Here is a 54724-nt window from a genome sequence, read left to right as displayed (position 1 = left end):
TGAGCACCGACCCGTCCCCGGCCGGCTCGGCTGCGGACACGAAGCGCGCGGACACCCGGACCGGCTCGCGGTCCGCCCCCGCGCGCGGCGACCCGCCGGCCGCTCCCGACCTGCCGGCCGAGCCCGTGTCCCCGACGCCCGACCCCAGGCCGCCCGCGCCCGCGGCGCCGACGTTGTCGTCGTCGACCTCGGTCGCCGCCGTGGCGGCGGTGTGCCCCTGCGCGGTGCCGCCCGCCGCCTACTCCTTCGTCTGGGCACCGACGTCGCCCGCCGCCGTCGTGTCCGCCGCCCTGCGCGACCCGTCCTTCTCTCCCGACTGACCTCCCTGCCGGGCGTGCACCAGCCGCCGGCCGAGGTCGGGTCCTCCCCGCACCGCACCGTCGGCAGTGCGACGCCCTCCCGGGCGTGACCCTGACCTGGCACTCGCTGGGTCCGGGCCACCGGGCGGGGAGGTATCGGGGCTGGGGGTTCCGCGCGGCGGGCGTCCCGCCGGCTCGGCACCCCTGATCTCCCCGCCCGACATCCCAGGACGACGGGGGCGGTGGCGCACCGCCGCCCCGCCCCCGTCGACCGGGCACCTCGCCGTCACCGGGTCGTGCGGACACCCGGGTGTGTCGTCGCCTGTCACGACGACCCCCGGGTGCCTCCCGACGCCCGGAGGCGTCACGGTCGTCGGGTGGACGGCCCGCGGTTCCTGCTGGAGTGGCTCGAGCGGGAGACCCTGGCCGGCGCCGCGGCGCTGTGCCGACCCGGTGACGGCGCAGGTCGCGGCACCTGCGGACGAGGAGTGCCGCGGAGTGATCCCTCCCGCTCGGCGCCGGCGTCGGGCACAGTCCCGCCCATGACGGCCTTCGTGATCGTGACCGTTCTGGTGGCGGTCTTCCTGATGATGCTCAGCTCACGGCTGAGCCGGTCCCGTCCGCCCGGCCGCCACGCGCGTCACAGCGGGGGCGACGGCGGCTCGTACGGCGACGGCTCCTGGTCCGACGGTCACCACGGCAGCCACTCCGACTCCGGCGGGTGGGGCGGCGGCGACGGCGGTGGCGGCGGTGACGGCGGCGGGGGAGGCGGCGGGGACTGACCCGTCCGGCGGCGCGCAGGGGGCACTTCCACCCGATCGGCGGCAGGGGGACGGGGACCGTTCTCGCATGACGGCAGTCGTGGTGCTCGCCGTGCTGGCGGGCCTCCTCATGACGTTCAGCATGCAGCGGTACCGCGCCTCGTCCGAGCGGCGCCAGGGCTTCGACGCGGGTGGCGGGTACTACGTGGGCCGGTCGTCGCTCCGCCGTGCGCACGGCCCCGGGACGCTGGCGGCCGGCGGCTTCCTCGCCACCAGCGGTGACGGGGGCGGCGGCTCCGACGGAGGCGGTGGGGGCGACGGTGGCGGAGGCGGGGGCGGCTGACCCCGCCTCCGCCCGGGCTCAGTGCTGCCGCTCCTCGTCGGGGCGGTGGCCGATGCCGCCGGGACCCCGGTCGGCCGGCACCTCCTCGCCGGGCGCGACCGGGCCCGGCGGGGTGCCGTCGCCGTAGGGTGACCCGCCGAGCTCCTCGCGGCCGTGCGGGGTCAGCCAGGTGCTCGTGTCCGGGCCCATCGGGATGACCTGCGTCGGGTTGATGTCGGCGTGGACGACGTAGTAGTGCTCCTTGATCTGCGGGAAGTCGATGGTGTCGCCGAACCCCGGCGTCTGGAACAGGTCCCGCGCGTAGGCCCACAGCGCCGGCATCTCGGACAGCTTCTGCCGGTTGCACTTGAAGTGGCCGTGGTAGACGGCGTCGAAGCGGGCCAGCGTGGTGAACAGCCGGACGTCGGCCTCGGTGATCGTGTCGCCCATGAGGTACCGCCGGGTCGCCAGCCGCTCCTCGAGCCAGTCCAGCGCCGTCCAGAGCCGCTCGTAGGCCTGGTCGTAGGCCCGCTGTGAACCGGCGAACCCGCACCGGTACACGCCGTTGTTGACCTCGGTGTAGACCCGCTGCATGACCTCGTCCATCTCGTCCCGCAGGTGCTCGGGGTAGAGGTCGGGTGCGCCGTCGCGGTGGTGGGCGGTCCACTGCGTGGAGAAGTCCAGCGTCATCTGCAGGAAGTCGTTGGTGACGACGGCCTTCGTCGGGACGTCGACCATCGCCGGCACCGTGATGCCGCGCGGGTACTCCGGGTCGCGGGCGAAGAAGGCCTCCTGCAGCCGCTCGTATCCGAGCACCGGGTCGCGGCCGCCGGGGTCGAGGTCGAAGGTCCAGCTGCGCTCGTCGTGCGTGGGCCCGCAGATGCCCATCGAGATCACCGGCTCCAGGCCGAGCAGGCGCCGCACGATCGCCGCCCGGTTCGCCCACGGGCAGGCGCGGGCGATGACCAGCCGGTAGCGACCGGGCTCGACCGGCCACCGGCCTGAGCCGTCCGCGGTGATCCGGTCGGAGATGTAGTTGGTGTCGCGGCTGTACTCCTGGCCGCCGGTGACGTATCCGGATCCGCTGTCGTCGCTCACGTGATCAAGCCTCGCCGACGGCGGGCTGGCGCGCCGGGTGGAGTGCTGTGACTCGCGTCCTCACGCGGCGGAGTGGGCGGGGACCGGCCGGCTGAGTCGTCCTGGAGACGCTCGTGCTCTGCCTACACCTGTGTGCAGAGCACGAGCCTGCTGAGCACTACAGCCGGGACGTCGTCGCGTCGTCCTCCCGCCCGCCGAAGTACTGCTCGAGCACCGCGCGGAAGACCGGCTGCGACGGGTCGGCGCGCGCGAACAGCGTCATCGACGAGCGCAGCTTCACCGCGTCGACGGGGCCGAACACCGCCACCGGGTCGTCCTGGTCGAGCGCGGTGAGGGCCTGTGCGGACTCGACGAGACGTGGGCCGAGGACCGGGTGGGCGAGGTAGGCGCGGGCCTCGTCGAGCCCGCTGATCGCGTAGTGCTGCGCCGTCGGGCTGCGGCCGAGCCCGGCCACCTGCGGAAAGACGAACCACATCCAGTGGCTCGTCTTGCGCCCGGCGCGCAGCTCGGCGAGCGCCTGCGGGTAGGTGCCGGCCTGGGCGTCGACGAAGCGGGACAGCCGGTACGGGTCGTCGGTCATCATTTCCTCCCGGAGCGTCTCCCGTCCGACTCCGGCGGGAGGGCCGGCCTGCTCCTCAGCGGGGAACCACCGTCACCGGGCACCGGATACCCGGTGCCCGACCCAGCCGCCCGTCCGCGGTGACGACGGCACAGTCCAGCGCCTCGGCCAGCGCGACGTACGTGGCGTCATACGTGGTCACGTTCTCCCGCAGCTGCCAGACGCGGTCGAGCAGGCCGCTCATGGGCTGGCGAGTGACGCCGAGCCGACGCCAGGTGTCGAGCGCAGCCCACCCCTGGTCGGCGGTCATGCTGTCTGCGGCGACCAGACGGCGCAGTGCGCCGGCCACCTCCGCGTCGACGAGGTGCGGGACATGGACCTGTTCCTCGCTCACCAGTGCGCGTGCGGGTCCTGCGTTCAGGAGCGCTGCCACGACCGCTGACGCGTCAGCGACGATCACCGTCCGGTGCGGTCCGCGTCCAGCGCCTCGACGACGTCCTGGGTCGGGATGTTGAGGTCGGGAAGAGCTCCGAGCAGAGCCGGGTTGTCGGCCCGTCGCGAGACCGCAGTCAGCTCGCGGACAGCGAGGGCGGCCACTGACATCGCCTCGCGGTCGGCCATGCGCTCGAGGCGTTCCACCACGTCGTCCGGGACGTTGCGCAGATACAGGGTCCGCATGTCGCAGAATGCTAGCAACCTGCAAGCGGTGCGCCCTCAGTCGTAGGGGTCGGTGAGGACCGCGGTGGCCTCGACGACGTCGAACGTGACGGGCGGACCCTCAGTGGTCGTGGTCCCGGGGACGTCGGCCGGCGCGCTGCCGTCGACGGTGAAGGTCGCGCCCCACGTGACGGTGAGGCCGGCCGTGTAGGTGCCGGACCGGTACAGGTGCTCGGCGGCGTGGTCGGGGTAGGCGCCGCCGGGCTCGGTGCTGGTGAGGGTCGGCGCTGCGGGGTCGCCGGTCCGCCAGGTGTACTGCTCGGCGCGGGCGACGATCACGACGGAGAAGCCGCGGATGTCGACGGTGAACGTCTGCGTGGCGGGGGAGTCGGTCCAGAAGACGACCGGCAGCCCGGACAGCCCGCTGCCCGGCGGCGCGTGCTGCGTGCTGAGCTGCGGCAGCGGGAGCCGCTGGAAGTAGGTGAACACCTCCTCCGGCGAGGGTGGCGGGTTCAGCGCGGTGATGTTGATGCACGCCGTGCGGACGTCGGCCCAGAGGCCGATCAGCTCGCCGGGCAGTGCACCCGGAGGCACAGGCACGACCGCGGTGCCGTCCGGGCGCACGACCGGCCGCTGCTGGACGGTCAGGAAGCGGACCACCTGGCCGGGCTCTGACGGGCAGTCCTGGAAGTCGAAGGGCGTACACAGGTCACCGCCGTCCTCCGCGACGACGCACGGTGGCCGCAGACGCCAGACGTAGTCGACGATCTCCGTGGCGCTCGCCCCGACGACCTGGCCGACCGCCCCGCTGGAGTACTCGACGTCGACCCCGCCCTCGTTGACGTCCGTGCCTCCGCAGTCAAGGAAGGTGCATGCCCGGGCGAGCTCCTCCGTTGTGATGACCAGTGCACTGAGGAGCGCAAGGGTTAGGAATCCACGAACGATCCGCCTCATCCGAGCTGGAAGCCGTAGACGAGCCACGACTGCGTTGAGGTCGACCACGTGAGGCCGAGTCCTGAGAAGAGCCGCGGAGCAGCCTCATTTCTTGCCTCGATGACTGTGCCGCTGCTGTCGACCAAGGACACGGGTTCCCGCCGTGCGCTGAAGCTGAACTCGGCGGTGTCCCGGTCGAGGACCGGTGGTGGGACGTCGTTGAGGGACACCTCACCGCCCATGTACCTGTTGCCGGCGGCTGCCGCGTCGTCGAAGTTCTTCGCGATGCGCAGGCACTCCTGACACTCCGGCCCCAGGTCCCGAAGCGGCTGCCCGGCGGGGATGGCCTGCTGCCGGTTGAGGAGGTCGATCCAGTAGCGGAGGAAGGCCTCGGCGCCGGCGGCGTCCTGGGTGCGGGCCTCTGGCGGCACCGGGAAGTCGGCCGGGCCGACCGCGGGCAGCGCCTCGGTGGTGGGCGCCGCGGAGGTGGCCGACGGGAGCGTCTCGCTGGGTGCGGGGTCCGAGGAGCCGCAGCCGGACAACAGCGCCGTCCCGAGTGCGACGGCCACTGCCGTCAGTCGCATCCCCCCGCGGTGATCACGCACGGCTGGGGACGATAACCAGAACGGGGCCGTCATCCGGGCATCCCTGTGGACGAGCCACCCGAACGGTGGCCGGCCGAGTCGATCATCGGATGCGTGCCGCTCGCGCCGGCGTGTCCGCGCGTGTCCCGTGCACTCAGGCGATGATCAACAACCGACCAAGTCAGGGTCACGCCGGCAGCAGCGCCTCCAGGCCCTGCTCCGAGTCGGCGGCCAGCGCCCGCCCGACCGCGACCGCGTGGGTCATCCGCAGCGACCCGGCCAGCCACAGCAGGACGTCGTGCAGCCGCAGCCGGGTCAGCGGCCGGCCGAGCAGCGTCGCCGTCGCCGTCTCCAGCGCGGTGAACGCGGCCGCGTTCGCCACGAGCTCCCGGTGCACCACGGCCTCGGGTCCGCTGTCGCCCTCGGCCACGTGCCCGTACAGCTGCCGCCGCGTGACGCCGTCCAGCAGCGGCACCAGTGCCGGGTGGCGGTGGTGCAGCGCCGCGCGCACATGCCGCCCGGCGACGTCCCGCAGTGCCGCGCCGACCGTGCCTGGCTCGGCGAGCACGGAGAACTCGTCGGCGGGCAGCTCCCAGAACGCACGCCCGGCGGCGCGGTCCACCATCCCGCGGAGCGTCGGCCAGACCTCGTCCAGCGTGGTCCGCACCTGCCGCCACCCGGCCGGGTCGAGCCGCCCGTGCAGCCCCTCGGCGACCAGCACGTCGCGGTCGGTGGGCCGGTCGGCGGTCTCCGGCGGCTGGCCGTCGAAGCGGTCGAACGCGTAGGCGAGCACCTGCACCCACCGGCCCTGCGGGTGGCTGGGCGAGCGGAAGAACAGCGGGCGGCGGCCCCGCGCGTACCCCAGGACGGCGGCCAGCGCGGTGGCCAGCGGGACCGGGTCGGGCCCAGCGCTGGGGAGGACGAGGGCGGAGCCGTGCCCCCGTCCCCCAGTCACGGGTGCATTCCTACCGCGTCGCCGGCGCCGATGAGTCCTGCCGTGCGGGACGGTCAACCCGACATGCAGACGACCGACCTTGGTCCGGCGACCGCCGAGGTGGCGCGCGTCGTGGCCGGCATCCGCGATGACCAGTTGACCGCGCCGACGCCGTGCGAGGGCACCTCCGTGGCGGGCCTCCTCGGCCACCTCGCCGGACTCGCGTACGCCTTCCGCATGGCCGCCGAGAAGACGCCCGTCGACGGCACCGCCTCCACCGACCCCACCCACCTGCCCGCCGACTGGCGGACGTACGTCCCCGCGCAGCTCGCCGAGCTGGCCGCCGCGTGGGACGACCCGGCGGCGCACGAGGGGATGACCGCGGCCGGCGGCGTCGACATGCCCGCCGACGTCGCCGCCGTCGTCGCGCTCGACGAGGTGGTGGTGCACGGCTGGGACCTCGCCGTCGCCACCGGCCAGCCCTACGCCGTCGACGACGCCGCCGCCGAGGCGTGCCGCGCGTTCGCCGAGTCCTTCGGCGACGACCGGCCGCCGGACCTCTACGGCCCGGTCGTCCCGGTGCCCGACGACGCCCCGGCGCTGGACCGCCTGCTCGGGGCCACCGGCCGCGAGCCCGGGTGGAAGCCGCCGGTCTGAGACCTTCGACCCCGGCCGGTTCCGGAGCAGGGTGCTGGAGTGCACCCAGGCCGGGGGATGGGGGAAGGCCATGCGCAGGCAACTGCTGGCCGGGGTCGCGGCGCTGGTGCCACTGCTCGCGGCGACGCCGGCGGTCGCCCAGCAGGAGCACCCGTTGGGGGCTCCGGGTCTACCTGGCACTGGGCGACTCCGTGGCCGCGGGCGTCGGCGCCGTGCCGTACGTGACGGGATACCCGGAGCTGCTCGAGGCCCGGCTCGACGCCGGGTACAACCCGGCCGCCGACAGGGCGACGCCGCACGCGCCCGTGGACTTCGAACTCGTCAACCTGGCGAAGGGTGGCGCGACGACGTCGACCCTGCGCGACCAGCAGCTGCCCGCGGCGCTCGTCCTGATCGAGGACCGCAACGGCGATCGCAACCCGCGGAACGACGTCGAGGTGATCACGGTGACGATCGGCGGCAACGACGTCTTCGCCCCCGTGACCGTGGCCTGCATCCTCACTGCCACCCCGACGGGGTGCCAGGCCACCGTGGACGCTGCCCTGGCCGGAGTCGCAGCGCGCCTCACGGAGATCCTCAGCAAGCTGGTCGTCGCCGCCGGTCCCGACACCGAGGTCGTCGTGACGACGTACTACAACCCGATCGGCTCCTGCGACCTGGGCAGGAACCCCGCCGCGCCGGCGGTCGCCGACGTCGTGCTGGAGGGCGGCGCCGTCCCGGGCGTGCTGTCCGTGCAGGCCGGCCTCAACGACGTCATCCGCCGGGGTTGCGGGAAAGACCGGCGCTCAGGTGACCGACCTGTACGGCGCGCTCGGGCCGGAGGACTACGTCGGCGGCACCGACTGCCTGCACCCGGACCCCTCGGGTCACCAGGTGATCGCCGACGAGGTCTTCGCCACGCTGGCGAGGTGACGCGCCGGCCGCGAGCCCCGGGTGGGTCTAGCGCAACCGCCACAGGGTCGGCTCGCCGCGGCAGTCGCTGACCACCGACACGCGACCCGCGCGGTCGACGTCGGCACCGTCGACGGCACCGCTGTCGCACAGCTCGACCTCGGAGAGGACCTCACCGGCGGCCAGGTCGACGGTGCGCTGCAGCACGCGAGGCACCTCGGCGTCGGCCACGGTGTCCACCAGGGTGGCGACCTCGGTGGCCGGGTCGACGACCACCGCGGCCGGCAGGTCACCGGGCACCGTGGTCAGCACCTCGGCGCCGCGGGTGATCGAGACCTCGCCGGTCCGCCCGACGGTCCCGTACACCTCGCCGTCGGCGACGGTGAGCGGGCCGGCCGCGCCCGAGCCGAGCGGCGTCTCGGCGACCACGCCCAGGGCGGCGTCCACGGTGAGGACGGACGCGCTCCGCCCGGTGTCGACGGCGACGACGACCCCGCCGTCGTCGGTGCCGCGGAGGTCGCGCGGCACCCCGGGCAGCTCGAGCTCGCCGCGGACGGCGCCGGTCGCGGGGTCGACCGCGAGGAGCCGGTCGGGCCGGCCGACCCCGCTGAGCGCCAGGTACAGCACGCCCGCCCCGGTGACGGCGTCCACGGCCGCGACGTCGGCGGCGCCGACCGTGCCCACCGGCTGCGGCGAACCGGCGCCCTGCGCGCCCGCGGCGACGAACGCGAGCCGCCCGTCGGCGACGCCCACGACCACGACGCCCTCGCCCGCCGCGGCGACGACGGTGAGACCGGGCCGCTCGGCGTCGAGGCCGGGCACCGGGACGGCGGTCGCCGTGCCGTCGGCGGCGACGTCGGCCAGCACGAGGTCCCCGCCGGGCGGTGCGAGCAGTGCGACCGACCGGCCGTCCTCGGTGGCGGCCACGTCGACGGTGACGGCCTCCGCCCCGGCGACCCCGGCCAGCGACACCGTCGCCGGCCGGGGGACCGCCGTGCCCTCGACGACCGATCCGCCGCAGCCGGTCAGCAGCAGGACGGCCAGCAGGAGCCCGGGACCACGGCGCACCCGACGGAGTGTGGCCGGACGCGTCCGCTGCGCCAAGGCCCTCGCGCTGCGGCCACCGTCGTCAGCTCTGGCCGGCCTTCTCCTTCTCGTAGCGCTCGGTCATGGTGGCCACGGCCTGCAGCTGCGCGGCGGCGTAGTCCTCGCGCTTGCCCATGGCGTGCTCCTTGGCGTTCAGCGACGCCTGCGCGTGCGACACCTGCCCGCCCTGGAAGTGCGGCATGACGTGCTGCGCGATCAGCTCCCACGACCGCTTGGTCGCCTGCGGGTTGGCCCACTCGTGGCCCATGAAGAGCATCGAGCCGAAGCCGCCGGACTGGTCCCACAGCCGCTGCACCTGCTCGCGCGCGTCGTCCGGCGTGCCAATGACGCCCACCCCCGACTCGCGGACGAAGTCGATCATCTCCTTGAGGTCGCCGCCCTCGACCGCCATCTGCGGGAAGGCCGCCGTCTTCTGGAAGTACCGGAACCAGGTCTCGATGCCGAACTCGACGTCGCGGTAGGCCTGCTCCCGCGTCTCGGCGACGTGCACCGGGCTCACCAGCCGCCACCCCGAGCGCGAAACCGTCTGCCCGTGGTGGGCGGCCCGCTCCTCGACGACGTTCCAGTGGTGGCCGAGGGCGTCGAAGCCCTCCTTGGTCAGCGTGGCGCCGATCGACAGCAGCCCGATGCCGTGCCGGCCGGCCATCCGCGGCCCGGTGGGCGAGGCGACGGCGGCGACGGCGATCTCGAAGCAGGGCTGCGTGTAGGGCCGCAGGTGCAGCCGGGCGTCGACCAGGTTGTGCGTGCGGGTCTGCTCGGTGACCGTCTCGCCGCGCAGCAGCCGCATGATGATGTCGAGGTCGACCTCGAGCAACTCGCGGGTGTCGGTGGGGGTCAGGCCCAGCATCATCGAGTCGGTGGGCAGCGAGCCGGGGCCGCAGCCGAGCATGGCGCGCCCGCGGGTGAGGTGGTCGAGGAGCACCATGCGCTCGGCCACCCAGAGCGGGTTGTGGTAGGCGATCGAGGTGACGCCGGTGCCCAGCTTGATGTGCTTCGTGCGCTCGGCGGCCGCGGCGATGAAGATCTCCGGCGACGCGATGATCTCCGTGCCGGCCGAGTGGTGCTCACCGATCCAGGCCTCGTCGTAGCCGAGCCGGTCGAGGTGCTCGACCAGTTCGAGGTCGCGCTGCAGGGCGAGCGTGGGGTTCTCGCCGGCGGGGTGGAACGGGGCCAGGAAGGTACCGAAGCGCAGCCGGTCCATGAGGTCCTCCTCTGAAGTGGAATGCACGAAATGTAGTGCAGGTCACACCTCGGAGGCCATGCCCCTCAGCCGACGACGAACGCGGTCGACGACGCCGCCTCCGCGGTGATGCAGGAGCCGATGACGGTGAGCCGGTCGCCGGTGAGCGCCATGCGGCCGAACGTCCCCTGGCCCTCGCACAGCCGGACGTCGTCGAGCTGCTCGCCGCTCCCGAGGTCGAGGGTGACCACGCCCGACTCCACCTCGAACCCGGCCACCGGCAGGTACGCCGCGCGCCCGTCGGGGGAGACGGCGAGGTCGGCCAGGGGGCGGTCGGTGCCGGGGACGGCGTGCGACGCGGTCACCTCGCCGTCGGCCACGGTCACCACCCGGAACGGGTCGTCGCCGGAGCCCGCGGTCAGCGTGACGACGGCGGTGCCGTCGTCGGCGAGCCGCAGCGCGCCCGGGATGCTGGCCGGCCGGTCGGGTGCCAGCTCGACCAGTCCGGTCTGCTCCAGGTCGTCGGACCAGGTGCCGAGGACCGCGACGTCGGCCAGGTCGGGTGCGCGGGCGTCGCTGAGCAGCGCGGTCGGGCCGCCGTCGGGGCCGACCGCGAGCGCCCGGACGGTGAGGCCGGACTCCAGCTCGGCCGTTCCCCTGATCTCGCCGGTGACCGGGTCGACGGCCGCGATCGTGTCCTCGCCGGCGACGTAGAGGCGGTCACCGGCGGGGGAGACGGCGGCGGTGTCCCCGACGACGTCGAGCCCGGTGACCGTCGGCTCGCCGCCGGGCGGCACCGTGGTGAGCCGGCCCGGGGCGGTGACCAGGGCGGTGCCGTCGGGGGTGACGAACAGCCGGTCGCCGGCCTCGGGGAGCCGGCGGAGCCCGCCGACGCCGTCCTCGCCGACCGGTGCCAGGTACACGGCCGACGGGTCGGCGGTGCCGGCGAGCAGCGCGAGCGCACCCTCCGGCCCGGGGGCGAGGTCGAGGACGTCGACGCCGCCGGGGACGACCACGTCGAGGTCGACGATGGCGAGGATCTGGGTGAACGTCTGAGGTGCCGGCGAGGGCTCGCCCTCCGTCTCGGTGCACCCGGTGACAGCCAATATCGCGATAAAGGCCGCAGCGGCGGCGCGGCGGGCGGTCGGCATGCGGGCTCCGGGGGTCGGTGCGGCGAGTCTCCGGCCGCCCGGACCGCCCCGGCAACCGCGTGGTCTGATGCTCGGCAGTGCCGGCGCCGGGCCGGTCCGGAATCCGGAGGTGCGCTCGTGGGTGACGCCGAGGTCCTGCTCGAGGTCGACGGCGGCGTGGCGGTGGTGACGCTCAACGCGCCCGACCGCCGCAACGCGCTGACCCCGTCGATGGCGTCCGAGCTGATCGGCGTCTTCGACGAGGTGGACGCCCTGCCGGAGGTCGGCGCGCTCGTCGTCCGTGCGGTGGGCAGGTCGTTCTGCGCGGGCGGCGACATCGCGACGCTGACCAGCGCCGGGAAGGACCCGGCCGCTCCCGACGCCTACGAGGGCATGGGCCGGATCTACGACTCCTTCTACCGGCTCGGGCAGGTGCGCGTGCCCACCATCGCCGCCGTCCGGGGCTCCGCCGTCGGGGCCGGGATGAACATGCTGCTGGCCGCAGACCTGCGGATCGTCGCCCACGACGCCCGGCTGCTCGCCGGCTTCCTCAAGCGCGGCATGCACCCCGGCGGCGGGCACTTCGTCATCCTGTCCCGGCTGGTCGGCCGCGAGGCCGCCGCGGCGATCGCGCTGTTCGGCGAGGAGATCGACGGGCGCCGCGCCGCCGAGCTGGGCCTGGCGTGGCAGTCGGTGGAGGAGTCCGCCGTCGAGGACCGCGCGATCGAGCTGGCCCGCCGGGTCGCCGCCGACCCCGAGCTCGCCCGGGTGGCCGTGGGCAACTTCCGCAACGAGGTGGTCAACGGCGCGGTCAGCTGGGAGGTCGCCACCCAGTTCGAGCGTCCCGCGCAGATGTGGTCGATGCGCCGCCAGGCTCGCCAGGACTGACCCGGGCTCAGGGGTCAGCGCAGGCGCGGTCCCCGTCCTCCACGGCCGGGTCCCCGTGGCGGGTCCGGTCGTCCCCGGTGGGCTCGACGTCGACCAGCCAGTCGCCCGGTCCGGGCGTCCAGCGTTGGACGTCGAGCGAGCGGTGCTGCGGCGTCGTCACCGGGAGGAGACCCGGCGCAGGAACGACCGCGGCACGTCGACCAGCGGCTCGACCCGCCCGCCGGCCGCGAGGTGCAGGCTCCAGGTGCCGTCGAGTGAGTCGTCGAGGACCTCGTGCAGGGCGTCGGCCCACTCGTGGTCGTCCTCGACCGCCTCCGGCTCGCCGGGACGGCAGAGCGCCGCCGCCAGGTGGACGCCGTCGCTGGTGAGGTGGGTCGCCACCTCGCGGTGGACCTCGAGCAACCCGGTGAGCAGCCGCCGGTCGGGCAGCGCCGGGACGTCGTCGACGGGCAGCAGGACGGGGGACTGCCGGCCGTCGGCGCCCAGCCAGGTCAGCCAGAGGCTGCGGCGGCCGAAGGTCAGCGGCTGGAGCAGGGACACCCAGCGGCGGGTCAGGGCGAGCGAGGAGCGGACGGGGACGTCGGCGAGCAGCGGTGTGGTCATGCCGCACACCGTGGCAGCGCCGGAGGACCTCCTCCGGGGTTTTCCACAGGCCGCCGGTCAGGTCAGGTGCCGGCGGAACCAGTCGAGCTGTGCCGGGGCGGAGCGCTGGAACGCCTCGTCCACGTAGGCCTCGAAGTGGCCGACCGGCAGGACGAGCAGCTCCTTGGGGTGTCGGGCCCGCTCGAAGTACTCGAGGGTGAGGTCGGCGACGGTGAGGTGGTCCTTCGCGGCCACGACCACCATGAGCGGGGTCGGGGCGATGTCGGCGATGTAGGCGCCGGGCTCGTACTCGACGAACATCTCCACCGAGCGCAGCGTGACCTCGTTGCGCCAGGTGGCCGCCCGGTCCTGCATCGGGCCGAAGAAGAACTCCGAGGTGTCGGCGGTGGGCAGCGCGCACACCTCGGCGGGGTCCTTCTCCCAGGTCACCTGCATCATCGCGGGCGGCTTCCCGGCGTAGCGGGCGGCGCGGTCGGCGTCGAACATGGCCCGGAGGTCGGCGAACTGGTCGGCGCGGATGAGCCGGCGGGCGTTGGCCAGCCCGCTCACCAGAGGCACCTGGGAGACGACGCACTTCACGCGGCGGTCGAGGGCGCCGACGACGAGCACGTGCCCGCCGCTGTAGCTCGACCCCCAGATGCCGATGCGGTCGGGGGCGCACCACGGCTGGGTCTGCGCCCAGGTGATCGCCGTCCGGTAGTCGCGGACCTGCTGCCACGGGTCGATCTCCCCGCGCGGCTCGCCGTCGGAGGTGCCGAGGTTGCGGTTGTCGTAGGCCAGCACGCCGAGCCCGCCGGCGGCGAAGTGCTCGGCGAAGTCGTCGAGGTGCATCTCCTTGACGGCGGAGAAGCCGTGCGCCATGACGACGAGCGGCCGGCGCGTGTCGGCGGGGCCGTCGTCGGGCGTGTAGTGCCAGCCGCGCAGGGTGATGCCGTCCTCGGTCGCGAACTCGATGTCCTCTCGCATGCGGCCGACCCTGGCCGCCGCCGTCCGCGCCGTCGCGGCGGTCCCTGCACCTCCCGCGGCGATGCCTGCAGACCTTGCCGTCGAACCGGACCGGGAGTTGGCTGCGCGGCGGGAGGTGCCCATGACGCTGACCGCCGAGCGCTGGACCCCCGCCGACCTGCCCCGCCGCGATCGGGACGACGCCTTCCGGGAGGCGGTCGACGCCACCCACCTGCGGTGGTCGCTGCGGTCCGGCCCGGCGGCCCCCGGCCCGGTCGAGATCACCCGGTACCGCGTCGGCGACCTGGCGCTGGTCGACTGCCGCTGCGGTCCCTGCGCGGGGTCGCGCGGGCGGGCCCAGCTCGCGGCGAGCGACGCCGACCTGGTGGGCGTCCTGTTCGTCCGCGAGGGGGTCGAGTTCGTCGAGGTGGGCGGCGCGCAGGTCGTCGTCCGCCCGGGGTCGGCGCTGCTGTGGCGGGCCGACCAGCCGGTGCGCTTCCGGGTGCCGGGGCGGCTGCACAAGTGGACGCTGCTGGTGCCGTCGTCCCGGCTGCCCGCCGCACCCGGCGGCCTGCTCGACCCGACGGCCGCCGGGCTGCTCGCCTCCCTGGTCGGGGCGACGCTGACCAGTGCCGGCGGGCTCGACGGGCGGCTGGGGCAGCCGGTGGCCGAGGCGCTGGTCGACCTGCTGGCCGGGGCGCTGACCCCGGTGGACGACGACCCGGCCTGGGCGCGGGTCGCCGCCCACGTCGCCGCGCACCTGCGCGAGCCGTCGCTGTCCCCGGCGACGATCGCGGCCGGCGCCTACGTGTCGGTGCGCGCGCTCTACGGCCTGTGCGCCGCCCGGGGCACGACGCCGGCCGGGTACGTGCGCCGGCTACGGCTCGATGGGGCGCGGCGGGAGCTCGCCCGGCGCGGGACCGCGGTGACCGTGGCCGCGGTCGCGCACGGGTGGGGCTTCGGCGACCCGGCGACGTTCGGCCGCGGCTTCCGGTCGGCGTTCGGGTGCACGCCGGACGACGTCCGCCGCGGGTCGGCCTGACCCGAGGACGGTCAGACGGTCTCGGGGACCCGCAGGTGGGCGAGGACGAGGTCCATCTCGGCGACGTCGACGATCTTGGCGCCCATGGCCCGGGCGAACTGCTCGCGCAGGGAGCGGGCGTGCCGGCGGACCAGCCCGGCGGCGTCGCGGTTCTCGAAGCTCGTGACGCTGACCGTCCGGCCGGCGCGCCGGTCGACCAGCATGCTGACGCTGCAGAAACCGGGGAGGTCCCGGAGCTTGGGCAGCAGGTTGTCCCGGTAGGCGTCGAGCAGGTCGTCGAGGTGGTTCGGCGCGATGCGGGCCCAGGTGACCTGCGCGCCGGCGCCGTCCCCGGCCGGGCGGTCCCGGTGGAGGACGGCGATCTCCCACTCCTGGACGTCGGCGTGCTCGCCGCCGAGGGTGTGCAGCAGGCGGTGCTGGACGGTGCGGTCCTCCGCGGCGGTCGCCCGCATGGCCCGCTCGTCCTGCCAGGCGGTGGCGACGATGCAGCGGCCGGCCTCGCGGTCGGCGAGCAGCGAGAGGCCGACGCAGCCCTCGGCCCGCTCGGACGCCGGCATGACCTCGTCGCGCACGTAGCCGATGCCGGCGTCGAGGTGGGCGGGGTTGCCCCTGATGCTGGTCGACCGTGCGTGCATGCCGCCGCTCCTCGCGATGTGACGGGACGCCCCTGCGGCATCGCCGCGCGGCCCACAATGCCCGTCCCGCCCGGGGGAGGCCAGAGGAACGGATCGGGGCGCGCCGAGGGAGCCGGTGCCGCGGTCGGACGCCCGCCGTGGCCTAGCGTGGGCCCTTCGTCCTCGCCAGCAGCGGCGTCGTGCCGGAGCGGGGACCCCCGTGATCGCCGTCCTCTTACAGGGAGTCCGCAGCGTTGTCCGGCACGTCATCCGGTAGGCCGCTCCGCGCGCCGTCCACAGGGAACCTGCTGGCCGACTGCGAGCGGTGGTGCCGCGACAACCTGCCGCCCCGTCCGAAGCGGCCGCACACGGCGCCGTTGCGGGTCGTCGCCGGTGGGGGAGCCGACCGGGCGCCGTCGCGGCGCGGCAGCTTCCGGCCGGGGCCCGGCTGGCCCGGCGTGCCGGCCGCGCGCACCGGCACCTGACGACGCCGGGGACCTCCGACTACACGGGCTGACGCCGCCCCAGCGCGGCCGCCAGCTCGGCGACGACCGCGGCCGCCGGCCGGATGCCGGTCACCGCGCCGACCCCGGCCCCCGCGTACATGGGCATGGCGGCGACGTGGCCCTCGACGCCGGCCACGGGCGGCAGACCCGACCCGCGCGGCACCGGGGTCCGCGACCGGCCCAGGGTGCCGACGACGTCGTCGTCCACCTCGGCGAGCCGCTCGACCGAGGCGCGCAGCACCCGGGGCCGCCCGCCGGTGGCGCACATCGGGCAGTCGGTGACGAACGCGTCGGTGATCTCGGTGCAGTCACCGGCGGCGTCGACGACCGCCTGCTTGTACGCCGGGTGCGCGCCGGACTCGTCGGTCGCGACGAACAGGGTGCCGATCCGGGCACCGGCCGCGCCCGCCGCCATGACCTCCGCGAACGAGCGCCCGTTGGTGATGCCCCCGGCGGCGAGGACCGGGACGTCGACCGTGTCGAGCACCTCCCGCAGCAGGGGCCGCAGCGGCGTGGATCCGCGGACGTGGCCGCCGGCCTCGACCCCCTGCACCGTGACGACGTCGCACCCGGCGTCCACCGCGGCGCGCGCCTCGGCGAGCGACCCGACCTGCCAGCCCGCGAGCGCCCCGGCCCGGTGCACCACCTCCACCAGGTGCGGCGCGGGGTCGAACCAGAAGAAGTCGACCAGCCGCACCCGCGCGGCGACGTCGGTGAGCAGCCCGTCGTCGAGGTCGCCGTTGAGCACGTTCGCGGACAGCACGCCCGAGGTGCGCCGGCGCATCCCGTCCAGGCGCCGGAGCAGCACCTCAGCCGGCAGCGCCAGCGAGGTGATCGTGCCGACGCCGCCCGCGTCGGCGACCGCCACCGCCAGGTCCGGCGAGGACACCGCACCCATCGGGGCCTGCTGGACCGGGACGGTGCAGCCGACCAGCTCGGTGAAGCGCGTCCGCACGTCCGGACGGTCCCGCTGGGGGGATGACGGCGTCAAGCAGACAACGCGGGGTCGTAGCCGGGCAGCCAGCGCGCGACCTCGGCGTCGACGGCCACGGTGGCGCCCAGCGAGCACAGGACGCCGGCCAGCCCGGCGGCCACGCGCTGCAGCAGCAGGTGGCGCGGCGGGATGGTCAGCCGGCGCTGGGTGCGCGAGGCGGCACTGAACGGGTCGGAGACGAGCCTGGTCTGCTCCTGCATCCAGGCCCGGGTGAACCGGTAGGCGGGGCTGCGCAGCGGCTGCAGGTAGGGGTCGAGCAGGGCCAGCAGTGCCGGCGGGGGAACCTGGTCCGGCCGGAGCAGGCCCGCGGAGGCGGCGACGCGGTGCAGGGCCGCGGCGTCGCCGTCCCGTCCGGCGGCGAGCAGCGGCCCGAGCCGGGCCGGCCAGCCGGACGGCAGTGCCTCGGTGGCGCCGAAGTCCAGGACGCCGAGCCGGCCGTCGGGCAGCAGCCGGAAGTTGCCGGGGTGGGGATCGCCGTGCAGCCGCCGGGCACGCACGGGGGACGAGGCGAGCAGGCGCACCAGCAGCAGGCCGGCGCGGTCCCGGTCGTCCTGGCTGCCGGCGGCGATGACCCGGGACAGCGGGGTCCCGTCGATCCACCGGGTGACCAGCACGCGGTCCTCGGCGGCGAGCACGTCGGGGACGCAGATGTCCGGGTCGTCGCGGTAGGCCTCGGCGAACGCCGCCTGGGCGTCGGCCTCCCGGGCATAGTCGACCTCCTCGACCAGCCGGTCGCGCAGCTCCTGCAGCAGCTGCCGGGCGTCGAGGCCGGGCATGGCCGTCTGCATGAGCGGGGCCGCCCGCTGCAGCATCCCGAGGTCGGCGACGAGCGCCTCCCCGGCTCCCGGGTACTGGACCTTGACCGCCACCGCGCTGCCGTCGGACCACGTGGCGCGGTGCACCTGCCCCACGCTGGCCGCCGCGACCGGGCGGTCGTCGAAGTCCCCGAGCAGCCCGCGCCAGCCTCCGCCGAGGGACCGGGCGAGCTGCTCGTGCACCATCGCCGTCGGCATCGCCGGCGCCGCCTCCTGCAGCCGGACCAGCGCCTCGCGGTAGGGGCCGACCAGCTGGTCGGGCAGGGCGGCCTCCATCGCCGACATCGCCTGGCCGACCTTCATCGCGCCGCCCTTGAGCTGGCCGAGAGTGGCGAACAGCTGCTCGGCGGTGCGCTGCTGTACCTGGGCCGCGACCGCCTCGGCGGGGCGACCGCCGATCCGCTTCCCGAGGCCGACGGCGGTGCGGCCGGCGTACGCCGCGGGCAGGGCGGCGAGCCGAGCGGTGCGGGCGAGGCGGCTGCGGGTCGGACGGCCGGTGCCGGGCTGGTCCACCGGGGGACGGTAGCGCCGCCGGGCTGCGTCCCCGCCTGTCGAGATCGCGCGATCTCGCACGCTCAGGCGCCCTCGAGCGCCGAGATCACGCGATGTCGACTCGGAAAGAGGCCAGCGCCGCCGCCGTCAGTGCACGGCGCGGTCCTGCCCGGCCCAGTACGGCTTGCGCAGCTCGCGCTTGAGCACCTTGCCGGCGGCCGACAGCGGCAGCGCGTCGACGAGCTCCAGCGACCGCGGCACCTTGTAGCCGGCGATGCGCTCGGCGGTGAAGTCGTGCAGCTCCTCGAGGGTCACCGTCGCGCCGGCCGCCGGGACGACGACGGCGTGCACCCGCTCGCCCCAGGTCTCGTCGGGGACGCCGATGACCGCGCAGGTGGCCACCGCCGGGTGCTGGGCGAGGGCGTTCTCCACCTCGACCGAGTACACGTTCTCCCCGCCGGAGATGATCATGTCCTTGAGGCGGTCGGTGAGGTACAGGTAGCCCTCGTCGTCCATCCAGCCGGCGTCGCCGGTGTGCATCCAGCCGCCGCGCAGCGCGTCGGCGGTCTCCTCGGGCCGGTTCCAGTAGCCGAGCATGACGTTGCCGCCGCGGACGACGATCTCGCCGACCTCGCGGCGGGGCAGCTCGACGTCGTCCGGGCCGACGACGCGCACCTCGGCGATCGGGGCGGCGCGGCCGACCGAGCGCCGGTGCACCGGGTCCTCGTGGTCCTCGGCGGTCAGCAGGGTGGCGACGGGCGCGAGCTCGGTCATGCCGTAGGCCTGGATGAAGGAGGCGTTGGGGAAGGCCTTCATCGCGCGGCCCAGCAGGGCGTCGGACATGGGGGAGGCGCCGTAGAGCACCCGCCGGACGCTGCTCAGGTCGAACTCGCCGATCCGCGGGGAGTCGACCGTCAGCTGGATCATCGTGGGCACCAGCAGGACGTCGGTGACCTGGTGCTCCTGGACGGCGGTCATGACCGCGACCGGGTCGAACACCGGGATCATCACCTGGGTGCCGCCCAGGATCCCGCCGGTGACCCAGGCGGAGAAGTCGGCGAGGTGGAACATCGGCGGGGCGTGCAGGTAGACCCGGTCCGTCGGTGAGGGCACGGCCGCGAGGAACCCCATGGACGACGTCAGCAGGTTGTCGTGGCTGAGCATGACGCCCTTGGACCGGCCGGTGGTGCCGCCGGTGTAGAAGACGCCGGCGAGCTGGTCGCCGCCGCGGCGGGCGTCCTCGACCGGCTCGGCGGCGCCGACGAGCTGCTCGAAGGCGAGCATGCCGTCGGGGGTGGGCCCGTCGCCGGCGTGGACGACGTCGCGCAGCCCCGGGTGGGCGGCCCGGATGCCCTCGACGTACCCGGCGAAGAGGTCGTCGACGACGAGCACCCGGGCGTCGACCTCGACGAGGGACTCGGCGATCTCGGGGACGCTCCACCGGATGTTGACCGGCACCAGCACGCCGCCGGCCCACAGCGTCGCGCCGAGGAACTCGTGGTAGCGGTCGGAGTTCAGCGACAGGATCGCCGCGCGCTCGCCGTCGCGGATGCCGAGCCCCTGGAGGGCGGCCGCGAGCCGGGCGATCCGGTCGACGGTCTCGGCGTAGGTGCGGGTGCGGCCGGCGCAGACGGTGGCGACCGTCTCCGGGCGCTGCTGGACGTGGCGGTGCAGACCCTGGGTGACGTACACGGCGGCGACCTCCCGATCCTGGTGAGGGACCGGATGGTGGTGCCGGCGGCGTCCGCGGCGACAGAGGCGGACGGCCCTCTCAGCGCAGGGCGACCGCCCGCTCCCGGTCGCCGGCCGAGGCGATGAAGCCCTGGAGGACGGGGTAGACCTCGCTCTCCCACCGGGAGCCGCTGAAGACGCCGTAGTGGCCGACGCCGTGCTGCAGGTGGTGGCGCTTCCGGTCGGCCGGGATGCCGGTGCACAGCGCGTGGGCGGCCTCGGTCTGGCCGGGGGAGCAGATGTCGTCGTTGGCGCCCTCGACGGTGAGCAGCGCGGTCTGCCGGATGGCGCCGGGGTCGACGGGGCGGCCGCGCCAGGTGAGGCGCCCGGTGGCGAGCAGGTGCCGCATGAAGATCCGGTCGACCGTCTCCAGGTAGAACTCGGCGGGGACGTCCATGACCGCGCCGTACTCGTCGTAGAACGCCTGGGTGGCCGCGGCGGCCGCCGCGTTGCCGGCCACCAGGTCGCGGTACATCCGCGCGTGCGCGCCCAGGTGGCGGCGGGGGTTCATCGACATGAAGGCCGCCAGCTGGACGACGCCGGGGTAGACCCGCCGGCCGGCGCCCGCGTACCGGCGGGGGACGGTGTCGATGAGCCGGCGCTCGAACCACTCGATGGGCTTCGTGGCGGCGGCGGTGTTGACCCGGTTGGGGTTGATGCGGGTGTCGATCGGACCGGCCATGAGGGTGAGGCTGGCCGGCTGGGCGGGGTCGTCGTCGGCGGCGAGCAGCGCGACGGCGGCCAGCACGGGGACGGCGGGCTGGCAGACGGCGACGACGTGGGCGCCGGGGCCGAGGCTCTGCAGCGCCAGCACCACGTGCTCGATGTACTCGTCGAGGCCGAAGCGACCATGCTCGACCGGGATGTCGCGGGCGTTGTGCCAGTCCATGACGAACACGTCGTGGTCGGCGAGCAGCGTGCGGATGGTCGGCCGGATGAGCGTGGTGAAGTGACCGGACATCGGGCCGACGACGAGCACGCGCGGCTGGCTCTCGACCGACGGCTTGGCGAAGTGCAGCAGCGTGCCGAACGGGGTGGTGAGCGCCGGGCGCTCGACGACCTCGGCGTCGCGGCCGTCGACCCGCACGGTGGAGATGCCGTAGGCGGGACGGTCGTGGGTGGGTCGCGCCTTGGCGAGGATCTCGCAGGCGGCCCGCGCGTGCCGGACGGCGGGGTTCTTCGCGAGCGGGCCCGGCAGGGCGTGCAGCGCCCGGGCGGTCAGCCCGGTCGCCGCGACCATCGGCGCTCCGGCGCGGCGGTTGAGCTCATAGGCGGTGTAGAGCATCGGCCTGCCTGTCCCCGGGTCGTCGAGGTGACGTGCGTCACCCTGCGGAAACGTAACCGCAACCGGGGACGGCGGCGCGGTGATCACCGTGTCGGTGGCACCGGTGCCTCTTGTGCACCACCGGTCACGAGGGACGCCTCTGCTCGGCAACGACGTCGGCGGCCGGCTCGACCTCGGTCACCGCGCCAACGCCCGCGACCATGGCCGTCGCGTCGAGGCGGCCGGTGGTGTCGGACACCGGCGGGATGCTGGAGCCGCACCATACGGGCCGCTGGTCACGCATAGCGGGCAGGCGTGGGAGCAACCAGTGATCTTAGTGCAGCCACCGACGGCGTCGACCACGGCCTGCTTGTACGCCGGGGGGCGCCGGACTTCGTCGTCGCGATGAACCGCGTGCGATCCGGGCACCGTCCGCCCCCGCTGCCATCACCTCGGCGAGCGACCGTTCGTCAGCGACGCCGCCAGTACCGGGACGTCGACGGCGTCAAGCAGCTTGCGAAGGAGCCCGACGGCAGCGGCGATCCGTGCGGCGGACTCGGCGTTGAACGCCCGCCCGTCGGTCGCCATCTCAGCTGTCCTCGTCGGGGACCAGGGTCCACATGCGGCGGAGGGGGAGCTCGGCCTGGATGTCCTGCGGTAGCCGCTCATAGACGGCCTCGACCCGTGCGATGACGTCGTCGGCATCCCACAGCCGCAGCTGGAAGAACAGCCGTCGCGCCTCGGCCCGGGCGTTCTTTGTGTATCTACCCCAGCTGACCATCAGGCCGCGGGTCGCGCCAAAGTTGGTCATTACGCCCTGCAGTTCGCGCAGCGTAGACGCGTCGACCACGATCCCGCCGGACTCGACCTGTACGGCCAGCCCGACGCCGTCGAACCCCATGTCGCCCTCGCCGGCGAGGATGTCGACGCCGCCGTCGGGACCGGCGGGGGAGACGTGCACGAACATGCCCTCCGCCTGAAGGACCGCGCCGATCAGCCGGGAGAGGTCGTGGCCGTGGAATCGGGCGCCGATGCGACGTCGGATCTGGTCGCGGCTCAGCTCCGCCAGGTCGACGTCGGGCTGGCGGACGACATCACTGGCCGGCTGGTCGATTTCGGGTGCGGGATCCGCAGGCCGTGGTGACACCGCACCCTCGAGCAGCGCCTTGATCCGGGTCTCGGCGTCGTTGCGCTGGATCCGGCAGACGGTGAGGAAGGCGCCGAGGGAGTAAAGGATGTCTTGCGCGATCGACTCTCGCGGGACGTCCTCGCGGATCCAGCTCACCGACCGCTGGTGGCGCATCGACTCCGGCGCCTCCGGCGCGTACCGATAGGGGCCGGTGACGCGGCCGAACGCGACGGCCGGTGTCCCCTTCAACGGGAGCGCGACGAGGTCGTCGATGGCGATGCGCCGCTGGAAGGCATCGACCTGGCCAACCCAGTTGGTGAGCGTGCTCGCCTTCGCGTCGGGATAGCTCGCCGTCAGGCGTTCGCGCAGTCGCTCGATCGTCGTCACGCCGGACAGGTCACCCGCCTGCGCCCACCCAATCCCGACCACTCCGCTGGTCAGCGCCAGCTCGTCCCCTTCACCGTGCCGGCCACTGCGCACCAGCCAGAGTGCCACGCTCGTCCCCCCGTCCTCGCGTGGCCTCCATCCTGGGGGCCGCTGCGGTCAGGGACGAGTCGGGAGCTCCCGTGGCACCTCCGCACGGTCGACTCCGGCAGCGGCCATCAGCTCGTCGACTGCGTGCTGCACCGCCGCGGTGATCGAGTGCGCGGGGAGGCGCTCGGCGACCGCCCGCTCGACGCTCGTGTAGTACCAAAGCAACTCCTCGCGCGAGGCGTTGAACGTCGACCAGAAGTCCTGCCCGCACCGGCGGACGTCGGCGGCGATGCAGAGCCCGTTGTGCACCTTGTCCGCCGCAGTCACCAGCAGGGCGTCCAGGGGCTTGTCGCCCAGCGCGGCGACATACGGCTGCTTGCGCTCGGCCCACGTCCCGCTGCGGTTACCGTCGGCGTCGAGCCCGTCCGAGCACGCCCGCACGATGTCCGCGACGTCCTCGCCGAAGCGCCCCCGGATCTCGTCCAGGACCTTGCCACCGGTGCCCTTCAGCGCATCCTCGACGGCGTCGTGCAGCAGCCCGGCGATCGCCTGGTCCTCGCTGCCGCCGTGCTCGAGCACCATCGCGCTGACGCTCATCAGGTGCGTCAGGTAGGGCACCCGCGAGCCCTTGCGCAGTTGCTTGCGGTGGTGCTCCGACGCGTATGCCAGCGCCTCGTCGTAGCGGCTCGACAGCGGGCCGCTGCCCATCGTCTTGCGGTCCTCAAGAGTCGTCATCCGTCTCGTCCTCTGATCTCTGCAGCCACCGCCCACCACCACGTACAACCGTCAGTGCCCAGGTGGTCCTCCGTGGGTCCCCCGGTCGTGTGGCGGCTCGGCTGGCATTGGCCCGGTTGCTCAGCGCGGTTCTCTGTGGTCAGTAGGGCACGACCAGGTCCACGAGAGTCAATCGTCGCCTGCGGTGGTGCATGAAGGGGCTGCCGGATGAGCTCCGGCGTGCTCTCGGGGATCACGCGACTGAGCTCTCGACGCCGTCGAGCAGCCGACCCTCGAACAGGAGGGTGGCTGTGGCGTCATTGACGTTCACCGGGAAGCATGATCGGCGTGAGAGCTTTCCGTTGAAGCTGAGTTTCCGCCCTCCATTTCGCATGGCGCTCTCTCGTCGGCTACCGGTCATCCCACCTTCGCGGCGTGGAAGACATCTGCAGGCAAGGCGTGGTCGAGCCGCCAGAGGATGCGCATCGGGCGCTCGCCAGTGTGGGACACGTAGGACATCGGCCCGGCGTAGAGGTAGGGGGGCGTGCCGAGTGTCCCGTCCGCCGTCTTGGACTCGCGGACGAACAGGTGCACGGACGTGCCCATGTTGCGGTGGTTGACGTAGCGCTGCCCGGTCACCGACCGCTCTGCCGTCGCGTTCTGCGACTCCCACTGGAACAGCGTCGGCGTGATGGCGTGGTCGGCGTACATCGTGGTGGGGGAGAAGTGCGCCTCCGTCTTCTGCAGGGTCACGAAGAAGACGTCTGCTTGGTCGCTGGGCACCCAGCGCACGCCCGAGCCCCACGTGCCGTTGAGGTCCTCGAGCCCGAAGGCCGCCAGCGCCTCGTCGCGGCTGTAGCGCGCGTGCACGTGCAGCGGACGGTCGCCGGCCTCGCTCAGCGGACGGGCCACCCGATGGATCCGATCGTGCAGGACGTCGCTCAGTTCGACCAATTCCTCGATTCGCCCTTGGTTGGCCAGCAGTCGCGCCAGCGACTCCTCGATGTTGCTGAACGGCGTCCGCGAGCCGAACAGCGAGAAGTGCATCATCGCGGCCAGCCGCCGCAGTCGAGCGCTGCTCTGCGCTTCTGCATCGGACTGGTGTAACGACCGGTAGAACCGCAGCCGCTCGAGGTCGTCAACGTGCAGCATCCGGCCGAATGCGGCACCCAGCGCGGCGTCGTCCGGTCCGGGTACGTCCTCGACCCAGCCGGCGGCGCGCTGCAGGTCCAGCCAGCTGCGGCCGTTGCCGCGGTAGAGGTCCTCGAGCTCGACGCCCGTCTCCTCGAGGAAGTCAGCCAGGGACGGCGACTTTTCCCGCTTGGCCTCGCTGACCAACCCCTTCCACGACACGCTCAGCGACTGCTTGATGTTGTCGAGGACGATCCGCTCCGCCACGCGGTCGAGCTCGATGTGGCACCCGGCCGGCAGGGTCGGGAACCCCTGCTTCACATCGCGCTCCAGCCCGCGCCGTGAGCTGCCGGTCAGCGCGCGGAAGCGTAGGTCGAAGCGGAACTCCTTGTGCTGGGCGCCGATGAAGTCGAGGACGGTCAGGCAGGCCTTGTCCTCGGCCAGGCGCAGGCCGCGACCCAGCTGCTGGAGGAAGACCGTTGCGCTTTCCGTGGGTCGGAGGAAGAGCACGGTGTCGACGGTCGGGATGTCGAGGCCCTCGTTGAACAGGTCGACGGTGAAGAGGACGTTGACCGTCCGGTCGCGCAGCGCTGCCAGGGCCGCCGCCCGCTCCTCACGAGACGACGTCGACGTCACCGCGCGGCTCGGGATGCCGGCTCTGGTGAATCGGTCGGCCATGTACTGCGCGTGCTGGACGCTGACGCAGAACCCGAGGGCTCGCATTCGGCCGGGGTCCTCGACTTTGTCCTTCACCGCCTGCAGGACGAGCCGGACGCGGTGGTCGTCGCCGGTGTAGACGTTGGTCAGCTCGGTGGTGTCGTACCCTCGGCCGCGCTTCCACCGCAGCTGGTCGAGGGCGACGTCGTCGTGGATGCCGAAGTACTGGAACGGTGCGAGGAGGTTCTGCTCGAGCGCCTCCCACAGCCGCAGCTCGACGGCGGTGCGTCCGTCGAACCAGGTGCGCACGTCGGCGCCGTCGGTCCGCTCGGGCGTCGCGGTCAGTCCGAGCAGAACGCTGGGCTTCAGGTGCTCAAGCAGCCGCCGGTACGTGGCCGCCTCGGCGTGGTGGAACTCGTCGACGATGACGACGTCGAAGTGCGTGGGATCGAGCTCGTCGAGGTCAAGCTGGTTGAGCGACTGCACGGAGCCGAACACGTGCCGCCACTCGCGGGGCCGCTGACCCCCGACGAACAGTTCGCCGAAGTCGCCCTGGCGCAGCACGTGGCGAAACGTCGACAGGCTCTGGATCAGCAGCTCCTCGCGGTGGGCGACGAACAGGAGTCGGTCGACCATGCCGCTCTCGCGCAGGCGCCGGTAGTCCAGCGCGGACACGACCGTCTTGCCGGTGCCGGTCGCCATCACGACGAGGTTGCGCCAGCGGCCGTGGACGGTCCGCTCAGCATCGAGCGACTCGAGGATCTCCTGCTGGTAGCCGAAGGGCCGGACGTCGAGCGTGGTGATCTCGATGGGCAGGTCGGACGGGCCGCCGCGCTCCGCCGCCAGGGCCTCGCGGAGCCGGTCGCCGTCGCGGAGCGGCTCATAGGTCTCGAACGACGGGTCGAGCCAGTAGCTGTCGAAGGTCTCGGCGAACGTGGTCAGCAGGTGCGCCTGCTCGACGTTGGACAGCCGGACGTTCCACTCGAGACCGTCGGTCAGGGCGGTGCGGGAGAGGTTCGACGAGCCGACGTACGCCGTTGACAGCCCGGTGGCGCGGCGGAACAGCCAGGCCTTGGCGTGCAGCCGCGTCGTCCGGGTCTCATAGGAGACCTTGACCTCGGCGCCGAGCTCGACCAGGCGGTCGAGTGCCCGCTGGTCGGTGGCGCCCATGTACGTGGTGGTGATGACGCGCAGCCGGCCGCCACGCTCGCGCAGCTCGGTGAGCTGCTTCTCGAGGACCCGCAGGCCCTGCCACTTGATGAAGGCGCACAGCAGGTCGACGGAGTCCGCCGAGGCGAGTTCACGGGCGACCTCGTAGCCGATGCGCGGCTGACCGCGGCCGTTGACGAGCAGGGCGCTGGTGGACAGCGGGACGGCCGGTCGCTCGGGGAAGGTCGTCGGGCCAGGAGTGAGGGAGGGCTGGGCGACGGCGAGCAGCGTGCGCGGCGGCTCGACGACGGCGTCCTCTTCGGCGGCCGCATCCGGTGCCAGTGCGGTGATGGCCTTGACCATGTCGTTGGCCAGCGCGACCTGGCGACTGACTGCCGCGCGGTCGCTGCCGCCGGCGATGCGCAGGGCCCGTGACGCCAGTTCAGCGACGTGGCGGGTCAGCGTCTCGTGCGCGTCGACCGGGTCCAGCTCGCCGACCGCAACGAGGTCGGAGTCCGTGCCGGCCAGTCGACCGTGCATCGCCTCCGTCAGCAGGTGTTCGTAGACGCCGGGCGTCAGGTCTCCCACGGACGGACCGTAACCGGAACACGACCGTCGGCTGGTCATGCCACTCGGCTAGCGGCCACCGACGCGAGGATTGGGCACGACGGGCAGCTCATTGGCGGTGACGACGGCCCGACGTCGGACCTCGGTCAACTCGGCGTGGAAGGCGTTGCGGCTGTTGCCCTCTAAGTTGAGCGGGACGTCCAGCGTCGCGATCAGCTCGTCCTCGAGCTCCCACGGGCGCGGATGCTCGACGATGCTCACGAAGGCGTGCTCAGCCATCCAGGCTGACAGGGCCTGCTCGCCATGCACGAAGGTGCGTCGTCGTCCGGAGCCGACCCGGCGCAGCTGGATGTCCAACGCGTCGGCCAGCAGGCAGCCGAGTGTCTTGCGGAGGGTGGAGCCCTCGGCATTCCCCGCATAGTGCGTGGTGAGGCGCTGCCTGAGCTGGCCTCTGCTCGGTGGCCGGCCATTGGCAGGCGGTCGCTTCGGGCTTGTGCCGGTGTAGAGCAGGGTGAGGCCCTGCCAGGTATGGCAGCCGGTCGTGTCGATGACTGCCGGCGGCCGGTCGAACCACCAGCCGTAGACGCCAGGCTCTGCCGGGATGGGGCTCGGCCGCTGCAGGACCTCGTCGCGACGCCACAGGCGCTGCGGCGTGAGGAAGCGATCGACCTGGTCGCGGGATACGGGGTTGTCGGTCATGCGGCGAGCGGCACCCCGTGGAACACCTGTTCACGGTGCCAGGCGACGTGACGACAGGCTGGCAACGGTGTACCCGGGCGCGGCCTCAGCCGGCGGCCGTGGAGTTCGTAGACGGCTCGGCCGTGCGGCGTGCGGGCCGAGAACCGCTGGGACACCACGAGCGTCAAGTCGTCGTCGAGGCCGAGGACCCCGCGGTCGAACAGCTTGTGGTGCAGCGAGCAGAGCGCCAGGCCGTTGTCGAGCTCGTCCGGCCCGTCGACGGTGAACCACCGGATGTGCGCCGCCTCCAGGCCGACGGGGACGCCACCGACCTGACCGTCGAAGCCGCAGAACGCGCACTGCCGGTCCCACGCCTCCAGCACCTGCGCCAGCCAGGCACTGCTCCGACGACGACTGGCCGCGGGCACGACCGTGCCGCCGTGCAGCAGCTCCGGGTCCAGCCCGACGGCGACCAGCACGCGGGTGCGACGGTGGCCGGGAAGTGCGCCTCCACCAGCCCGCGGGCGACCTCGTCGATCAACCCCGGACGCGACCGCAGCGCTGCCTCGAGCGACGCCTCCAACCGCCCGGTCACGCCGGCTCGCAGCGGGCTCACGGTGTCCATGGGGACGTCGCGGTCGAGGGTCCAGACGCCATCGGACCTCAGCCGCGTGAACGGGTAGGCGGCGCTCTGCGCCCGACCTGTCCGCGACGGCGGACCGAACTCCTCCAACAGGTCCGCGAGCTCCTGCTCGGCGACGTCCCACGGCAGCTCGCTCGACCCGTTGGCCGCGAGCCGGCTCAGCGCCAGGAGGACGAGCAGCGGCTTGTGCGGGGAGCGGCGGCCGTCCTGCTGGTGCTGGCGCAGCGACGCCAGCCGGTCGAGGGTCTCCCGGTCCTGGACATCGAGAGCTGCCACGGCTGCTGACTATCGCCGATCGGGATCCCCACAGCCGGGTGAACCTCCGGCGCGTCGCTCAAGGCTGCCGATGGGGCTCCCGACGTCTACAGGGTGACCGCGCCGTCCACGTCCACGCCGGTCGAACCGGCGGACGTCGTCGATGGCGTGCTCGTCAGCCTGCTGCACTACCTCGCGGCGGAGCCGTGGCTCGGTGCGCTGGTGGGCCTGGTGTTCCTGAACGCCGTGGTCCGCAGGATTCCGGGCCTCGTCTACGGGCGGCGCCGTCGTGACCCGCAGCGGTGCTTCGTGCGAGCGGACAAGCGGGTGATTCTGGAGCGCGCCGGTCACCGCTGCGAGCACCACTCCTGGCTCGGCGGTCGGTGCCAGGCCACGGAAGACCTGCAGGCCGACCACGTGCACCCGCACAGCCGCGGCGGGTCGACCAGCGTCGCGAACGGGCAGGCACTGTGCCCGCGCCACAACACGCGCAAGGCAGCGCGCGTGCCGTGGACCTGGGAGCTCGAGCGGCTGGCGCGGCGCCGGGAGGCCTACTTCCCGGCGGGGGCGCCGACCGTCGTCGTCCGGCACGGGCGGCCGGAGGAGCAGCCGGCCTGATCGTCGCCGTGAGCAGGACGGCGCCGGGGTTTCACAGCCATGCCTCGATCTCGTCCAGTTGCTCGTGAGTGAGCCCGACGTAGAGGTCCGGCGCGACCACCAGCACGTGCGGGTTCGCGGCCAGCCAGTCGCCGGTGTCCTCGGCCTGCTCGGCGAGGTCGTCGTCGATCCACACGATCCGCCGGTCCGGCTCCGACGATGCGACCTCGCGGGCGATCTCCAGCTTCCACCAGCCCGACGCGCCGCCGAACACGCCGAGGAACCCGGTCGGCGCGGAGTCGCCGCGCGCGTGGGTCCGCAGCCCCCGCGGCAGGCCCATCGGCTCGGCCAGCAGCCGGTCGGCGTCGGTGGTCCAGGTGGTCAGCCACTGGATCTCCACCCGGCCCGACTCGTGCAGCTCCCGCAGCCGCGCCGTCACCGTCGGGTCCCACGACAGCACGTAGCCGTTGAACGTGCCCCGCCGCCAGCCCTCGGGCAGCTCCCGGCGGGGCGTGTTGAGCACGCCGTCGACGTCGAGCAGCAGGATCGGACGGTCGCCGGTCGAGCCCATGCCCGATCCTGCATCCACCGTGACGTTCGGTCGAGCGGGACGACCTGCAGCGTCACCAGGGACCTTCGAGCCTGGTCCCAACGAGCGCCCGCTCCTACCGTTCGGGCACATGTGTGGGAGCACGACGTGAGCGCCCCGCTGATCGTCGCGGTCGACGACGCCCCCGCCCTGCTCCGCGACGTCGAGCGGGAGCTGCGCAACCGGTACCAGCGCGACTACCGCATCTGCTGCCTGGACTCGCCGCGCGAGGCGCTCGGCAGGCTGGAGGAGTTCGCGGCCGCCGGCGAGCAGGTCGCCCTGGTCCTGGCGGGGGAGCGGCTGGCCGGCGCACCCGGGACCGACCTGCTGGCGCAGGTGCGCTCCCTCTTCCCGCACGCCCAGCGCGTCCTGCTCATCGGCTACGGCCGCCTGGGCACCCCGGACGCCGGCGACGCGATCTTCGAGGCCATCGCCGGCGGCCGCATGGACCACTACGCCCTCCGGCCCGCGGAGCCGCCGGACGAGCAGTTCCACCAGGCGATGTCGAGCTTCCTGCTGCGCTGGGCCGACTCGCAGCGACGGACCCCGTACACCATCGACGTCATCGGGGAGAGCTGGTCGGGCCGGGCCTACGAGATGCGCGAGGTCCTCGAGCGCTGCGCCATGCCGCACCGGTTCCTGCTCGCCGGCTCGGAGGAGGGACGCGCCCGCCTCGCGGAGGCGGGGGAGCGGCGGTTCCCGCTCATGGTCATGCCCAACGGGAGCATCCTCGAGGACCCCAGCGACGTGGACATCGCGCGGGCGTCGGGCACCGCGGTCACCCCCGACCGCACGGAGTACGACCTCGTGGTCGTCGGCGGCGGGCCCGCCGGCCTGTCCGCGGCCGTCTACGGCGCCTCCGAGGGGCTGCGCACGCTGGTCATCGACTCCGGCGGCCTCGGTGGGCAGGCCACGTCGAGCTCGGCGATCCGCAACTACCTCGGCTTCCCCCGCGGCATCAGCGGCGCGGACCTCGCCCGCCGGGCCTACCAGCAGGCGTGGGTCTTCGGCGCCCGCTTCGCGTTCATGCAGCGCGCCACGCGCCTGGAGGCCGAGCGCGACGGCGTCGTCGTCCGGTTGAACACCGGCGGGGTCGTGGTCGCCCGCGCGGTCGTCCTGTCGACCGGGGCGAGCTACCGCCGGCTCGGCGTCGAGCCCCTCGAGGCGCTCCGCGGCGCCGGGGTGTACTACGGCGCCGCCGCCTCGGAGGCACCGCGCGTCGCGGGCAGGGACGTCTTCGTCGTCGGGGGCGCGAACTCCGCCGGACAGGCCGCCGTCCACCTGGCCCGCTACGCCCGCTGCGTGACCCTCGTGGTGCGGGCGGCGTCCCTCGACGCCGGGATGTCGCGCTACCTGGTCCGCCAGATCGAGGAGACGCCGAACATCGACGTCCGGACCGGCACCGAGGTCGTCGACGGCGGGGGTGGCGGGCAGCTGGAGCACCTGGTGCTGCGCGACCGGAGGAGCGGCGAGGAGCGCAAGGTCGGCGCCGCCGCCCTCTTCCTGATGATCGGCGCCATCCCGCACACGGAGTGGCTGCCGCCGACGATCGAGCAGGACGACGGCGGCTTCGTCCTGACCGGCGGGGACCTCAGCGACGACGCCGTCCGGGCGTTCGGGCGGCGTCCGTTCCCCCTGGAGACGAGCATCCCGGGCGTGCTCGCCGCCGGGGACGTGCGGCACGGGTCGGTGAAGCGCGTGGCCTCCGCGGTCGGGGAGGGCTCGATCGCCATCCAGCAGGTCCACCGGCTGCTGGCGTCCTGACCCGCCCGGGCACCGGCGGCTCAGCCGAGCAGGACGGCGAGGTCCTGGTACTCCCGCCCGTCGAGACACGCCACGCCGGCGGCCAGCGCGCTGCCGTCGGCGGACAGCGCGACCGGCGCCGCGATGCCGTCGTCGCACAGCGGCACCTCCGCGACCGTCTCGCCGGTGGCGAGGTCCACGGTCGACAGGGCCACCCCGTCCTCCGCCGTGTCGTGCTGCACGTACACGTGCTCCTCGCTGGGCCCGACCACCAGGTCGATCGCCGGCCCGGGCAGCGTCGTGGTCGGCTCGACGACGCCGTCCCGCACCGTCACCAGCTGCGCCGTCCCGGTCTCCCGGTCACCGGCGATCACCGACACCAGCACGGCCCCGTCGGACAGCACCTGCAGCGCGTAGCCGGCGCTGTCGTCCGGCTCGACCAGCTCCACCGGCGCGCCGACCGGCCGCAGGTCCGCGTCGTACGAGGCCAGCACGACGCCGTCCACGCTCCCCTCGGCGTCGCGGTCGACGCTCACCAGCGCCGCCAGCCCGCCGTCCGGGCGCAGCGCGACGTCCCGCGCCACCGCCTGCCCGGGCGTCTCCACCTGCAGCTCGGCCGACGCGAGCACCTCCCCGGTGGCGACGTCGACCGTGGCCAGCCGGTTGACCGTGCCCCCGTCGACGTACCACTGCAGGCTCGCGGACAGCGTGGCGCCGTCGGGGGAGAGGACGCCGGTGCCGGTGTCGGGCGTGCCGAGCTCGGCGTCGGCCGCGACGCGCACCACCTCCGGCCGGTCGGCGCCCGGCGGCAGGATCGCCAGGGCGAGGTCCTGCTCGCGGCCGACGTCGCCGCTGCCGGGGTCGCCGCGCTCGGGCAGCACGGGTGCCAGGGCGACCACCGTGCCGTCGGGCGCCACGTGCACCTCGCCGAGGTCGGCGAACGGCGCGCCCTGGATCGTGCGGCCTACGGTCAGGCCGCCGTCGCCGGGGACGAGCTCGACGAGCAGGCTGCGCGGCGGGGCGCCCAGATCGCCGGTGAGCAGGGCGACGAAGCCGCCGTCGGGCGTCGCGGCGATGTCGGTGAGGCGCACGTCGCGCTCCACCTGGGCGTCGACCTGCACCCGCCCGACCTCCTCGGTCAGCGGTCCGCCGCCGGTCGGCGCGGCGGTGCCGGCGACGGCGGACGAGCAGCCGACCACGAGGACGGCGGAACCGAGCAGGGTGGCGCGGAGCCGGGACGGGCGCATGGGTCGGTGCTCCTGGGGTGCGGGGGCTGGTGCGGGCAACACTGGGCGGGCGCGCTTGCGGGCCCCTTGCGGATCACTCCGCGCCGGGCTGTCAGCCGAGCAGGTACAGCGGGCTCCCGGAGTCCACTCCGGGGCAGGCGGCGCTCGCGGCCAGGCTGCTGCCGTCGGCGGCCAGCGCGAGGTCGGACCCGGTGCCGAGCTCCTCGCAGAGCACGACGCCGGCGACCACCTCGCCGGTCGCCAGGTCGACCGTGGCGACGGCGCCCCCGTTCTCCGCCCGCGTGTGGTTCACGTACGCGTGGCGCCCGGCGGCGTCGACGGCGACGTCCCACGGCTTGCCCGGGATCGCGGCGCTGTCCTGCACCGCGCCGTCCCGGACGGTCACCAGGCGGAAGTCGTCGCCGTCGTCCCCGACGACGACGGTGACCACCGCGGTGCCGTCGGGGAGGACGTCGAGGGTGTAGCCGAGGTCGTAGGACGCGTCGGGCACCACCTCGACCGGCTCGCCGACCAGCTCCATCTCGGCGTCGTACTCGACCAGCTGCGCGCCGGACACCTCGCCCGCGCTGTCGCTGGTGTTCTGCACGAGCGCCAGCACCCCGCCGTCGGGCAGCACCACCATCTCGTCGACCACCGCCACGCTGTCGGTCGGCACGCGCACCTGGTCGCCCGCCAGCACCGCGCCGGTGGCGACGTCGATCGCGGCGACGCGGTTGACGTACGTGTCCTCCCGGGTCTCCCACCGCAGGCTCGCGTAGAAGGTGCCGCCGTCGGGGGAGAGGGCGCCGGTGGCCTCGTCGGGCGTGCCGAGGTCGGGATCGGCGGCGACGCGGACGACGTCGGCCCGCCCGGCGCCGGGCTCGAGGACGGTGAGCGCGAGGTCCCGGTCCTCGTCGTCGCTGCCGTCACCGGCGAGCACGGGGCCCACCGCGACGACGGTGCCGTCGTCGGCGACGTACAGCTCGCCGCCGGCACCGTCCCCGGCGTAGGGCGCGCCCTCGACGACGGCGCCCACGGTCAGGCCGTCCTCGCCGGGGACCAGCTCGACCAGCGCGCCGCCCTGGCGGTGGGCGGTGCCCAGATTGCCGGTGAGCAGGGCGACGAAGGAGCCGTCGGGGGTCGCGGCGACGTCGTAGAGGTCGAGCTGGTCGTCGACGTCGGCGAGGTCGATCCGGTCGAGGACCTCGGTGAACGGCCCGGCGCCGGCCGGCAGCGCGGAGCCGGCGACGGTGGACGAGCAGCCCGCCACGAGGACGGAGCTGAGCAGCGCGGCGGTGCCGAGCCGGGTCGGGCGCATGCGGGGGCCTCCTGGGCTGTGGGGTCCTCCGCACCCTCGGCCGCGCGGCTTGCCGCCCACTTGGCGATCACGTGGACCCCGCTTCAGCCGACCAGGACGGCGGGGTCCAGGTGGTCGTGCTCGTCCCAGCAGCCGGCGGCGGAGGCGAGGGTCCGGCCGTCCGCGGCGAGGGCGACCGGCGCCGGGGTCCCGTCCGCGCACACCGGTACGTCGGCGACGACCTGCCCGGTGGCGAGGTCCACCGTGGCCACGCCGACGGGGCTCTGCGGGCGCCCGTGGGACAGGTACACGTGCCCCCCGCCCGGCTCGACGGCGAGGTCCGGCGCCGGGCCGGGCAGGACCGTGCTCGCCACGACGGCGTCGTTCCGCACGGTGAGCAGGAGGGCCCGGCCGGTCTCGTACCCGCCGGCGTAGACCGAGGCGAGCACGGTCCCGTCGGTCAGCACCGCGAGCGCATGGCCGGTGCCCACCTCCTCGCCGACCAGCACCACCGGCTCGCCGACGGGCTGCAGGTCGGTGTCGTACCGCGCGAGGACGACGTCGTCGGCGTCGCCGTCCTCGTGGTTGCGCACGGTGGTGAGGGCCGCCAGCCCGCCGTCAGGGTGCGGCGCGATCGCCACCTCGGTCGCCCAGCCGCCGGCGTCGGCCCGCAGCGGCGCGCTGGCGAGGATCTCCCCGGTGGCGACGTCGACCGTCGCCAGGCGGCTGGTGAAGACGCCGTGGACGCGCCACTGCAGGACCGCGGACAGCGTGGTGCCGTCGGGGGAGAGGACGGCGGTGCCGAGGTCGGGCGTGCCGAGCTCCGGGTCGGCCGCGACGGGGACGACCCGCGGCTCGTCGGCGCCGGGCTCGAGCACGGTCAGGACGAGGTCCGAGCCGTAGGGGTCGGCGGCCCAGCCGGGGTCGCCGGGGTGCAGCAGGACCGGCGCCATCGCGACCATCGTGCCGTCGGGAGCGACCCACACCTCGCCGTCGCTCACGAGGGGCGGGCCCTCGGTCACGGCGCCCGCGGTGAGGCCGCCGTCGCCGGGGACGAGCTCGAGGAGGGCGCTGGCCGGGAGGGTGGGGTCCTCGCTGGTGAGCAGCGCGACGAAGCCGCCGTCGGGGGCCGCGGCGAGGTCGAGGACCTGCAGCAGGTCGTCGGTTGCGGCGTCGACGTCGACCCGGCCGACCTCCTCGGTGAACGGGCCCGCGGCCGTCGGCTCGACCCGGGCGGCGCCGGCGACGGCGGACGAGCAGCCGGCCGCGAGGACGGCGGTGCCGAGCAGCGCGACGGCGACGGGTCGGGGTGAGCGCATGGCGGGCTCCTGGGTGCGGTGGGCGGTCGCACCCAGGCTCGGCCGCGCTTCTTGACCGGCACTTGAGCCCGAGTGGGACCCGCGCCGGCCGCCCCGACCTGGTGTTGCGGCGCGTGACTCCCGGGCCTCGTGGTGCACGTGCAGGGCTCGCTGCTCGCGTGGTGCCGCTGTTCCGGAACTGCGAGGGGTCAAGGTGTCCCGGACCTCGACCCGTCCGTGAGGAGCACCGTGCGCATCGGCACCTGGAACCTGGATCGCTGCCCCAGTTCGACGTCGGAGAAGGGGCAGGAGGTCGCCGCCCGGCTCGACGAGCTGAAGGCCGATCTGTGGCTGCTCACGGAGGTGCACCGGGACTGGGACCCGCGAGGCGGGACCTTCGCCGTGTCGCGTCCGCGCAGCTTCGACCCGGACGCGCCGAAGCGCTGGGCCGGCGTCGAGACGTCGCTGCCGCTGACCACGCTCCCGTCCCAGGGCGAGCACCCCGGCGAGGAGGGCCTCGTGCTGGCCCGGGTGCAGGTCGACGGTCGGGACGTCCTGGTCGCCTGCTCGGTCCTGCCGTGGAGAGGCGCGGAGCAGTACTGGTACGGCCTCCCGGAGGGCCAGATCGCGCAGTTCCACTCCGTGCTGCAGCACCACGTCGAGCGCATCCGCACCGAACGCCGTGAGGACGAGCCGCTCGTGTGGGGCGGGGACTTCAACCAGGCACTCCGGCGCCCGGTCTACGGGGGCACGGTGGAGGGCATGACCGCGCTGCAGTCGGCGTTCGCGTCGCTCGGGCTGGTCGCGCTCACCGTGGACGCCGAACACCGCAACGGTCACATGCGCTCGATCGACCACCTCGCCGTCAGCGAGCACTTCACCGCCGCCTCGGCGGAGACGCACCGCCTCACCCGGTCCGACGGCAGCAACCTGAGCGACCACGCCGCCTACACGGCCGACGTCGAGCTGACCGGTCCGGCCACCGGGTCGGGCCCGACCGCGGTCGCCACGAGGGACGAACCGTCCGGGTGGACGTCGTGGGCCGGCGTCCCCGGCTTCCTCAGGAAGGGCGAGCAGCAGCCCCCGGCCGACGTCGACGACCTCGACGAGCAGTCGGTCGTGGCCAGGGCGGGGCAGGAGCTCGTCGAGCGGCTGCTGCGGACCGGGATCGACGGCTTCGGACCGTTCAAGCCCGCGGCCGAGTCCGCCCGTGAGGCGCTCGAGGGTCGCACGCCGGAGCAGGCCGTGAGTGCGCTCGTCCGCAACCACTGCGCGCTGGCCGGCGCCCAGGGCTTCGTGACCAACGTCGGTGGTCTCGTCACGCTGCCCGTCGCCCTGCCCGCCAACGTGGGGGCCTCCTACCTCGTCCAGGCCCACTTGGCGGCGTCGATCGCCGCCGTCCACGGGCACGACCTGAACGGCGAGCAGATGCGGTCGGCCGTCCTGTTGTGCCTGCTCGGCAACGCGGGGACGGAGGTCCTCAAGCGTGCCGGCGTGACCGTCGGGACCAAGATGAGCACGGCGCTGATCAAGCGGATCCCGGTCACGGTGATCCGGGAGATCAACAAGCGTGCCGGGTTCGCGCTGGTCGCGAAGTTCGGGACGAAGAGGGCTGCCCTGACGCTTGCTAAGGGCGTCCCCGTGGTCGGCGGCGTCATCGGCGGGGGGTTCGACGTGGTCGCCACTCGAGCGGTGGGCGCCTTTGCCGACCGGACCTTCCGGCCGGGCGTGCCGGACGACGTGCCTGTGTCGTAGCGCGGCGCGGCGACCACGCCACACCGCGACGCCGTCATGGGTCGACGGGTGTGGAGACGTCACCCACCTTCGGCGAGGGCGGCCAGCCGGTCGATCGAGGTGCGCAGCCGGTCGAGCGTGGTCGCCCGCGCACGCGGGAGACGCTGCTCGTCGGTCAGCCGGGACCAGTCGTACGTGTGCGTGACCAGCGTCCGCGTCGCGTCGATCGGTTCCAGCTCCCACCGCCAGAGGTGTCCCGGCGGTGCCTGACCCGGCTCCGCCGGCCGCCACGCGATGCGCCGGCCCTCCTCGAACTCGACCACGTGGTTCTCCCGCACGTTGCCTCGGGTGAGCGTCGTGGTGAACACGTCACCCACGGCCCGGACGCGCTGGCCGCCGGCCGCCTCGGCCAGGTTGTCGTTGCCGTCCCAGCGCGGTTGCTGGGCCGGGTCGGCGATGAGCTCGAAGATGCGGTCCGCACTCGCGCCGATCTCCCGGCTCGCGCTGACGACGCGCGGGAGCCCCTCGGCGCAGGTCATGCCGACATCGAAGCACCGGCGAGCGCCGCTCAGCGGTGCTCGGGCCGGACGAGGAGCGCATCCCGCCCTCAGCTCGGCAGCATCCCCGGGAGGCGGCGAAGGCATCGGCGTCCGACCTCGGATCCGGGATGTCGTCGGCCGTGGTGGTCCGCCCCCGATCGGCGTCCACGAGGCCGTCGGGGTCCTCGGCTCAGCGAGGAGCGGGGAGGTCCTCGAGGTCGAAGGCGGCGTGCAGAGCGGCGGTGAGAGCAGGCTCCTGCTCCGGTCGCAGCCGGCCGATCTGTCGACCCAGCGCCGATGTCGGCACCGTGATCACGCTGTCGCAGCTGACGACGCTCGGGTGGTCGAGGCCATCGGCCGGGCCCACGGAGACCTCGGTCGACAACCCACGGATCCTGCTCGTGATCGGAGCGACGGTGACCCGTGACAGGTGTGGGCGCACCAGCTCGCGGGTCAGCACGAGGACGGGGCGGGTCTTGTCGAGACGAGCCAGGTGGATGGGACGCATCAGTCGAGGTCGTCGAGCGGCGTCCGGGCGGCGTACTCGGCGAGGTCGTCCAGGTCGTCAGCTCCGGGCTCCGTGGCCAGGATGGCCGCATCGCGAGCCGCGATCTGACGACGCTGCTCGCGTCGGAGCGCCTGACCGACCACCGCGGCACGGGACGGAGCTCGGCCCTCGGACACCAGTTGGTCGATGAACGCCACGAGCTCCTCGGGCAGGCGAACGGCGATCTGGGTACTCACCGCGCCATGGTACCGGATCGGTATGCGCAGTGGTACTACTGGCAGCACTTCGATGTCTGCGCTGCTAGTCTGCATGTGTGCCCGTGTCGATGACCATCCGCGACGTCCCGGACGAGACACGCGACGAGCTCGCCGCCCGAGCCGCCCGGGCGGGTCAGTCGCTGCAGGAGTACGTCCGCGCGCAGCTGAACGAGCTGGCGCGGCGGCCGAGCCCCGTCGACCTGTGGGACCGCGTCGAGCACCGGATCCGGGCGACCGGGAGCCGGCTGGCCGCCGGGGAGATCCTCGAGCTCCGCGACGACGACCGCCGGTGACGGCCGTCGTCGACTCCTCCGTGGTGGTCGCCGCGCTCGTCGACGACGGCGCGGACGGGACCTGGGCCCGCGACGGCCTGCGCGGGGAGACGCTCGTGGCGCCGGCGCACCTGTTCGTCGAGGTGGCGAACGTGCTCCGGCGGGCGGTGCTGGCCCAGCGTCTCGGGCGCGACGCGGCTGCGCTGGCCCACCGCGACCTCGTGCAGCTGCCGGTGACGGTCTTCCCCTACGAGCCGCTGGGTGACCGGGTCTGGGCGCTGCGCCCGACCGTCACCGCCTACGACGCCGCCTACGTCGCGCTGGCCGAGGAGCTCGACGCCGCCCTGTGGACCCTCGACCGCCGGCTCGCCGCAGCGTCCGGCCCGCGGTGCCGTTTCCGCACCCCCGGCGGCTGACCGGCACCTGCTGGCGGGACCGGTCCGTCCCGCGGCGTGGGGCAGGTGTGACGAGGAGGTCGCGGCCGGCCGCCGGGCTGCCGATGGGGCAGGGGAGCGGCGGTTCGACCCCCGTCGCCGGGGAGTGCTCTCGCATGGCTGGACGACGACGGCTCCAGGACCGCCTGGCGGTTCTCGGTGGCGCGCGGCCCGACCTGCTCGAGGCGGCGCCCGGCGCGCGGCCGCGGTTCGCCGCGCTCGGCGGCGTCCTGCTCAGCACCGGTGGGCTCGCCGTCGCCTCGGCGGCGTTCGCGCTGCACATGGCCCTCGGCGTGTGGTGGCCGTTCGCGCTCGTGCTCGGCCTGGGCTGGGGCGCCGTCGTGGTCAACCTCGACCGGATGCTGCTGGTCGGCATGGCGCACGACGCCTCGCTCGCCCGCAACCTCGCCCTCGCCGTCCCGCGGGTCGGACTCGCGCTGGTGCTCGGCGTCGTCGTCGCCACCCCGCTGACGCTGCAGGTGTTCCACAAGGAGATCGACGCCGAGATCACCGTCATGCAGGCCGAGGCCGCCGACGCCTACCGGGAGTCGCTGGAGGCCGACGCGCGTTTCGCCGGCCTGGACGAGCTCCAGGAGCGGGTCGCGGTCGCGCAGGACGTCGTCGCCACCGGTGGGCAGGCCGACCTCGCGCTGGCCGCCGTCCAGGCCGACCTGACCGCCCGGCAGCAGGCCTACGACGCCGCCCTGGCCACCCAGCGCGACCTCGAGGCGCGCGCCCAGTGCGAGCTCGACGGCACCTGCGGCACCGGCGAGGCGGGCACCGGCACCGCCTACGTGCAGGCCCGCGCCGCCGCCGACGCGCAGGTCGCCGTCGTCGCCTCGGCCCGGGCGGAGCTGGACGCCGCCACCGACGCCGCCGCCGACGCCGAGTCGCGCAGCGCCGACCTCGCCGCCGCGGCGCTCGCCACCGACTCGGCCGAGCTGGCCCGGCTGACGGCGGAGCTCGACCGGCTCCAGGCCGCGTTCGACGCCACCAACGAGGGCTCCGGCGGCATCCTGCTGCGGCTCGAGGCGCTCGACCGGCTCAGCGACCGCAACGCCACCCTGGCCGCGGCCAAGTTCATGCTGTCGCTGCTGTTCATGTGCGTCGAGATCCTGCCGGTGCTCATGAAGGTGCTGCTCAACTTCGGCCCGCCGACCGCCTACGACCGGCTGGCCGCGCTGCGCGACGGCGGCGACGTCGAGATCGAGGAGCTGCAGCAGCAGTCGCGGCGGACCGTGGCCGAGGCCAAGGAGGAGCTGCTGGTCATGGCCGAGCAGGAGCGCCTCGACCGGCAGAAGGCGGCCATCCGCGCCCGCCACCTCGCCACGCTCGCCCAGGCGCAGGCCGACGCCGAGGAGGCCGCCCGCCCGCCGGCGCCGCGGCCCGCGCCGCCGGTCGAGGAGCCTGGCCGGCCGCTGTGGGACACCGGCCCCATCCGCCTGGCCCGCTCCGCCGCGCGCACCATCCGCCCGTCGCGGCGCCCGGCCAACCGGGTGCCGGTGTGACGGCGTGACGCCGAGCGAGCTCGTGCGGACGGACTGACCCTCAGTCGGGCAGGTCGTCGAGGTCCGGTGGCTCGGGGACCAGCTCGTCCCACTCGTCGGGCGCCATGCCCAGCGCCCGGCGGACCCGCCGCCGGGCCGCCAGCAGGTGGGCGGCCTCGCTGGCTGCTCCGTAGGCATCCGCCTCGGACGCGTCCTCGACGTCCCCCAGGGCCCGGCGGACGCCCAGCGTCAGCCAGCGGTGGGCCTCGCGCAGGTCGCCGTGGAGCTCGTGGTCCTCGCCGATGAGGAGGTAGACGTCGGCGTCGGCCGGGCGCTCCCGGCGTACCTGCTCCGCCAGCGCGCGGGCGGCGTCGACGTCCCCTGTCTTGAGCAGGGCGTTGTGCAGGTAGCAGCGGACGTCGGGCTCGACCGGCTCCCCTGTTGCGACGGCGCGGCGGAACACCCGCACGGCCTCCGGAGCGTCGCCCACCCGGACGAGCTGTTCCCCGGCCATCACGAGCAACTGGGCGGCGTTCACCTCGTCGCCGGGCCGCGTGCCCTCGGCCGCCCACGCCTCCAGCTTCCGCGCCACCGCGCGGCTCCTCTCGGGGGTCTGGCCGGGGGAGTACAGCGCGTCGAGGTCGTCCTGCGTGACCGGCCTCCGCATGCCTCGACCTTAGGGCCGGGGCCGATGCCTCCGGCAGGGTCGTGGCCGCCTCGGCGACGGGGTCAGCCGCGCGCCCAGGCGGTGGTCGGCTGCAGCACCGCCTCGGTCAGCGCCTCGGTGCGCCAGTGCGTGACCTGCTGGTACTCGGGATCGGCCACCATGCGGCTGAACGCCTCGCGGGAGGGGTAGCGGACGAGGAGCACGGCGTCCCAGTCCTGGCCCTGCTCGGCCACGAGCGGGGTGCCGCCGTCGCCGGCGTAGAGCACCTCACCGCCGTAGCGGGGGAGGAAGGTCTCCGACAGCGCCGCGGCGTATCGGTCGTAGGACTCGCGGCCGCCCTCGGCGAACCGGAGCAGGTTGAGCATCACCACCGGCCCGCCCGGGTCCTCCTGGAGGTACCGCTTGAGGTCGGCGCCACGCGGGTCGACAGCCATGCCGCGACGCTAACAAGGGCCGGCATCGCGACGGGCGGCCTCAGCCGAGCAGCAGCCGCCAGGTGGCGTAGCCGTCGTCGGCCGCGTCGCCGAGCGCTCGCCACTCGGGAGCCTCGGGATCGCCGAGCACCGCATGGAGGCGCCGGAGCCGCTTGCGGTCGCTGCCGGCGAAGCGGGTCCGTTCGGCCAGCGGATCGGTGATCAGGCTGGCGAGGAAGGCGGCGTCGCCGCTGTGCCGGCTCCGGTCGCGGTTGTCGCTCGTCCACGCAGCCGCCTTGAGCACCAGCGCGCCGAGGAGGTCCGGCACCGGGACGACCGCCGACCTGTCTCCCTTGGCGACGGTCAGTCGGATGGCTCGTTCCAGCGCCTGGTGACCGCCCTCGACGCGGATCGTCTCCCCGCCCGCCGCCGTGCGCAGCGGCCACCGCGGCGGGGAGTGGTCGGGTGCCAGCACGTCGACGACGGCACCGTCCTTCGCCCGGCGGAAGCGGTACACCTTGCCGGCGCTGTCGGGCTGGGGCTGCAGGTCCAACTGCCGCACCGCCTGCACGCACCGGCTCAGTCCCGCTGGGTCGGTGAGCAGATCGGCCAGGACGTCGACGTCCTGGCTGGCTCGCGTGGGCGTCCGCCCGGCCGCCAGTCCGTGCAGCATCACCATCTGGCCGCCCACGAGGACCCAGCCCGACGGGTCCAGCCGGCCGGCCAGGTCGAGGACGAGGTCCCACAGCCGGTCGAGCGCTCCGGTGAGCGGCGGTAGCGCGACGAGCGCGGGCGTGCTCACCCGCGGACAGCGGCCAGGGCCGCGCCGAGCAGGTCCAGCCCCGCGCGCCGGGTGCGGACGTCGGCCGACTCGGCCAGGTCGACGGCGACGACGGCTGCCGGCATGTGGCCCAGGCCGGCCAAGGGCAGGTCGGGGAACCGCGGAACCCGGACGACGAGGTTCGGCTCACCCCGGTCGGACAGGCCCAGGTCGCGACGGAGGGCGTCGAGCGTCTCGGCGCTGCAGTAGAACTCGGCCGGGGCGTCGGAGGTGACGATGTCGGCCCCCACCGCCTCGGCCGCCGTGATGCCGGAGACGACGACGCCGTCAGTGGCCAGTACCCGATCGCGGTAGGGCGGCAGGACCCGCAGGCCGAGCCGGTCGGCGCGAGCGCGGGTGGCGGCGACCAGTTCCTCGGGGCCCGACGTCCGCAGCCGCGTGCTCACCCGGGACCGGCCCGACCGGTCCAGCCAGGACGCGTTCTCCCCGGACAGCTCCCACAACGTGGCCCACGCGGTCGGCGGGGACAGGACGCGTCCCGCGGCGACCGGCAGCCGTGCGCGCTCGTCGACCGCGTCCTCGGGGAGCACCAGGGTGCGCCCTACCCGCTGCGCGGGCAGCGTCCCGACGCGGACCAGGCGTCGCACCTCCTGGGAACTGACCCCCAGTCGGACCGCGGCCTGGTCGACCGTCAGCATGACACCTCCTGCGTCGCGGAAATGATGCGCTAGCGCATCTATTCTGCAGCAGGAGCCTCCTGCGGCCGGCCGACACGCCGCTCGCGCTCAGCCGACGCGGCTCCAGGTCCCGCATTCGTTGGTGGAGAAGGCGACGTCACCGGGCAGGATCTCGACGTAGGTCTGCCCGGACGGGTTGTCGTTGGCGAGGATGGCCTCGAAGTCACCGGTCAGGTTGCTCAGCCGCTCCCAGTAGCACCCCGAGCCGCCGGTGGACACGTACGTGCCCGGCTGGATGTCCGAGGCGACCAGGTAGGTCCCGTCGCCGAACCCGTTGCTGACATCAGGACCGCCGGCGGTGGCCGGTGTCCACCGACCACACTCGTCGGTCGAGAACGCCACGTCGGTCGGGAGGATCTCGACGTAGGACTGCCCGGACGGGTTGTCGTTGGCGAGGATCGCGTCGAAGTCGCCCGTCACGTCGCTCAACCGCTCCCAGTAGCAGCCGGAGGTGCCGTCGGCCCGGTACAGCCCCGGCTGGATGTCGGTGCCGACCAGGTAGGTGCCGTCCCCGAATCCGGGAGGCTCCGGCGCCGGCTCGGGCGTGCCCGCGCTGGGCACGGCGGTCGAGGCCAGGGGAGGGGCCGTCGCGGGATCCGACGCCTCGGACGACTCGACGGTGGACGTGGCGTCCACGATGACGGCCAGGACGAGGACGAACAGCACCACGACGACGGCGATGATCCCCAGGACGGAGTACTGCGGCCCGGGCGGCGGGCCTCCGGAAGGCGGCGGAGGCGGCGGCCCCCAGCCCGGCGGCGGACCCGGCGGACCCATCGGAGGCCCGGGCGGCGGACCCCACGCCGGTGGCCCGCCCGCGCTCCCCGGCGCGGGTCCCCATGCCGGCGGGCCGGGTGCACCCCGCGGCGGAGGGAGGCTGCCGGGCGGGGGCTGGCGTTCTCCGTACCGGCCCTCATCTGCCGGCTGGTGCATCCGCGCGGTCCTCTCCTCGGTGGTTCGAGCCGACGGAGTATCGCTACCGGACCGGCAGTCGCCTGCGCGATTCGCCCGATGGGGCGACGCGGGACGCGGTCAGCCGCGAGAGGCGGCCAGCCGCTCCAGCGCCGCGGTGAAGCTGTCGTTCCACAGCCCCAGGTGCGGCCAGCGCTCGGCGACGTGCGCCGTCGCCTCCTCGACCGACATCCCCCGCTCGCGCACCAGCCAGCCGCGCAGCACCAGCCCGGTGCGTGACGCCCCGCCGTGGCAGTGCACGAGCACCCGGTGGCCCTCCGCGTGCAGCGCGGCGAGGTCGTCGAGGACGTCGGCGAGCACCACGTCGAGGTCGACGTTGTGCTCGTTGTCGGCGATGTAGGCCATCCGGTGGTTCGGATGCGGGAACGGCTCGCCCAGCCGGCACAGCGAGATGACCGCGAAGTCCTCGCCCGACCAGCGCGCGCCGTCGAGGTTGCCCGCCCAGATCCCCGGCAGGACCTCCACCGGGCCGATCCGCGGGATGACGCCGGGGTCGTACGAGGGCACCGGCCTGCCGTCGAGCGCCGCGGCGAGCTGCTGCAGGTCGGCCAGCCGCCACACCCGGTCGCCGTGCCCGGGCACCCGACCGTGCACCGGCGAGGACCACCGCATCGGGATGCCGCCCATCCCGTACACCGCGCCGGCCAGCCCGCCGGCCACGCAGGCGACCGTGTCGGTGTCACCGCCCAGGTCGACCACCAGCCGCAGCACCTCGGCGAAGTCCCGCCCGCGCCGCAGCGCCCAGAGCGTCTGGCCGAGCGTCGGCCACACCGCGCCGTTCGACTCCGTGGCCTGGTCGGGCGACCAGTCGGGCGCGAGCACGGTCGCCCACCGGTCCCGGTGTTCCGGCGCCACCAGCGACAGGGCATCGGGGACGGCGGCCAGCGGGTCGCCGCCGTCGAGCGCCACCCGCAGCAGCTCGTGGAACATGGCGCAGCCCTCGCCGGCCGCCGGGTCGCCGTGCGTCAGTGCCGAGATCCGCCGGGCGGCGTCGACGGTGGCCTCGGTGCCCGAGCAGGAGAACCAGATCGCCGCCGGCGTCGTCCGCATGAGCGACCCGTTGCCCGCCGCGTGCCCGGACCGCGCGAAGTGCTCGGCCGCGGCCGACGACCACGGCAACCCGGAGGACAGGACGGCGCGCGTCTGGTTGCCGATGTCCGGCGGCCCGGCCGCGGCCCAGGTCGCGAACCGCCCGAACAGGTCCGCCTCGTCGAGCCCGCCGCGCTCGACGAGGGAAGCCGCCACCAGCAGCGCCATCTGGGTGTCGTCGGTGAACTCGCCCGGCGCCCACCCGAGCGACCCGCCGCCGCACATCTCCGTCGCGGCACCACGGGCGGGTGCCGGAAAGCGGGCCGCGAACGCGCCTGGTGGGCCGAACTCGAACGGTGCGCCCAGCGCGTCACCCACCGCCGAGCCGACGAGGGCGCCGGCCACCCGGTGCGAGCGGTGCAGTCCCCGTGTCACGTCGGCCAGTCTGCGTCGGGTGCCATTAGCGCTACAAAGGCACCTCCGGCCCGGCGCGGAAGGCACCGATCCCGGCGCCCGCATGAGACCGTCCCGTCTCGATGTACCGCACCGACGGCTCCCTGGTCCTGAGCCCCACCGACCTGACCCGCCACCAGGCCTGTCCGCACGTGACGACGCTCGACCTCGCCGTCGCCGACGGCCGGCTCACGCCGCTCGCCGAGGGCCCCGACGACCACGCCGCGCTCATCGCCGACCTCGGCACCGAGCACGAGCTGCGCTATCTCGACGCGCTGGAGGCCGAGGGGCGGACCGTCGTCCGCATCCCCGCGCGCTTCGACGCGGCCGGCCGCCGCGAGGCGGAGGCGATGACCCTGCAGGCCATGCGCGACGGCGTCGACGTCATCTCCCAGGCGTCGTTCTTCGACGGCGTCTGGGGCGGGGCGGCCGACTTCCTCCTGAAGGTGCCCACCCCCTCGGCTCTCGGGCACTGGTCCTACGAGGTCGCCGACGCCAAGCTGGCCCGCCGCGTCAAGGTGCCCGCGCTGCTGCAGATGGCCACCTACGCCGAGCGGCTCACCGTCCTCCAGGGCAGGCAGCCCGACCGTGTCTGCGTGATCACCGGCGACGGCGTCAGCAACCCGTGGCGGCTGGTCGACGTCGCCGCCTACGCCCGCCGCGCCCGGGCCAACCTCACCGCCTTCCTCGCCGACCCGCCCGCCACCGAGCCGGTCCCAGTCGCCTACTGCAGCCAGTGCACCTGGAAGCCGCGCTGCGACGCCGAGCTGGCCGCAGCCGACGACCTCTCCCTCGTCGCCGGCATGCGCGCCGACACCCGCGCGGCCTTGCGCGCCGCCGGCATCACGACCCTCGAGCAGCTCGCCGGCGCCGACCCCGAGACGCTGCGGGCCGCCCGCATCGGCGCGGCCACCCGCACGCGCGTGCAGGAGCAGGCCCGCGAGCAGCTGCGCGAGCGCCGCACCGGCGTCCCCACCCGCACGCTGCTGCCGCCGTCGGGACCCACCGGCCTGCTCCGGCTGCCCGAGCCCAGCCGCGGCGACCTCTACCTCGACTTCGAGGGCGACCCGCACTCCGGCGACGGCGCGGGCCTGGAGTACCTCGCCGGCATCGGGCGCCGCGACGGCTCCTTCACCGCGCTGTGGGCGCACGACCCCGTCGCGGAGAGGCAGATGGTCGCCGACCTGGTCGACCTCGTCCTCGACGCCTGGCGCGCCGACCCCGGCATGCACGTCTACCACTACGCCGCCTACGAGGTCAGCGCGCTCAAGCGGCTCACCGGGCGGTACGGCGTCCGCGAGGCCGAGCTCGACCAGCTGCTGCGCGCGGAGCGGTTCGTCGACCTCTATCCGGTCGTCAAGCAGTCGATGCGGATCAGCAAGGGCTCGTACTCGATCAAGAAGGTCGAGGCGTTCTACGGCCGGCAGCACACCGGCGACGTCGCCGACGCCATGAGCAGCGTCATCGCCTACGAGCAGTGGCTGGCCGACCGCGACCCGAAGCGCCTCGAGGCGATCGAGCTCTACAACAAGGACGACGTCGACTCGACCCGCGAGCTGCACGACTGGCTGGAGGAGCAGCGGGCCGAGCTGGAGTCGCTGTACGGCGGCCAGCCGCGGCCGATGCTCCCCGAGGCGACCGGCCCGGCACCGCGGTCGGAGGCCGAGGCCGCCGAGCTGGCGTTGGTCGAGCGGCTGCAGGCGGCCGGGCACGACCTGCTCGGCGACCTCGTGCAGTGGCACCGCCGCGAGGCCCGCCCCGGCTGGTGGGAGTTCTTCGCCCGCGCCGACCTCGACGACGCCGCGCTGGTGGAGGACGGGACGGCGCTCGGCGGGCTCTCGGCGCCGGTGGAGATCGGCCAGGAGAAGCGGTCGAAGCTGTACGAGTACCGGTTCCCGCCGCAGGACGCGAAGCTGCAGACGGGCAAGCCGGCCGTCGACGTCGACACGCGGGCGAGCGTGGGCACCGTCGTCGCGCTCGACGCCGTCGAGGGCCGCCTGGTGGTCAAGACGTCGAAGCCGGCGGTCGCCGCCCGCGGACTGGGTCCGGGCGGGCCGATCGACGACAAGGGCCTGCGCGAGGCGATCGCCGCGACCGCGGAGGACGTGCTGGCCGGCCGCGACTGCCTCGGCCAGGCGCTGCTCGAGCGGCGGGTGCCCGCCGACTGCCGCCGGCTGCCGGACGAGCAGGCCGGCGACGCCGTCGTCCGGCTCGGGCTGCGGCTCGACGGTGAGGTGCTGGCGGTGCAGGGCCCGCCCGGCAGCGGCAAGACGCGGGCGGCGTCGCACCTGATCCGGGCGCTGCTGGACGCCGGTAAGAAGGTCGGGGTCACGGCCACCTCGCACGCCGTCATCGGCAACGTGCTGGCCGCCGTGGGCCGGCCGGCGCTGCAGAAGTGCGACGAGCACCAGGCCTGCGGCGCGCCGGGGGTGGAGTGGTCGAAGGACGGCAAGGACGTCGCCTCCCGGCTGCTCGACGGCGACGTGTCGCTGGTCGGCGGGACGGCGTGGTTCTGGACGCAGCCGGACCTCGCCGAGGCCGTCGACGTGCTCGTGGTCGACGAGGCGGGGCAGTTCTCGCTGGCCAACGCGGTGGCGGTGGCGCGCTCGGCGCGGTCGCTGGTGCTGCTCGGCGACCCGCAGCAGCTGGCCCAGCCGACGCAGGCGGTGCACCCCGGGGACTCGGGGCTGTCGGCGCTGGAGCACCTGCTCGAGGGCCACCCGACCGTGCCCGTCGGCCGCGGCGTCTTCCTGGACACGACCTACCGGATGCACCCGGCGCTGACCGCGTTCGTGTCCGACCTGGCCTACGAGGGCCGGCTGGAGTCGGCGCCGCTGCGCGAGCGGATCACCGTGCGGCCGGGCGGGCTGGTGTCGGGGTCGGGGCTGGCGGTGCGGTCGGTGTCGCACACCGTCGCGGCGTCGGCGTCGTCCGCCGAGGAGGCGGCCGAGGTGGCCGCGGTCTGGCGGTCGCTGCAGGGCGTGGGCTGGGTGGACCACGAGGGCGCCGAGCGGCCGATCGGGCCGGAGGACGTGCTCGTGGTGGCGCCGTACAACAACCAGGTGGCGCTGATCCGCTCGCTGCTGCCCGACGGTGCGCGGGTGGGGACGGTCGACCGGTTCCAGGGGCAGGAGGCGCCGGTGGTCGTCTACTCGACGACGTCGACGTCGGCCGAGGAGGCGCCGCGCGGGGTGTCGTTCCTGTACGACCTGAACCGGCTCAACGTGGCGGTGTCGCGGGCCAAGGCGCTGGCCGTGGTCGTGATGAGCCCGCTGCTGCTCGACGCCGCGGTACGGACGCCGGAGCAGCTGCGGCAGGTGAACGCGATGTGCCGGCTGGCCGAGATGGCGCAGTGACCGTCGACCTGCCCGACGGCTGGGAGCCCGAGCCGCTCACCCCGGACGACGCCGCGCTTGCTTCCCTGCTGGGCGTGTCGGTCAGCGCGTTGGCGCGGGCGCTGGGCGCCGGCTGGCGCGAGGTCGACGTATCGAGTCCTGTGGGTCCCGATCTCCTCGAGCACCAGCGGTGGTTCGTCTCCGGGGCACCCGCCCAGGTCGCGGTCGGCTGGGACGGTTTCGGCTTCACGCTCGCGCGGCCCGAGCCGCGGTGGCACGGCGTCTGGGCCCTGGTGTGGGAGTTCGTGGCCGACCGCGGCTTCCAGGCCGAGGAGGTCCTGTACGAGCCGGAGGTGCTCGCGGAGGCCGCCGGGGAGATCGCCCGCCGCCGGCGCCGGACCTTCCGCTGGTGCCCGATGTGCCGCGAGGTCAATGCCCGCGAGTGGGTGCACGACAACACTGGTCTGTGCATGGGCTGCGTCGAGCGCTTCCTCGGCGTCAAGCACTGAGGGGGACGCGCGAGGACGTCAGGCGGCGGGTGCCAGCGGTGCGGGGACGGTGATCTCGGTGCCGTCGGGGCGCCAGGTGCGCCATCGGCCGTCCGGTTGTCGCTCGACGCGGAAGCCGTGGTGGACCTGGGTGTGGTGCCGTTCGCACAACAGCGCCGAATTGTCGAGTGAGGTCTCGCCGCCGTCGATCCAGTGCACCAGGTGGTGCACGTCGGCCCAGTGACTCGGGGCGTCGCAACCGGCGTACACGCACCCGCCGTCGCGGAGTTCGACCGCGCGCCGCAGCTGCCGGCTGACCAGCCGCCGGCTGCGGCCCAGGTCCAGCGGCACCCCGTCGGGCCCGAACACCACCCGGGAGATCGCCCCGTTGCAGGCCAGCCAGCGCGCCCGGGCCGCGGAGATCGTCGCCCCGAAGCCCATGGTGGCGGCGCCGGGCCCGGTGGCGGGGTCGGCCAGGTCGTCGAGGTCGACCCGCACCGCGACGTGCGGCTTGACCGTGCGCAGCACCGGCAGCTGACCGGACGCCAGGCTGGTGTCGGCCAGCTGCACCAGCGCGTCGCCCTGCCGCTGAGCCCGGGTGCGCTGGTCGCCGGCGGGGCGGTCGCGCTGCACGAACGGCTCCAGCGCCGCCTGGAACCGCTCCCCGGCCACCGCGTCCAGGTGGAAGCGTCCGCTGAGGGATCCGTCGGCGTGCTTGGACACCGTCAGCGACCGGCTGGCGGTGGGGTCGGGTTCGGGCCCGTCGGGGTCGAGCGCGTCGAGGTAGCGCTGCACGATCTGCACCAGGTCGGCGTGGGGACAGTCGAGGGCGACCTGGGTCAGTGCGGCGTCCATCGCGGCCAGGTCGACGTTCTGGGCGGCGGCCGCGGCCCGCCGCTGCGGCGTGACCACCCGCGCGGCCTCGGCCACCTGCTCGGCCGACACCAGCCCGGCCTCGTGCGCCTCGGCCAGCGCCGGCAGGTGCTCCAGCGCCCGGCCGTTGCCGACCAGCCGGGACGCCGCCGCCGAGGAGAGCCGGCAGTGCCCGCGCAGCCACGACGCCATGCTCTTCTGCCCGTCCCGTTCGGGCGCCTGGGACAGTTCCGCGGCGCGGACCCGGCGGGCCAGGGCGGCATCGATCCGGTTGCGCTCGGCGACCAGCGCGGCGACGTCATCCAGGACGTCACCGGTCCCCCACCCGCTCGAACACATGATCGAACAATAGCCGACCGGCACGCGGTGCACAACCTGAATCCGCAGGTCAGAGCCTTGACCGATGCCATCATCGCTACAAAGGCACCTGTTGGTGACGCCGGTGTCGACGGTGAGCCCGGGCGGTCAGGGCGGCGGCTGGGCCCCGACCACACCCGCGACCACCGCGGCCACCTCGTGGCCGGCGCGGACCGCGTCCAGGACCGGCGCCCCCGTCCGCCAGCCGGCCAGCACCCCGGCGGCGACGGCGTCCCCGCAGCCGGTGGTGTCGCGGAGCCGTCCCTCCGGCAGGGGCTCCACCGGCACCTGCCACGCACCCGCCGCGGTGAGCACTCGGGTGGGCCGGGCGCCGGCGTGCACGAGGACCAGTGCCGGCGCCCACGCGGGCCGGTCGCCGTCCAATCCCAGCACCGCGGCCTCGACGGCGTTGCAGAACAGGACGTCCGGCCGCAGCGCCACGAGCAGCTCCCGGTACGCGTCGGCCCCGTGGCGCTCGATCCGCGTCGCGGCCGCCACGTCGACGGTGACCGGCACGCCGGCGTCCCGGGCGAGCGAGGCAGCTGCCCGGAGCGCGTCCGGGAAACGGCCAGGCAACAGGTCGTAGCCGTCGAGGTGGACGGCGGCCGCGCCGGCGAGCCACGCGGCGCGGACGTCGTCCGGCTCGAGCCCGCCCTCGCCGCGGTCGGTGAGCAGCGTGCGCTCGCCGTCGGGGTGGACGAGCACCGTCGACAGGGGAGTGCGGCCACGGCGGACCACCGCCGTCTCCACCCCGCGCCCGGCCAGTCCGGCGAGCAGCGTGTCGGCGAGCGGGTCCGCGCCGGCCCAGCCCGCGAGCCGCGTCGGGGTGCCGCGGCGGGCCAGGTTCGCCGTCACGTTGGCCGGCGCCCCGCCCGCCGTCGTCGTCCGGGTCACCCGCTGCTGGCCCCCGACCACCAGCGGAGTAGTGAGCTCCAGCAGCTGGTCGGCGACGAGCTTGCCCACGGCCACCACCGGTCCGGCGCCGGCGCGGCGGGGCCACCGGGGACCGTCCTCGTGCACCACGACACGAGAGTGCCCCGGCCGGAGAGCCCGGCCGGGGCACCGTTCCGCGACGTGCGTCAGGCGACCCGGCGGGCGCCCGCGTAGCTCGGCATCGAGTCGAGGTCGACGACGGCCACCGGCTTGCTGGCGGTCGAGGCGTGGACCATCTGGCCGTTGCCGATGTACATGCCCACGTGCGACACCGGGCTGTAGAAGAACACCAGGTCACCGGGCTGGAGGTCGGCCTTCGCCACCGCGGTGCCGAAGGTCGACTGGGCCTTCGACGTGCGCGGGATCGAGACGCCGGCCGCCTTGTAGGCGAAGCTGGTCAGGCCCGAGCAGTCGAAGGAGTCCGGCCCGGTGGCGCCGTAGACGTACCGGTCACCGACCTGGGCGAGCGCGGTGTCGACGGCGACCTGGGCCGCGCCGGTGGGCGCGGGCGCCGGCGCGGCGGCCACCGTCCCGGTCGCGGTGCCACCACCACCGCCCGCGGCAGCCGAGGCCGGGAGGGGCGAGAGGACGATGCCGGCTCCGGCGATGGCCGCGACGGCGATGCCGCGGAACGAGCGACGAGCGGTGGACGTGCGTGCAGTCGTCATGGACGACGGTTCTCCTGTTCTCCGCGACCGCCTACCGGGTTAGCTGACGGGTTCGGACGGAGGAGTCGCCCGGCGCGACGAGTCGCGCTCCACCCCAGTGCTGCAGTGGGTCCCCGGCCCGGGCTGCCGGCTGATTCCGGCGCCCGGTTCGGCGTGGCCACCAGGTGTCGCACGGGGCGCGACGAAGGACCCTGGCGGACCGGCGACGACGGTAGGGAGGGGTCCGGGGGCCCTCAACCGACGGAACGCGGCGCCACGCCCGGGACGGACCTGCGGATTTGACTGGTTTCCCGGATCGGACACGCCCGCGCGACCACCGCGCACGCCGAGGTCCTGGACACGCGGCAGCACCCGGTCGGGTGCCGACACGCCGGATGGGACGAGAAAGGACGCAACGGTGCGTCCGCACGCCCCGTCAGCGGCCCGCCACCGGTGGAACGGGTGAAAGACCGGGATCCCCACGGTTGCCCCGCGCGTTGACGGGGCAACGGGACAGGAGCCGACAGGAGGAGGACCCCGTGGGGATGTTGAGGAAGCTCGTGGCTTCGGGCGTCGCCGCCAAGGTGGTGCAGGAGCTCCAGAAGCCGCAGAACCAGGCGAAGATCAAGCAGTTCGTCCGCGACTTCCAGAACAAGAACAAGAAGGGCGGCACGAGCGGCCGGGCCTACTGACCGACCGACGCCCTACCGCGCCCCCCGTCCCGCTCCGGGACGGGGGGCGCGGTGCTTCTCGCGCTGGTTGCCGCCCCATTGCCGGCTCTCCCGGCGCTCTGCGGGCGCGATCGAGCCGGCAGAGCCCGGGATCAACCGGCACACCGCGTCTCGGGGCGACGGTTTCCGCAGCCGGCCGGCCGGGCACCCCGGCACCGACCGGGGTGAGCCCAGCCGGCCGGTCGGTGCACGGCGGAGGAGGTCCGCAGTGACCGAGGGCTCGATGACCGGACGGCCGTACGGCGGCACGAACGACCGCTCCGGGCAGGATGACGACGTGCTGCCCGGCGAGCGCCCCGTCCACGACGACGAGGACGCCGAGGTGGGCGCCGCGCCCGACCAGTCGCCCCGCGCCGGTGAGAGCGGGATGGGCACCGGCGACCGCCCGGGCTTCCCCGGCAGCTGACCGCCTCGTTCCCCGCGCCGCGTCATCCCCGCCGCCTTCCGGCGTCTCCACAGATGCGGGGACCGACGGAGGCGAGGGACGCGATGACGACCACGATGACGGCCGGCGGCACGGCGGGCGCGGACGGGACCGACGGGCCCCCGACCGGCCGCGGACCGCAGGAACGGCTCGAGCGCGCGGAGGCACTGCGGCGGGCAGCGACCCACCTGGCGACGGCGGAGTTCCTCGAGCGCCGCGCCGACCGGTCGGTCAACGCCGCGCTCGGCGGCCTGCTGCGCGAGCGCGCTCGCGAGCGCCGGCGCCGGGCCGGGGGGATCCTCGCGGGACTCGGGATGCGCCCGGCGGCCCGGCGGTGCCTGGACGGTGCCCCCGCGCCGGCGTGACCGCCGGGGACGCCCTCAGGCCCGGCAGCCGATGGGGCCGCCGTGGAAGGCGACCATGTCGGGCCAGATGTCGGCCAGCGGCAGCCGCTCGCCCGGCGGTCGGCCGTCGAGCTCGGCGTACGCCCGGTGCAGGTTGCCCACGAGCCGCTCGGACTCCTGCCACGCCGCGTACGGGTTGTCCGCGTGCCGGCGCGCGGTCTCCAGCGGCGACCACCCCGCCGCGTGCCCCTCGCGCGCCGTCGCGTCGACGAAGGCCGCGTAGCCGGCGAGGTCGTCGAGCAGCCGGGGGACCTGGTCCCCGCGGCACACCGGGCCGTGCCCGGGCACGAGCACGTCCGGCTCCAGGGCCCGCAGTGCGGCCAGCGCCCGCGGGTACCCGGCCATGCTGCCCTCGGCGAGGAACGGCTGGCCGCCGGCGAAGGCGACGTCGCCCGCGAAGGCCACCCGCTCGCCGGGCAGCCAGACGACGACGTCGCCGCGCGTGTGCGCCGGGCCCACCGCGTGCAGCTCGACCGCCCGCTCCCCGAGGTGCAGGGTCAGCGCGCCGGTGAAGGTGACGTCGGGCGGGCGCACCTCCAGGTGCCCGTAGTCCGGCCCAGTGAGCACCTGGGCGGCGATCAGACCCGCGGCGAGCTGGTCCTCCCGCGCGTGCTCGTGGCCGACCACCGGCGTCCCGTCCGGCACCAGCCAGTTGCCGAAGGTGTGGTCCCCGTGGTGGTGGGTGTTCACCAGCGCCCGCAGCCGGCCCGGGGCGACGCCGTCCACCGCCGCGAACAGCGCCCGGTTGCGCGCCTCGGTGGAGGTCGTGTCGACCATGACCCCGGTGCCGTCGTCGCCGGCCACGACGCCGGTGTTGTTGATCATCCAGCTGCCGTCGGGCTGCACGTAGGCGAAGACCCCCGGCGCGACCTGCTCGAGCCCGGCCGCCTCGATCGACGTCGTCACCGGGTCACTGTCCTGCACCGGGGACCGCCGGGGAAGCGGTCCGGCGTGCTCGTGCTCTGCACACAGGGGTGTGCAGAGCACGAGCGTCCGGGGAGGACTCAGTCGCCCTTGACGTTCACCACCTGGCACAGCGTGTGCCGGATCTCCACCAGGTCCGCGGCGTCGGCCATGACGACGTCGATCGACTTGT

Annotated in this window: 59 protein-coding genes, 2 pseudogenes and 1 riboswitch (2 of these 62 only partly in view); of the genes and pseudogenes, 19 read left to right on the top strand and 42 right to left on the bottom strand. The window is 74.4% G+C overall.

The annotated features are described in order from the left end of the window. From ACI79V_RS04400 to ACI79V_RS04390, 3 genes are all read left to right on the top strand, one after another. A protein-coding gene (locus tag ACI79V_RS04400) for a hypothetical protein (RefSeq protein WP_456887171.1) crosses the window boundary here: on the top strand, positions 1-320 show its 3' end. 1846 nt of this gene lie to the left of the window's left edge; the window shows 320 of its 2166 coding nt (coding positions 1847-2166); its start codon lies off the left edge, out of view; its stop codon occupies positions 318-320. Between the two features lie 521 nt (positions 321-841). Further along, a complete protein-coding gene (locus tag ACI79V_RS04395) occupies positions 842-1081 on the top strand; it encodes a hypothetical protein (RefSeq protein ID WP_456887169.1) in 240 nt (79 codons plus the stop codon). A 67-nt stretch (positions 1082-1148) separates the two neighbouring features. Next, a complete protein-coding gene (locus ACI79V_RS04390) occupies positions 1149-1403 on the top strand; it encodes a hypothetical protein (RefSeq protein WP_456887167.1) in 255 nt (84 codons plus the stop codon). A gap of 18 nt (positions 1404-1421) precedes the next feature. On the opposite strand, the gene ACI79V_RS04385 is transcribed toward ACI79V_RS04390, so the two are convergent. The 7 genes from ACI79V_RS04385 to ACI79V_RS04355 all read right to left on the bottom strand — a co-directional run bounded on the left by ACI79V_RS04385 (position 1422) and on the right by ACI79V_RS04355 (position 6168). Beyond that, positions 1422-2480: a glutathione S-transferase family protein gene (locus ACI79V_RS04385; protein WP_456887165.1), complete on the bottom strand. Its 1059-nt coding sequence runs from the start codon at positions 2478-2480 to the stop codon at positions 1422-1424. A 157-nt stretch (positions 2481-2637) separates the two neighbouring features. Further along, positions 2638-3060, bottom strand: coding sequence for a DUF1810 domain-containing protein (locus ACI79V_RS04380; RefSeq protein WP_456887164.1), 423 nt, complete (start codon positions 3058-3060; stop codon positions 2638-2640). Positions 3061-3115: 55 nt separating this feature from the next. Continuing rightward, complete coding sequence (locus tag ACI79V_RS04375; RefSeq protein ID WP_456887162.1) at positions 3116-3499, bottom strand: type II toxin-antitoxin system VapC family toxin; 384 nt, start codon at positions 3497-3499, stop codon at positions 3116-3118. Next, positions 3496-3717 carry a hypothetical protein gene (locus ACI79V_RS04370; RefSeq protein ID WP_456887160.1) on the bottom strand — a complete coding sequence of 74 codons (222 nt, stop codon included), beginning with the start codon at positions 3715-3717 and terminating at the stop codon, positions 3496-3498. Before ACI79V_RS04370 ends, ACI79V_RS04375 begins: the two co-directional genes overlap by 4 nt. Before the next feature lie 36 nt (positions 3718-3753). Further along, on the bottom strand, positions 3754-4650 hold the full coding sequence (locus tag ACI79V_RS04365; protein ID WP_456887159.1) for a hypothetical protein: 897 nt from the start codon (positions 4648-4650) through the stop codon (positions 3754-3756). Next, the gene (locus ACI79V_RS04360; protein WP_456887157.1) at positions 4647-5213 is read right to left on the bottom strand and encodes a hypothetical protein; all 567 of its coding nucleotides are present in this window, start codon (positions 5211-5213) and stop codon (positions 4647-4649) included. Before ACI79V_RS04360 ends, ACI79V_RS04365 begins: the two co-directional genes overlap by 4 nt. 187 nt (positions 5214-5400) lie before the next feature. Further along, on the bottom strand, positions 5401-6168 hold the full coding sequence (locus ACI79V_RS04355; RefSeq protein WP_456887155.1) for a DUF6308 family protein: 768 nt from the start codon (positions 6166-6168) through the stop codon (positions 5401-5403). A gap of 63 nt (positions 6169-6231) precedes the next feature. On the opposite strand from ACI79V_RS04355, the gene ACI79V_RS04350 reads away from it, so the two are divergent. From ACI79V_RS04350 to ACI79V_RS04340, 3 genes and pseudogenes are all read left to right on the top strand, one after another. Beyond that, positions 6232-6804, top strand: coding sequence for a TIGR03086 family metal-binding protein (locus ACI79V_RS04350; protein ID WP_456887153.1), 573 nt, complete (start codon positions 6232-6234; stop codon positions 6802-6804). After that, positions 6786-7463, top strand: a pseudogene (locus tag ACI79V_RS04345) (GDSL-type esterase/lipase family protein); the annotation flags it as partial. The gene ACI79V_RS04350 and the pseudogene ACI79V_RS04345, both read left to right, overlap by 19 nt. Before the next feature lie 130 nt (positions 7464-7593). Next, positions 7594-7716 carry a hypothetical protein gene (locus tag ACI79V_RS04340; RefSeq protein ID WP_456887203.1) on the top strand — a complete coding sequence of 41 codons (123 nt, stop codon included), beginning with the start codon at positions 7594-7596 and terminating at the stop codon, positions 7714-7716. 27 nt (positions 7717-7743) lie between these two features. Here the strand turns inward: ACI79V_RS04340 and ACI79V_RS04335 are convergent, their stop codons facing one another. From ACI79V_RS04335 to ACI79V_RS04325, 3 genes are all read right to left on the bottom strand, one after another. Then, entirely contained in the window at positions 7744-8763 is a 1020-nt protein-coding gene (locus tag ACI79V_RS04335) for a hypothetical protein (protein ID WP_456887150.1), read from the bottom strand. Positions 8764-8824: 61 nt separating this feature from the next. After that, positions 8825-10030 (bottom strand): LLM class flavin-dependent oxidoreductase, encoded by a 1206-nt coding sequence (locus ACI79V_RS04330; RefSeq protein ID WP_456887148.1) that lies wholly within the window; start codon positions 10028-10030, stop codon positions 8825-8827. Positions 10031-10068: 38 nt separating this feature from the next. Further along, the gene (locus ACI79V_RS04325) at positions 10069-11133 is read right to left on the bottom strand and encodes a hypothetical protein (protein ID WP_456887146.1); all 1065 of its coding nucleotides are present in this window, start codon (positions 11131-11133) and stop codon (positions 10069-10071) included. A 117-nt stretch (positions 11134-11250) separates the two neighbouring features. Here ACI79V_RS04325 and ACI79V_RS04320 point away from each other — a divergent pair, with 117 nt between their 5' ends. After that, complete coding sequence (locus ACI79V_RS04320; RefSeq protein WP_456887143.1) at positions 11251-12000, top strand: enoyl-CoA hydratase/isomerase family protein; 750 nt, start codon at positions 11251-11253, stop codon at positions 11998-12000. Positions 12001-12007: 7 nt separating this feature from the next. Here the strand turns inward: ACI79V_RS04320 and ACI79V_RS04315 are convergent, their stop codons facing one another. From ACI79V_RS04315 to ACI79V_RS04305, 3 genes are read right to left on the bottom strand one after another with little or no spacing between them, the layout of a single operon-like run. After that, complete coding sequence (locus ACI79V_RS04315) at positions 12008-12160, bottom strand: hypothetical protein (protein WP_456887141.1); 153 nt, start codon at positions 12158-12160, stop codon at positions 12008-12010. After that, on the bottom strand, positions 12157-12603 hold the full coding sequence (locus tag ACI79V_RS04310) for a hypothetical protein (protein ID WP_456887139.1): 447 nt from the start codon (positions 12601-12603) through the stop codon (positions 12157-12159). Before ACI79V_RS04310 ends, ACI79V_RS04315 begins: the two co-directional genes overlap by 4 nt. A 57-nt stretch (positions 12604-12660) precedes the next feature. Further along, positions 12661-13569: an alpha/beta hydrolase gene (locus tag ACI79V_RS04305; RefSeq protein ID WP_456887137.1), complete on the bottom strand. Its 909-nt coding sequence runs from the start codon at positions 13567-13569 to the stop codon at positions 12661-12663. Between the two features lie 121 nt (positions 13570-13690). On the opposite strand from ACI79V_RS04305, the gene ACI79V_RS04300 reads away from it, so the two are divergent. Next, on the top strand, positions 13691-14590 hold the full coding sequence (locus ACI79V_RS04300) for a helix-turn-helix domain-containing protein (RefSeq protein ID WP_456887136.1): 900 nt from the start codon (positions 13691-13693) through the stop codon (positions 14588-14590). An 11-nt stretch (positions 14591-14601) separates the two neighbouring features. Here the strand turns inward: ACI79V_RS04300 and ACI79V_RS04295 are convergent, their stop codons facing one another. The 11 genes and pseudogenes from ACI79V_RS04295 to ACI79V_RS04245 form a co-directional block, all read right to left on the bottom strand. Then, entirely contained in the window at positions 14602-15225 is a 624-nt protein-coding gene (locus tag ACI79V_RS04295; protein ID WP_456887135.1) for a hypothetical protein, read from the bottom strand. Positions 15226-15708: 483 nt separating this feature from the next. Further along, positions 15709-16665 (bottom strand): NAD(P)H-dependent flavin oxidoreductase, encoded by a 957-nt coding sequence (locus ACI79V_RS04290; protein ID WP_456887133.1) that lies wholly within the window; start codon positions 16663-16665, stop codon positions 15709-15711. A 32-nt stretch (positions 16666-16697) separates the two neighbouring features. Then, on the bottom strand, positions 16698-18032 hold the full coding sequence (locus ACI79V_RS04285; RefSeq protein ID WP_456887131.1) for an ABC1 kinase family protein: 1335 nt from the start codon (positions 18030-18032) through the stop codon (positions 16698-16700). Between the two features lie 126 nt (positions 18033-18158). Continuing rightward, entirely contained in the window at positions 18159-19703 is a 1545-nt protein-coding gene (locus ACI79V_RS04280) for an acyl-CoA synthetase (RefSeq protein WP_456887129.1), read from the bottom strand. Between the two features lie 79 nt (positions 19704-19782). Next, complete coding sequence (gene phaZ, locus ACI79V_RS04275; RefSeq protein ID WP_456887127.1) at positions 19783-21027, bottom strand: polyhydroxyalkanoate depolymerase; 1245 nt, start codon at positions 21025-21027, stop codon at positions 19783-19785. A 426-nt stretch (positions 21028-21453) separates the two neighbouring features. Then, positions 21454-21594 (bottom strand): hypothetical protein, encoded by a 141-nt coding sequence (locus ACI79V_RS04270; protein WP_456887125.1) that lies wholly within the window; start codon positions 21592-21594, stop codon positions 21454-21456. Position 21595: 1 nt separating this feature from the next. Then, on the bottom strand, positions 21596-22630 hold the full coding sequence (locus tag ACI79V_RS04265) for a restriction endonuclease (RefSeq protein ID WP_456887123.1): 1035 nt from the start codon (positions 22628-22630) through the stop codon (positions 21596-21598). A gap of 48 nt (positions 22631-22678) precedes the next feature. Beyond that, positions 22679-23344, bottom strand: a complete 666-nt coding sequence (locus ACI79V_RS04260) for an HD domain-containing protein (RefSeq protein WP_456887121.1) — start codon at positions 23342-23344, stop codon at positions 22679-22681. A 396-nt stretch (positions 23345-23740) separates the two neighbouring features. Beyond that, positions 23741-26848, bottom strand: coding sequence for a DUF3427 domain-containing protein (locus ACI79V_RS04255; protein ID WP_456887119.1), 3108 nt, complete (start codon positions 26846-26848; stop codon positions 23741-23743). A 48-nt stretch (positions 26849-26896) separates the two neighbouring features. Beyond that, positions 26897-27526, bottom strand: coding sequence for a GIY-YIG nuclease family protein (locus ACI79V_RS04250; RefSeq protein ID WP_456887116.1), 630 nt, complete (start codon positions 27524-27526; stop codon positions 26897-26899). Beyond that, positions 27523-28373, bottom strand: a pseudogene (locus ACI79V_RS04245) (phosphorothioated DNA-binding restriction endonuclease). The gene ACI79V_RS04250 and the pseudogene ACI79V_RS04245 overlap by 4 nt, the downstream one beginning before the upstream one ends. A 144-nt stretch (positions 28374-28517) precedes the next feature. On the opposite strand from ACI79V_RS04245, the gene ACI79V_RS04240 reads away from it, so the two are divergent. After that, positions 28518-29021 carry an HNH endonuclease gene (locus tag ACI79V_RS04240; RefSeq protein ID WP_456887114.1) on the top strand — a complete coding sequence of 168 codons (504 nt, stop codon included), beginning with the start codon at positions 28518-28520 and terminating at the stop codon, positions 29019-29021. 31 nt (positions 29022-29052) lie between these two features. Here the strand turns inward: ACI79V_RS04240 and ACI79V_RS04235 are convergent, their stop codons facing one another. Next, a complete protein-coding gene (locus tag ACI79V_RS04235; RefSeq protein ID WP_456887112.1) occupies positions 29053-29571 on the bottom strand; it encodes an HAD domain-containing protein in 519 nt (172 codons plus the stop codon). A 126-nt stretch (positions 29572-29697) separates the two neighbouring features. Between ACI79V_RS04235 and ACI79V_RS04230 the strand changes: the two genes are divergently transcribed. Further along, positions 29698-31353, top strand: coding sequence for an FAD-dependent oxidoreductase (locus tag ACI79V_RS04230; RefSeq protein WP_456887110.1), 1656 nt, complete (start codon positions 29698-29700; stop codon positions 31351-31353). A gap of 20 nt (positions 31354-31373) precedes the next feature. On the opposite strand, the gene ACI79V_RS04225 is transcribed toward ACI79V_RS04230, so the two are convergent. From ACI79V_RS04225 to ACI79V_RS04215, 3 genes are all read right to left on the bottom strand, one after another. Then, on the bottom strand, positions 31374-32579 hold the full coding sequence (locus ACI79V_RS04225) for a hypothetical protein (protein WP_456887108.1): 1206 nt from the start codon (positions 32577-32579) through the stop codon (positions 31374-31376). Positions 32580-32670: 91 nt separating this feature from the next. Beyond that, positions 32671-33876: a hypothetical protein gene (locus ACI79V_RS04220; RefSeq protein WP_456887106.1), complete on the bottom strand. Its 1206-nt coding sequence runs from the start codon at positions 33874-33876 to the stop codon at positions 32671-32673. A gap of 83 nt (positions 33877-33959) precedes the next feature. Continuing rightward, positions 33960-35174, bottom strand: a complete 1215-nt coding sequence (locus tag ACI79V_RS04215) for a hypothetical protein (RefSeq protein ID WP_456887104.1) — start codon at positions 35172-35174, stop codon at positions 33960-33962. A 228-nt stretch (positions 35175-35402) separates the two neighbouring features. On the opposite strand from ACI79V_RS04215, the gene ACI79V_RS04210 reads away from it, so the two are divergent. Beyond that, on the top strand, positions 35403-36908 hold the full coding sequence (locus tag ACI79V_RS04210; protein WP_456873690.1) for an endonuclease/exonuclease/phosphatase family protein: 1506 nt from the start codon (positions 35403-35405) through the stop codon (positions 36906-36908). Positions 36909-36967: 59 nt separating this feature from the next. Here ACI79V_RS04210 and ACI79V_RS04205 read toward each other — a convergent pair whose 3' ends face one another. The 3 genes from ACI79V_RS04205 to ACI79V_RS04195 all read right to left on the bottom strand — a co-directional run bounded on the left by ACI79V_RS04205 (position 36968) and on the right by ACI79V_RS04195 (position 38170). After that, on the bottom strand, positions 36968-37426 hold the full coding sequence (locus tag ACI79V_RS04205) for an SRPBCC family protein (protein ID WP_456887101.1): 459 nt from the start codon (positions 37424-37426) through the stop codon (positions 36968-36970). 190 nt (positions 37427-37616) lie between these two features. Further along, positions 37617-37934: a type II toxin-antitoxin system PemK/MazF family toxin gene (locus ACI79V_RS04200; protein WP_456887098.1), complete on the bottom strand. Its 318-nt coding sequence runs from the start codon at positions 37932-37934 to the stop codon at positions 37617-37619. Then, positions 37934-38170, bottom strand: coding sequence for a ribbon-helix-helix domain-containing protein (locus ACI79V_RS04195; protein WP_456887097.1), 237 nt, complete (start codon positions 38168-38170; stop codon positions 37934-37936). Before ACI79V_RS04195 ends, ACI79V_RS04200 begins: the two co-directional genes overlap by 1 nt. Before the next feature lie 77 nt (positions 38171-38247). On the opposite strand from ACI79V_RS04195, the gene ACI79V_RS04190 reads away from it, so the two are divergent. The 3 genes from ACI79V_RS04190 to ACI79V_RS04180 all read left to right on the top strand — a co-directional run bounded on the left by ACI79V_RS04190 (position 38248) and on the right by ACI79V_RS04180 (position 40405). Then, on the top strand, positions 38248-38484 hold the full coding sequence (locus ACI79V_RS04190; protein ID WP_456887095.1) for a FitA-like ribbon-helix-helix domain-containing protein: 237 nt from the start codon (positions 38248-38250) through the stop codon (positions 38482-38484). Next, entirely contained in the window at positions 38481-38879 is a 399-nt protein-coding gene (locus tag ACI79V_RS04185; RefSeq protein WP_456887093.1) for a type II toxin-antitoxin system VapC family toxin, read from the top strand. The genes ACI79V_RS04190 and ACI79V_RS04185 overlap by 4 nt, the downstream gene beginning before the upstream one ends. Before the next feature lie 134 nt (positions 38880-39013). Next, positions 39014-40405, top strand: coding sequence for a DUF4407 domain-containing protein (locus ACI79V_RS04180; RefSeq protein WP_456887091.1), 1392 nt, complete (start codon positions 39014-39016; stop codon positions 40403-40405). Positions 40406-40445: 40 nt separating this feature from the next. On the opposite strand, the gene ACI79V_RS04175 is transcribed toward ACI79V_RS04180, so the two are convergent. The 6 genes from ACI79V_RS04175 to ACI79V_RS04150 form a co-directional block, all read right to left on the bottom strand. Then, positions 40446-41051 (bottom strand): tetratricopeptide repeat protein, encoded by a 606-nt coding sequence (locus ACI79V_RS04175; RefSeq protein ID WP_456887089.1) that lies wholly within the window; start codon positions 41049-41051, stop codon positions 40446-40448. Positions 41052-41113: 62 nt separating this feature from the next. Beyond that, the gene (locus ACI79V_RS04170; protein ID WP_456873699.1) at positions 41114-41485 is read right to left on the bottom strand and encodes a DUF1330 domain-containing protein; all 372 of its coding nucleotides are present in this window, start codon (positions 41483-41485) and stop codon (positions 41114-41116) included. Positions 41486-41525: 40 nt separating this feature from the next. Beyond that, positions 41526-42266: a hypothetical protein gene (locus ACI79V_RS04165; protein WP_456887086.1), complete on the bottom strand. Its 741-nt coding sequence runs from the start codon at positions 42264-42266 to the stop codon at positions 41526-41528. Further along, a complete protein-coding gene (locus tag ACI79V_RS04160) occupies positions 42263-42943 on the bottom strand; it encodes an excisionase family DNA-binding protein (protein ID WP_456887083.1) in 681 nt (226 codons plus the stop codon). The genes ACI79V_RS04165 and ACI79V_RS04160 overlap by 4 nt, the downstream gene beginning before the upstream one ends. An 87-nt stretch (positions 42944-43030) precedes the next feature. After that, the gene (locus ACI79V_RS04155; protein ID WP_456887079.1) at positions 43031-43651 is read right to left on the bottom strand and encodes a hypothetical protein; all 621 of its coding nucleotides are present in this window, start codon (positions 43649-43651) and stop codon (positions 43031-43033) included. Positions 43652-44014: 363 nt separating this feature from the next. Further along, entirely contained in the window at positions 44015-45418 is a 1404-nt protein-coding gene (locus ACI79V_RS04150; RefSeq protein WP_456887077.1) for an ADP-ribosylglycohydrolase family protein, read from the bottom strand. A gap of 101 nt (positions 45419-45519) precedes the next feature. On the opposite strand from ACI79V_RS04150, the gene ACI79V_RS04145 reads away from it, so the two are divergent. Both ACI79V_RS04145 and ACI79V_RS04140 read left to right on the top strand, forming a co-directional pair. Continuing rightward, entirely contained in the window at positions 45520-48792 is a 3273-nt protein-coding gene (locus ACI79V_RS04145) for a TM0106 family RecB-like putative nuclease (protein ID WP_456887075.1), read from the top strand. Continuing rightward, the gene (locus ACI79V_RS04140; protein WP_456887074.1) at positions 48789-49280 is read left to right on the top strand and encodes a hypothetical protein; all 492 of its coding nucleotides are present in this window, start codon (positions 48789-48791) and stop codon (positions 49278-49280) included. The genes ACI79V_RS04145 and ACI79V_RS04140 overlap by 4 nt, the downstream gene beginning before the upstream one ends. Before the next feature lie 18 nt (positions 49281-49298). On the opposite strand, the gene ACI79V_RS04135 is transcribed toward ACI79V_RS04140, so the two are convergent. The 3 genes from ACI79V_RS04135 to ACI79V_RS04125 all read right to left on the bottom strand — a co-directional run bounded on the left by ACI79V_RS04135 (position 49299) and on the right by ACI79V_RS04125 (position 52090). Beyond that, positions 49299-50471, bottom strand: a complete 1173-nt coding sequence (locus ACI79V_RS04135) for a DUF222 domain-containing protein (protein ID WP_456887071.1) — start codon at positions 50469-50471, stop codon at positions 49299-49301. Positions 50472-50597: 126 nt separating this feature from the next. Then, on the bottom strand, positions 50598-51512 hold the full coding sequence (locus ACI79V_RS04130; protein ID WP_456887069.1) for a carbohydrate kinase family protein: 915 nt from the start codon (positions 51510-51512) through the stop codon (positions 50598-50600). 56 nt (positions 51513-51568) lie between these two features. Beyond that, entirely contained in the window at positions 51569-52090 is a 522-nt protein-coding gene (locus ACI79V_RS04125; protein ID WP_456887067.1) for a C40 family peptidase, read from the bottom strand. Positions 52091-52102: 12 nt separating this feature from the next. Continuing rightward, positions 52103-52254: riboswitch (cyclic di-AMP (ydaO/yuaA leader) on the bottom strand. A 354-nt stretch (positions 52255-52608) separates the two neighbouring features. Between ACI79V_RS04125 and ACI79V_RS04120 the strand changes: the two genes are divergently transcribed. The 3 genes from ACI79V_RS04120 to ACI79V_RS04110 all read left to right on the top strand — a co-directional run bounded on the left by ACI79V_RS04120 (position 52609) and on the right by ACI79V_RS04110 (position 53589). Next, positions 52609-52761 (top strand): hypothetical protein, encoded by a 153-nt coding sequence (locus ACI79V_RS04120; protein WP_456873727.1) that lies wholly within the window; start codon positions 52609-52611, stop codon positions 52759-52761. 247 nt (positions 52762-53008) lie between these two features. Beyond that, complete coding sequence (locus tag ACI79V_RS04115; RefSeq protein ID WP_456887065.1) at positions 53009-53206, top strand: hypothetical protein; 198 nt, start codon at positions 53009-53011, stop codon at positions 53204-53206. Positions 53207-53289: 83 nt separating this feature from the next. Continuing rightward, positions 53290-53589, top strand: a complete 300-nt coding sequence (locus ACI79V_RS04110; RefSeq protein ID WP_456887063.1) for a hypothetical protein — start codon at positions 53290-53292, stop codon at positions 53587-53589. A 15-nt stretch (positions 53590-53604) separates the two neighbouring features. On the opposite strand, the gene ACI79V_RS04105 is transcribed toward ACI79V_RS04110, so the two are convergent. Together ACI79V_RS04105 and ACI79V_RS04100 are read right to left on the bottom strand one after the other, a co-directional pair. Next, positions 53605-54534, bottom strand: a complete 930-nt coding sequence (locus ACI79V_RS04105; RefSeq protein WP_456887062.1) for an MBL fold metallo-hydrolase — start codon at positions 54532-54534, stop codon at positions 53605-53607. A 98-nt stretch (positions 54535-54632) separates the two neighbouring features. Then, positions 54633-54724, bottom strand: the end of a protein-coding gene (locus ACI79V_RS04100; RefSeq protein ID WP_456887060.1) for an RtcB family protein. 1072 nt of this gene lie beyond the right edge of the window; the window shows 92 of its 1164 coding nt (coding positions 1073-1164); its start codon lies beyond the right edge, outside the window — the gene reads right to left on this strand; its stop codon occupies positions 54633-54635.

It is taken from the genome of Geodermatophilus sp. SYSU D00700, assembly GCF_054050255.1.
The sequence above is the reverse complement of the archived record's forward strand: the minus strand, read 5'-3'. Positions and strand labels throughout refer to the sequence as shown.

Excerpts from the sequence above, each read along its gene's own strand:
- ACI79V_RS04360 (WP_456887157.1), bottom strand. The coding sequence starts at position 5,213 with ATGCGACTGACGGCAGTGGCCGTCGCACTCGGGACGGCGCTGTTGTCC.
- ACI79V_RS04305 (WP_456887137.1), bottom strand. The coding sequence starts at position 13,569 with ATGCGAGAGGACATCGAGTTCGCGACCGAGGACGGCATCACCCTGCGC.
- ACI79V_RS04270 (WP_456887125.1), bottom strand. The coding sequence starts at position 21,594 with ATGGCGACCGACGGGCGGGCGTTCAACGCCGAGTCCGCCGCACGGATC.
- ACI79V_RS04370 (WP_456887160.1), bottom strand. The coding sequence starts at position 3,717 with ATGCGGACCCTGTATCTGCGCAACGTCCCGGACGACGTGGTGGAACGC.
- ACI79V_RS04310 (WP_456887139.1), bottom strand. The coding sequence starts at position 12,603 with ATGACCACACCGCTGCTCGCCGACGTCCCCGTCCGCTCCTCGCTCGCC.
- phaZ (WP_456887127.1), bottom strand. The coding sequence starts at position 21,027 with ATGCTCTACACCGCCTATGAGCTCAACCGCCGCGCCGGAGCGCCGATG.
- ACI79V_RS04260 (WP_456887121.1), bottom strand. The coding sequence starts at position 23,344 with ATGACGACTCTTGAGGACCGCAAGACGATGGGCAGCGGCCCGCTGTCG.
- ACI79V_RS04110 (WP_456887063.1), top strand. The coding sequence starts at position 53,290 with ATGACGACCACGATGACGGCCGGCGGCACGGCGGGCGCGGACGGGACC.
- ACI79V_RS04250 (WP_456887116.1), bottom strand. The coding sequence starts at position 27,526 with ATGACCGACAACCCCGTATCCCGCGACCAGGTCGATCGCTTCCTCACG.
- ACI79V_RS04180 (WP_456887091.1), top strand. The coding sequence starts at position 39,014 with ATGGCTGGACGACGACGGCTCCAGGACCGCCTGGCGGTTCTCGGTGGC.
- ACI79V_RS04235 (WP_456887112.1), bottom strand. The coding sequence starts at position 29,571 with ATGGGCTCGACCGGCGACCGTCCGATCCTGCTGCTCGACGTCGACGGC.
- ACI79V_RS04160 (WP_456887083.1), bottom strand. The coding sequence starts at position 42,943 with ATGCTGACGGTCGACCAGGCCGCGGTCCGACTGGGGGTCAGTTCCCAG.
- ACI79V_RS04125 (WP_456887067.1), bottom strand. The coding sequence starts at position 52,090 with ATGACGACTGCACGCACGTCCACCGCTCGTCGCTCGTTCCGCGGCATC.
- ACI79V_RS04175 (WP_456887089.1), bottom strand. The coding sequence starts at position 41,051 with ATGCGGAGGCCGGTCACGCAGGACGACCTCGACGCGCTGTACTCCCCC.
- ACI79V_RS04225 (WP_456887108.1), bottom strand. The coding sequence starts at position 32,579 with ATGCGCCCGTCCCGGCTCCGCGCCACCCTGCTCGGTTCCGCCGTCCTC.
- ACI79V_RS04390 (WP_456887167.1), top strand. The coding sequence starts at position 1,149 with ATGACGGCAGTCGTGGTGCTCGCCGTGCTGGCGGGCCTCCTCATGACG.
- ACI79V_RS04295 (WP_456887135.1), bottom strand. The coding sequence starts at position 15,225 with ATGCACGCACGGTCGACCAGCATCAGGGGCAACCCCGCCCACCTCGAC.
- ACI79V_RS04365 (WP_456887159.1), bottom strand. The coding sequence starts at position 4,650 with ATGAGGCGGATCGTTCGTGGATTCCTAACCCTTGCGCTCCTCAGTGCA.
- ACI79V_RS04350 (WP_456887153.1), top strand. The coding sequence starts at position 6,232 with ATGCAGACGACCGACCTTGGTCCGGCGACCGCCGAGGTGGCGCGCGTC.
- ACI79V_RS04135 (WP_456887071.1), bottom strand. The coding sequence starts at position 50,471 with ATGTGTTCGAGCGGGTGGGGGACCGGTGACGTCCTGGATGACGTCGCC.
- ACI79V_RS04215 (WP_456887104.1), bottom strand. The coding sequence starts at position 35,174 with ATGCGCTCACCCCGACCCGTCGCCGTCGCGCTGCTCGGCACCGCCGTC.
- ACI79V_RS04395 (WP_456887169.1), top strand. The coding sequence starts at position 842 with ATGACGGCCTTCGTGATCGTGACCGTTCTGGTGGCGGTCTTCCTGATG.
- ACI79V_RS04300 (WP_456887136.1), top strand. The coding sequence starts at position 13,691 with ATGACGCTGACCGCCGAGCGCTGGACCCCCGCCGACCTGCCCCGCCGC.
- ACI79V_RS04325 (WP_456887146.1), bottom strand. The coding sequence starts at position 11,133 with ATGCCGACCGCCCGCCGCGCCGCCGCTGCGGCCTTTATCGCGATATTG.
- ACI79V_RS04205 (WP_456887101.1), bottom strand. The coding sequence starts at position 37,426 with ATGACCTGCGCCGAGGGGCTCCCGCGCGTCGTCAGCGCGAGCCGGGAG.
- ACI79V_RS04220 (WP_456887106.1), bottom strand. The coding sequence starts at position 33,876 with ATGCGCCCGACCCGGCTCGGCACCGCCGCGCTGCTCAGCTCCGTCCTC.
- ACI79V_RS04200 (WP_456887098.1), bottom strand. The coding sequence starts at position 37,934 with ATGCGTCCCATCCACCTGGCTCGTCTCGACAAGACCCGCCCCGTCCTC.
- ACI79V_RS04380 (WP_456887164.1), bottom strand. The coding sequence starts at position 3,060 with ATGACCGACGACCCGTACCGGCTGTCCCGCTTCGTCGACGCCCAGGCC.
- ACI79V_RS04145 (WP_456887075.1), top strand. The coding sequence starts at position 45,520 with ATGTACCGCACCGACGGCTCCCTGGTCCTGAGCCCCACCGACCTGACC.
- ACI79V_RS04170 (WP_456873699.1), bottom strand. The coding sequence starts at position 41,485 with ATGGCTGTCGACCCGCGTGGCGCCGACCTCAAGCGGTACCTCCAGGAG.